We start from the raw sequence: 57,671 nt of genomic DNA on the forward strand, positions 1-57,671 counted from the left end.
CGTAGGACGCATTTTTTAGCTGCTTTTCCGCTTCTACGTTGGATATTTCCAACGTAGGACGCATTCTTTGCTGTTTTACCGTTTCTACGTTGGATATTTCCAACGTAGGGCGCATTCTTTGCTGTTTTACCGTTTCTACGTTGGATATTTCCAACGTAGGGCGCATTCTTTGCCGCTTTGTCGCTTCTACGTTGGATATTTCCAACGTAATATTGTAGGGTAAACCTCCGATGAAGGGAGAGGATCTAGCCGCATTTGCATTATGTTAGCCTTAAGCACAAGAAAGTTTGTTAGGCGTGCGATAGCGTATTGGCGCTTCTTCTCCCACTGCCTGCTGCATGCGGATAAATTCTCTATCTTTTAATGCACGTACGGGAATCGAGCTCCTGCTCATTCGCTACGTTCACGCGTACGAATGGCTTGAAGCCTCACGTTTGCGCAATGCAATGCATGCTCTAGCGGGAGGCTTCAAGCCTTGCAAAGCTCCCCTAGCACTTGGCACTTGGCACTTGGCACTTGGCACTTGGCACTTGGCACTTGGCACTAGCGCCTTACACCTCAGCGCCTTAGCACCTTTAGCACCTCGCACCTTTGCGCCTTATCACCTTAGCACCTTTACGCCTTAACCCCTAGCGCCCACTACCCGGCTTGGACCCGCTGCCGCTTCCCGGTCCTGCGGCGGAATAATGATGGTCCCTGAATTCCTGGGGCGTGCAGTTGACCATCTTCTTGAACAGGTAAGTGAAATACGCCGAGGTCTGAATGCCCACCCGGTCGGCGACCTCGTATACTTTAATGCTTGGATCCTGAAGCAGCTGCTTCGCCAGCTGAATGCGGGTTTCCTGAACAAACTCAGAAATCGTCTTCCCCATCTCCTTCTTGAACAGCACGCTTAAATAGCTGGCGTTCAAGTTAAACTGCTCCGCGAGCTGCTTCACCGTCCAGCTCTCGTGGACGCGCTCCTCGATAAACACGGCAATTTGCCGGATCAAATTGTGGAGCTGATGGCCCTGCTCTTTTTTCTCAACCAGCATATAGCGATCTACATATTCGACCAGCAGCTCAATGATCTGGCTGGTGCTGCTGCAGTCGAGCATTCTGCGCCACATTAAAATATTGATTTCGCCCTCTGCTCCATTCTGCCATTTCAAAATGCGGATCAGCTCGCTAAGAAAGCTCATTCCAAATGCTTGAGCGTATGAGAACGAGAACGGCTCCTGCGATTGCAGCAAGTCGAAAACCCGATTCATATATTCGCCTACTTTGGCCCGGTCACCCGACTCCATCAGCTTCACGATATTTGGCATAAATTCCTCGCGCAGCCGATATTCCTTGAAGTCATGTGAGTCCGTCGGATCGTAATGGACAATTTGACCGTCCGACATGAGCCGCGCCTGCGCCATCTTGAACTTCACTTCCTTATAGCAAAGCGTCGCATCCTTCCATCCATCGCCTGTACGACTTAAGCCCACCGACACCGTAGAGCCGTATTGCTCCTCCATCATGCGCTGGATGAAAACCATCTGCTTCTCTAACACTGCACTTTCCTCCGGCGTCGGATTGGCGTGCAGCACAACAATTTCATCCGGAGCGGTCTGCGCCACATATAGAGATTCCAGATCGGATAAGCCGACGTCCACTGTTTTGCGAAAGCCGCTCCCGAGCACCATTCGCTCCTTGGCATCTTTGCTTAAGGACAGAAAATGGTCGAGCCCGAATAAGATGACTCGCAATCCTCGATCAATCTTGGGCAGCTCCATCAAGCTTTTCCACGAAAGCAGCATATCGTCAGTCTGTACCATCTCGGCGATCAGATCATTAACGAAACGTTCCTTCACTACCTTCAGGCTGCCCGAAACCTTCTTCTCCAGCTCGCTCGTCTGCTCAACGATTTGCCGCATCTTCTCCAGCGTTGCCCGGAATGTATCGAGACGGCTCGTCACCTCTTCGAATTTGAGCGGCTTCAGCACGTAGGCTTGGGCGCCAACATGAATCGCATCCTGAACAAATTCGAATTCATTGTAGCCGCTGATCATCAGAACCTGAATGTGAGGATAAAGCGCTTTGGCTCTGGCGACCAGCTCAATCCCGTTCATCCCCGGCATAGACACGTCCGAAATAAGGACATCGAACTCCGTCTCCTGCAGCGCCTCCAGCGCCTCTTCTCCCGATTCATGCGTCACCGGAGCCGCATAGCCATGCTCCTGCCACTTAATATAACGGACCAGTCCTTGAATGTTGGAAGGCTCATCGTCCACGATCATCACGTTAAGCATCGTCATATTTCCCTCCTAATTGCAGGCTGCTCTGCGGATGCCGGGAATATAATGCTTACCCGCGTCCATTCGCCAGCCACGCTTTCTATTATGAATGAAGCCCTGCTGCCAAAATAAAGCGATAGCCGTTCCTTAATGTTAGCTGTGCCAAATCCATTGCCTTTCCCTTTATGCGTACCGGCCTCGATCTCACGCAGAACGTCCTCCGCAATGCCGCTGCCGTTATCATAGACGGCCATTCGAATATTGTCGCCTTCTCGTTGTACAGAGACGCGAATGACCGCATCCTTTTTCCGGGTAATGGCCCCATGCAAATAGCAGTTTTCAACAATCGGCTGCAGCACGGTCTTGATGGTATAGAAATCGAGAACCGAGCTGTCCACATCCCATTCCACGCGAACCCGATCCGGATAACGGAACTGATGAATGTCCAAGTAAGCTTTGACATGCTCCAGCTCGTCTCGGATGCGAATGACACTAATCTGATTGTTAAGCGCCAGCCGGTAAAAGGTCGTTAGCGCATCAATAATCTGAATTTGCCCTTCATCCTGCACATCCAGCGCACGCCAGCGCAGCAGACTTAAGGAGTTGTAAATGAAATGCGGGTTGATCTGCGCCTGAAGCGCTTTGAACGCCTGCTCCTTTTCCATCAGCCCTGCTTTCGTAATATCTTCCACCAGCTTGCCCAGCCGTTCGGACATTGAGTTGAACATGCTCTCCAGGTCGCCCAACTCATCGTTATTATTGTGGCGCACGCTGACCTCGAATTGGCCGCGGGACAAATCGCTCATTCGTGTACCCAGCTTACGGATTCGCCACACCATATTTTTAACGATCGTCATAATCAAGAACAGTGAGCATACAAGAAAGAGCACTGTAATCGAAACGTTTAGCAGCAAAATCCGCCGGTTCTGGCTGTCCATGTACTGCATCGGAAGCTGTGCAACGACCTCCCAGCCGGAAGAAAGCGGCTTGGCGATCAATAACTCTTTAGTTAGAGTGAGGTCATATACAGCGGCGGCTGAACTATCCGCCGCTCCCTCTGTCTCGCTCAGCGGCCATTCCTTCGTCACGATACGGCCGCCGATTTTACCAGTCTCCGTCGCCGCAATCGCATGCCGGCTGCTGTCGACTACAAATAAATTTCCCGCGCCTTTGAACGGCTTATCCAGTAATTCGCCGAAAACGCTATCATAATTGAGTAAAATATAGACCATACCGAGCAGACTGCCATCGGCCCCCATAATTTTGCGTGTGATGACAATTTGCTTCGGATTGCTTGGCGCGTTGCTCCAGCGCAGCGCTTGATCGCTCTTCGCGGCCTCTTCGTACCAAGCCTGTTCATCCATGCCCACCAGTGACCGCTTCTCCGGCCGCCACAGTAGCTGGCCGTCCTGCACCAGCGTTTCATTCGTATGATAAATGCGAAAATCCGCAATTCCCGGCAAATACTTGCTCGTAATGAGGAATGTGCGGTCCACATAATTGACGGTATCCAATATTTCAGTCATATCGGCGTAACTGCGCCCTAATCTTGAAATAAGCTCGCCATCAGTTGCCGTTCGAACAGCGAGCAAATCATAGCTTTTTTTACCAAAATCGACGTTTTGCGCCGTTTGTCTTACAGCCTCATCCACCGTCGTCAAATAGCTTTGATGAAAGCTTTGAATGACCAAGTAGATGGCGCTGCCGCCTAACACTAAAGTAGGCAAAACCAAAATGAGCCCGTACATAACAAGCACTTTGCTGCGCAGGTTCATGCCACGGGTGAAGCGAATCACTTGTTTCTCCAGCCATAATCTCACGGTGCCTGACCCCTTTCACACGTTCAGTATAGCACGCGCGCCTTACGGGAACGAAGGGGAAACCGCATTATGCGGCTTCCCCTGTCCCTCTTTTATGCCATTAAGCTTTAGTCGCATCAAATGTTGTTTGCCATTCTTTCTTAAGGTCTGTCCAGTGTGCGCGTTTCTCGAGTGCACCTTGGAAGTCCTTCCAAGCTCCTTCGAACGCAGCGTCATCCTTAGCCATCAACAGCTTAGCTTTGAACTCTTTTCTTACGTTCTCAAGCTCAGGCAAATATTTCTCCCACAAGCCGCCGGACTCCGCTTTTACCATATCGTAAGTCTCAGCTACACGGATACCGCCCATTTTGCCGATGCTCTCTGTGAATTGGATCGTTTTCAGACGGCCTTCCGGCTTCGTTACGCCGTAGTTCCACCATGGGTACCATTCATTGCTGTAAGAAGAAGCGCCGTAGAGATTCGGGTTCGTGCTTGCAACCTTCGCTGCATCACCGGAATCATGTGCCTGCTGGTACTTCTCATCTGTGTATGTCCATTTGCCAAGCGGCTGATCGGTCCAATCCCAGAACACGCCTGGAGGACCCTCGTTAACAACCTGCTGCTGTTCTGGCTTTTGTGTCAGCGTGTAGTCAAAGAATTTCAAGATAGCGCCTAGATTTTTCGTATCTTTGTTAATGTAGATGTCGTTGGCAGGGTAAGGGTTGACGATTTGATTCGCGCCTACTTTGCTAACGCCTTCTACTTGCGGGTAAGGAAGCGCTTGATAGTACCAAGCCGGTTCTGTAGGACCGTCCAGCACTTCCCACAGCTGAGCATCCATATTGAAGAATCCGCCGGCATTCAGCGCAACGCGGCCGGTTTTGTTTTTCTCTTTGTAACGCTCTTTCTTGTCTGTAATAACCTCGTGATCCATCAAGCCTTCACGATACATTTTGTTCATCCATTGGTAAGCGGCTTTGTATTGCGGATTATCATAGATAAACTCAAAGCCGTCGCCTTTTTTCTCAACTGGAACAACGCCGCCTGCAGATGCTACGGTTACACCGAAGGTGCTGAGAATAACGTTCTCATCGTTCGCATCAGACAAGAAGCTGAGCGGAATGAGGTTTTTGCCGGAAGCATCCTTTTGCTGAGAAGCAGCTTTCAAATATTTTTCAACGCCATCGATCGTTTTCAGATCATCCGCCGTCATGCCTGTTTTCTCCAGCACATCCGAACGGACGAACCAGCCCAGCGAAGCCCAACCTGGCCATGGATCTTGCGGGTTTTGGTCAAACCAAGCCGGGAGAGACCAGATATGGCCGTCTTTATCCTTCATCGCATCCAGATAAACCTTTGGAATGGCAGCCAGACCTGGATATTTATCCGGCATATCGAAGTATTGCTCCAGCGGCAGAACTGTATTGGATTTAATCATAGCGGAAGTGACGATATCGGTACGGCCAAAAATCGCCGCATCCTCGAATCCGCCTGTATTCAGCTTCAGATTAAGCGCCGTCATGGCATCGCCTTGCGTAGCCTCGATCTGAACGTTAATGCCTGGCTCTTTCTCTCTCCAATACGTTTGTACCATGCTGTCGTTATTGATCGTTGCCGTCCAGCCCAGCCAAAGCTTAAATGCTTTGGATTCGTTTCCTGCTGTTGCTGTAGCTCCGGCATTCGGACTTCCCTCTTCTTTTGTGCCCCCGCTGCCTGACGAACAAGCTGCAAGAACAAGCATCAAAGCTGCAAGCGTTAATGCGACCCATCCTTTTGCTCCCCGTTGTACTTTCATGTCATGCTTCCCCTCTCTCTTCTTGTAATTGGTATTTGGTAGTGCCCTATACCCGTTAGTTATGGCTTACCCTTTGACCGACCCGATTAATACGCCTTTAACAAAATACTTTTGCAGGAACGGATAGACACAAAGGATTGGCAGCGCACTGACCATGACGGTAGCCATCTTGATCGACATCAGGGTCACGTTGGATAGCATCGAGCCCCGGGCGAGCGCTTCCTGATTATTATTGGAGCCAAGTACGACCGATATATCCTGGGCTGACAGCAATTGCTGCAGGAAGGTCTGTACCGGAATGAGCGTCTGATCGGATACGTAGAACGCACCTGAGAACCAGTCATTCCAGTGCATAACAGCGGTAAACAGCCCAAGCGCCGCAAGCATTGGCTTGGAAAGCGGCATAATAATCGAATAAAGGATACGAACGGGACTCGCGCCGTCGATTTCAGCCGATTCAACGAGCGCATCCGGAATGCCCTGAATGAACTTCATCATAACGAACATATTCCACGCCGAAAAGGCGGTTGGAATGATATACACCCAGAAGGAATTGATCAGGTTTAAGTTATAGAGCTGAATATAGAACGGAATCAATCCGCCGCTGAACAGCATCGTGATGAGGATGTAGCCGAGCAGTGTATTCCGCAGCGGCAGCTGCCGGTAGGACAAGCCAAATGCCGCAATTAATGTAATGAACAAGCCGCAAGCGGTGCCGATAATCGTGCGGAGTATCGTAATGAGATAAGCATGCTGGATGACCGTATTGCCGAGAACGACTTCATAGTTGTACAAAGTGAACTCACGCGGCCATAGGTACACACCGCCCTTTGCGGCATCACTACCCACGTTCAGCGAAATGGCCAGCATATACATGAAAGGATAAATGACGGATACACATAGCAGGCCCAGAAGCACAACTATAATAATCTGACTTACTTTTTCGCCAGTTGAAAGTCTCATGCTTACCAGAGCCCCTCCCCGTTAATTTTGTTAGATAGCTTATTGGTCCCCATAACGAGGATCAAACTGATGAGCGAGGAAATCAGGCCAACTGCTGTTGCCGGTCCAAAGTAGCCCTGCTGCAAACCGCTGCGTAAAATGTACGTGTCGAGTACGTCTGCAACCGGTTGGTTCGCCGGATTCATCAACGGATAGATTTGATCCATTCCGACAGCGATCAGGCTTGGCATGCTCAGAATGAGAATAATCGTGATCGTTGGCATGAGACCCGGTATCGTAATATGACGGATCTGCGACAGCTTGCCGGCGCCTTCCACCTTGGCCGCTTCATACAGCTGCGGATCAATTGTCGTAATCGCTGCCAAATACAAAATCGTATTCCAGCCAACTTCCTTCCACATTCCGCTTACTACGATCATTGGCCGGAACCATTCCGTGGAGCCCAGGAAGAAGACCGGATCGCCGCCTAGATTCGTAATGAGCTGATTGACCAATCCGCCGTCGAGCGTCAGCAGAGATTGCAGAATATAAGCAATAACGATCCATGAGAAGAAATGCGGCAAATAGCTGACGGATTGAACAAAGCGTTTAAAGACGCTATGACGAACTTCATTAATCAACAATGCCAATAATATCGGTGCCGGGAATCCGAACACAAATTTGAGTGCCGCGATGTAAATCGTATTTCGGGCCACAATCCAAAACTGATCATCTTTCAAAAATGCAAAGTTTTCAAAGCCGACCCACGGGCTGTTCCATACCGTCAGGCCGATGTGAAAATCTTTAAATGCCACCTGTATGCCGGTCATCGGTACGTAGTTAAACAGAAATAAAAGTACGAAGGCCGGTAAAATCATCATGTACTGCCAGCGGTATTTTCTCAGACTTGCAAGCATCGTGTCACCCCTTTGCTTAAAAGTATAAGGAGGAAATGAAAGCGGAACCATATCACAACGATTGGATTTTCATCAATTTGATTGGAGAAAACGATAGAAACGACAAAAAAGCCGAAGTCTAAAAAAGACTCCTGCTTCCGGTTTGCACGTATTCGTATTACATTCTTAAATAAGTATGCGATTTTGTTTCTACAGATTTAGAACGATTAGGGTTGAAGAAGGACGGCACGTCGTTACTCCTCTTGCTTCGACTTTAACTCCCGCAGGCTCTGGTTCATTTCATCCAGCGACTTCTGCATCGCATCCATTTTCCGCAAGGAAACCACCTGATTGCCCATAATGCTTGAAATACATAAAATAAACAAAATGAAACTAATGATCGCCCAAATAGACGCTCCCCCTGATGTCATCTATTACTTTACCGCTATTGGCTGCTGCTCCCTTTATCGCTGTCCTCGACAAGCCCCAAGCCCATTCCCTTACTAAAAGGGATCTCTTTCTTCTTATATAAAATCGTACCGTTTAAATCGACGAAAGGCTGATTAAAGTTAAGGAGCTTGGAATCCCCGAATACCTTTTGAATAGGTGCCCTGAATGTGTATGTAGTTTGTTCGCCTGGACGAATTACAACTGGGCGATTCAGATCTGCTCTCCCCTCCAGCTTGAACGGATTTTCGCTCGTTCCGTTGGTTGTGATCACTGGAAAGGAAAGATAGAAATTGAGGTTTCTCACTGCGATCTTCCCTGCATTTTTCACTTCGATTTCATATTCGGTATAGTCCTCTTTTACTTGGAGAGCTACTAGCTTGATTTTAATATCCTCAACTTCAAAACTAGTATCTGACGAGCACCCCGCCAGTGCTAGGACGCACAGAACAACTAATATCGAATACCAATGCCATTTCCTCATACTGTTGCCTCATTTCTTGCTGCCTTACTGCTGCAGGCTTTCAGTAAATTTAATGATAGCATTCGTTGTGCCTTCATCTTTCGGGTTGCGGGATAACGTGTAAAATAGCTCTCGAAAAAGATCTACATTATTTACAATTTCATCCCTGTAATCGGGGTTGAGCATGGCCATATATAAGTTATGCAGAGCGATATCCAGCAAATCGTTGGTTCTCTCGAAAGAGGTAAGCGGTGACAACGCAGCCGCTGCCGCAACTGACGCTATGCACCGCTGATAAGATGCGGCGCTCTCATCACCAGTCAACTTCATACTGAACCCGGTTATTACATTAGATAACTGTTCGATGAAGGTCCTGTCGATTTTATTCTGGACTCCCTCTTGTTTCTTAACTAAAGCGGAAATACTAAACAATAAAATAATGGCGGCCAGTATCAATATAACTGCTGCTGTGTGTCTCGATCTCAACACCTTAGATGCAACTCCCTCTTAATATTTGACGCCGCGAAGCCGATACATCATAAAACAAATGAAATAGATGAAGCTAGTCATGCCAAACAGCATAAATACGCCCGGCGTAACAACCATATATATACTATAAGGAAAACTCCAAATGTACGCCGCCAGTAAAATCATACTTTTCTCCAGCATAAGTCCTGTACCGAAAACGACAGCAGGAAGCACAAGCATCATAAAGGTAATGAATGCGCTCGTCTTTTCCAGCCCCGGATCATACGGATTCATCCATACAAAAATAATCCATAATAAAATCGTCGAAATGCTGGCCGTATATCCAATTAGATTCGTCAGTTTGACTACTAGTTTTCTATCCATCTCTAATCTCTCCAGTTTCTCTTCCAATTTGCTACAATTCACCTTTCAGTTTACCACTTTATCAATAATTGGAAAACAAAAGAAGCAGCAAAAGTCCTAATATGACTTTGCTGCTCCTCGAACGGCTATTTTTTTATTGTTCGACTCTATTATTCAACTGCTGCACAGCTTGGACTACGCTCCATATCATTGACGGATATAATAGCATCGTTTTTCTTGACCGGCTTCGTCCAATATTGCTCGTTGCCGGGAAGATCGTCGAACCATTCGGCGCCGGGCGGACAATCGAGCGTCATGAACTGCCCGTAATTCTCGTCTCTTGACTGATGATACTTGAGATATGCTTTGCCGTTATCAATCGCCAGAATCTCAATTTTGCCAGAGGTATGGCTCATGGACAAACGTACTCTTTTGCCCAAACCGGAAGTTCTCGCCTTCGCTTCCTCTACAATTTGGTACACCCGCTCGAGCGGAAGCACAAATTCACGATTGCCGGCCACCGGTCTGTTGACGAAAAAGTAGTAAGGTGTAACGCCTGCCCACGACAGCTGGTCAAGCAGCTCACCCAATACAGCCGGATCATCATTAATGCCCTTAAGCACGGGCGTCTGGTTAACGACAATGGCTCCCGCGTCATGCAGCGCTTTAAAGCCTCTCCTAGCCTCTGCCGTAATTTCACGGGGATGGTTAATATGTGCCATGACATAAATCCGCTTCTCCTCCGTCGAATGGGTACGGATCAGCTCCAGCAGCTCCTCGTCCTGATAAATCCGCATCGGATTGAATACCGGAATTTTGGAGCCAAGCCGGATGATTTTGACATGATCGATACTTCGGAGTCCTTCAATAATCGTGCGCAGCTTGGATGTTGCCAGAATGAGGCTGTCGCCGCCAGTCAGAAGCACATTGTTGATCTCTGGAGTTTGCGCAATATAAGCAAGCCCCGGAGCCACATCCGACATCGCTTCCTTGACGTCATTGCGGAACAACCGCTTGCGGAAGCAGTAGCGGCAATAGGAGCCGCACACCTCGGAGACGATAAGAAGCGCCGTCGTCCTGTATTTGTGCTGGCATCCCGGAACTACATAATTCGTATCCTCGTCAGAAGCATCCCAGCGTCCATATTCAGACAGCTCTCCCTCATTGGGGATAACGAGCTTGCGGATCGGATCATGAGGATCATCCCAATTGATTAACTGGAGGTAATAATCGTTGACGCGAAAAACGAATTTGTCCGTAATCGGCTTTAATACCGCTTTTTCGTGCTCGGACAAATTCTCCATTTTTGCAACATCCGTAATGTACCGTACCTTCTGCACTGTATCTCTCTCCTTCGTCCCATAGGGTGAGAATAAAGGGAGCCTTTTGTGTCAAGAAGCCAGTGTGCCGCCAGCAGGGTCCAAAAAAAGACAAAAAGAGACCCTTAAAAAAATAGGGTCTCTGGTTGATCACATTCAATTAGAAGCAGACCCATCCACTGCTGACGAGGTTAGCTGACGGGCTCGGGTAAGATGGTACCCTACATTCAAGAATGATTCGCCCCAATTGACTGGTTCCCCCGCTTCTCGGCCGGGTGCGGCCGAAAACTAAGCGTAGCTATATTGTAAGCGATTGCAGTCTGATAAGTCAAAAGAAGGACTGCTTAAAGCTCTATGTTACTTAATGGCAAACATACCTTTAACTGAGGCGCCCTCTGCTCCAACCTCGGCAGTTGGGTGTGTTGCGACATCTCACTCTCCTCCCGAGCGAACCTGATTCGCTATTTTGCGAACCATTCTTCGCTGTAGCTCCAAGATGCAGCATACGAGCTGCTTGGAGAGAAGAGAATTTCGCTGTTCGCGAACCTCGGTTCTCCAATAGCGAAATTTACTTCGTTGATCAACCTTAGCATTGAAATTCGCCGCCTGCCTTGTATTCGCTATTTTGTGAAGATGCTTCGCTATAATGCACAATCTCTCCACAAGTCTAGAAAATCTGATTCTTCCAGCCGTTCAACTTCGCAATGGCTTCCACGAAGAAATAGTCGCCGTATATGAGCGACACGTTCACATCGACTCCAGCCGGGCGATTGCCTGTCGCTTGCAGCAAAATCGCCTCATGCTGGGGTTGATCCCAAGTCGCGTAATTATGATGCAGCGAGATGAGGATTCGTTCAGCGGCATTGCGGTACAGGCCGCCTTCAATTGCAGGCAGATGGGAAGCCAGCTCCAGCAGTCCCGATGCCGCGCAAGCGCCAGCCGAGCTGTCCCGCGGCTCCTGCTCCAAGCTCTCCGCTGCCCGGAAATCCCAATGCGGAATAGAATCTTCCGGCAGATTGGCGATAAAAAAGTTGGCGACCCGCTGGGAAGCGCGCAAATATTTCTCCTGCTTCGTATAGCGGTAGGTGTTCGCCAAGCCATACAGCGCCCAAGCGGCGCCGCGGCTCCAAGCAGAATCAGGACCGGCGCCTTGCCCGCCGATTGCACCTAAATATTCGCCCGAATCCGGATCAAAGCTGACGATATGGCGCACCGAGCCGTCCTCCCGGACGAACCGGTTCACGACGGTATCAGCATGCGCCTTCGCGATATGAGCAAAGCGCGGATCGCCTGAGGCTTGCGAGGCCCAGAACAACAGCGAGAGGTTCATTGTGGAATCGACAATCGACCAGCCCAGCTTCTCCTGATTCCACGCCCGTAGAAACCGGCCCTCGATGTTGTAACGACCTGTCAGAAAATTGGCGGCAAACAAGCCCCGCCGCAAGCCGTCCTCATCGCCGGTCAGCTTATGCTTCATCACAGCCGTCGGAAGAAATTGAAAGCCGACGTCATGGTGGAAATTGCTTGGCTGCATCATTTTCCGCTCCAGCTTCTCGTCCCAGTCCCAAGCGGCGTTCTTATAGATGTCCTTTCCCGTCATATCATGCATAATCCATAGCATCCCGGGCCAAAAACCGGATGTCCACCAATCGTGGCGCATATCGTCATACTTCCCGTCTGCCTTGGCAACATGCGGCGACTTGTGTCCAATTTGCGCAATCATTCGTTCTGTTTTATCTGCTATCATGGCTAGTGGCCTCGAAAAATCAAACTGCTGCTCGGTCATCGACTACTCTCCCTCTTTTTTCCCCATCGTGCGTTGATGAATGTCGCTAATCGTTGCAAATACGGTTGCCATACCCTCACAGGCTGCACTAACGACGGTGTGGGATACTTTCGCTTGAGTGTTGCTGCCCCGCTGCAATGAAGAAGCCGGGCCTCCGGCAGTAAAAAATTCCTCTACCGCAATACGAGGTGGCGGTGCTCCGTGCGGATCGATGAATAGGCTCGCCCGGCCGCTTGCAAGCTGAACCAGCCTGGAGCCGCGTACGGTTCCGAGATTGTCGAGCAGCTTGCCGTCTCCCGCTGCTCCGAACCGGATGAAGCCAGCTGCATCCGGGCAAAACACACCATGGCGGTCATACGCTTTAACCGTTGCCTCGTACAGCCCCGTTGCATCCTGACGCTCAGCCGTTAGCCGGATTTCCGCCGGCTGCCCCCAAGCCTCCGTCTGATAGTGGAACACACGCTCATCCCGGACAACAACACCGTCCTGTTCGGCAACGACGCTCATACGGTTCTCACCTTCTTTGAACACAACCTCCCAGCGTAGTCCTGCCGCCGGAAAATCATTCGAATCCCGCCGCTTCATTCCCTGACTAACGCCGTTCAAGAACAGCTCCGCTGATGCACAGTTCGAGTAAGCCTTCACAACCTTGCTCTCCCCCGCAGCTCCCCACCGCACGGGCATTGATTGCCCAGCCAGATGAATCATTGGCGCTGTCGCCCAGTACGATTGGAAGACATAATAAGCATCCTTTTTCGTCAGGTCACGCTCGACGACGCCTTTCATATTTAAATATGGAATCGGCGAATCCGGCCGAACCGGCGTTGCAAAATCTTTAAACGCCCATTGCGCCGCACCGGTTAGCCAATCCATCCGTTCCTGCGCACTTAAATACCAGTCAATCATTTCGCAGAAGTACGTCTCCGACCAATCACCATCCCGTGAAACCCGGGGCTCGCCACCAACAAGCAAATAGTCCCCGTCCCGCTCATCCGTCCTGCCTGCTCCGCCAGTTATAGAAGCAAAGCCGGTATACGGCGTCTCCACATGGCGGGTAGCCAAGTTATCCGCTCCCCACTCGGCATGGAAAAACGAACGTACGTCAGCCGCAGCTGTTTTGCAGCTTTCTTCATAATCGGTGTAAATGCCGCGGTACCAGCCCGCCCATATGGAAGGTGAATAGACATCGACGATGTCCTTGCAGAAGTCGCAGCGCCGGATAGCCGTCAGCCGCGAAGGATCCAACCGATGCGACAGCTCGTGCAGCTCCTTCATGAAAGCTCTGATTTCATTCTGATCAAAGTAATCGAAATCACATTCCCAGTCGTTTTCGTTGCCAAGACCCCATAGCACAATGGACGGGTGGTTCCGGTGCTGCGTTATCATCGCTTCCAGCATGTCTCGGCATTGCTGACGATAGCCTTCTCCCCCCAAGCCGCCGCGGCTCCACGGAATTTCCTCCCACGCTAGAATGCCTAACTCGTCGCATAGGTCGAGTACAATCCGGGATTGCTGATAATGCCCCAAGCGGATGAAGTTCACGCCCATTTCCTTGATGACTTGAAGCTCCTCACGAATCATCGCTTCGGTCATTGCTGGTCCAACTCCGGCAAAATCCTCATGCCGGTGCGTTCCCCGCAGCAGCAGCCGTTCGCCATTTAATAAGAAAGGACCATGATCGGTGAACTCGAATGTACGGAAACCAAAGCGTTCGCTATGTTCGGTTTGCCCGTGAACGCTCTCCAGAATGACTACAACTGAGTAAAGTTTAGGCGTATCCGTCGACCATCTCTCTGGATCATTTAATTCGAAATCTGCAATGCGCTGCGTTCCGGTCCAGGGCTTGGCAGGCAGTGTGGCGCGCCCCGCCTCTTTCCCTTGCGGGTTAAGAAGAACGACTGCAATAGCCAGCTCCTCTTGATGCTGAAGGGGATTGTATAAGGAAACATCGACCTGTACCTTCACCGGCCCTCTGCCTATCTTCGCCTCTTCTGGCGCTGCCGTCCATTCCGTCGTCACCTGCACTTGTCCGACCGATATGGCTGGTACATACACGAGATTCAAATAACGGTAAACGCCGCCGTAGGCATGAAAATCATTGGCATCCGACGGGATTGTCTCCAGATCGCGGCTGTTGTCACTGCAGATTGCGATCGGTACTTTGCCGGCGTAACGCTCCATTCCAGCGGCTTCCTTAGCCGCATCCGTAATATCTACTGTAAATTCATCATAGCCGCCAAGATGCGAGCCCGCTTTATTGGTATATACATACACATCCGTCCGCTGACCAGCCCCCTCGAAGTGAAGCAAGGTGCGCCCGCCCGGATAAGGATTATCGATATCCGCTTTAAGCCGGTACCAGCCTTGGCCCTGATAATACGTCCGGTTCGGGTCCATCACATCATAGGCATTGTAGCTGTGAGGAAGCTTTACTTCCTGCCACGGGACATTGTAATGATTGTTCAGCTTGTCGCTGCGCCATACTTCCCAGACGCCGCCAAGGCTGCCGGTATAGTGCTGCCATCCGTCTATGAGCCGCTGTTTGTGCATGCTGTTGTTCTCCTATCTTTTGTCTAGTAAAAAAAGTTTCGCTGCGCGTTTTGGTTCATGCTGCCATTCTTGATTTCATTGCCCCATCGCTTTTCCGATGTAAATGGATAAAATCTGCAAAAAGTCATCCTCGCGAATGCTCTTCAACTGTCGAGAAAAGAGTTTCGCTGCGCGTTTTGGTTCATGCTGCCATTCTTGATTTCATTACCCATCGCTTTACCGATGTAAATGGATAAAATCTGCAAAAAGTCATCCTGAACTCAAAACGCTCCACTCCACTCCCATTCAACCATCACTATCATCATTTCATTGCTCTCGCATCACTTTCATGTCTGCGAATAGTCTGCTGTGGGCCAGCTGCAACGAAACAAAATGTAAAAGTGCAGGTTGTCAGCCCTTTTTTCGGCGAATTACCGCCTCAAAATGCAAATATACAGTTTGATTGGCCTAAAACGGCCCAATTGAGCGAAAAACAGTGATTTCAAATGTACTTTTGCATTTTGATCGCGATTTTGGAGCTTTTGGGCTCCATCAGCCTGCACTTTTACATTTTGTTGTCCATGTACCGCGTGGATACCACATCCAGAACCCTCCACACTTCCCGAAAATGTGAGAGCGTCCTCGCGGACGCTCTTTGGCTTGCTATCACATCATTCGTGGCGCTTATGTCATCGTACTGGTACTCGTACTGTTAAGCACCAACCCAACTTACTTGATCTGCTTATTGCACGTTAGCGCCGGGACCAATTTCTACGCCCTCTTTTTTGTTAAAACGCTCTGTTGCTTCTTTAATAATGTCGTTGCCGCCGTTCGCTTTCCACTCCTCGATAACCTTTGGCCAATCGGAAATGTTCTCTTTGCCGTAGATCATCTTGATCATGTGATCCAGGATGAACTTGGAAGGCTCATCGAATTTTGGAGCCAGATCCGGGTATTGCGTATAGCTTTTCAGCTCTGGAGCGAAGGAGAAGCCTCCGCGTCCTTCGTGCGGCAGAATCGATTCGAAGCTTTTCAGCATTTCTTCGCCTTTTGGCTCCATTGGAAGCTTTTCTGCGTTGTAGGCACCGTCTTTAATGAGCCACAGCCAGTCGCGGCGCTGCTCGGAGAAGCGCTCTTCCTCACTCTCAGGAAGCTTGTAATTGATTTTGTCGCCTTCTTTTGTATAGTTCTCGCCTTCGATACCGAAGGAGAAGAACGTTGCCGCTTCTTCCGTCACCATGTAATCGAAGAACTTCACGATCGCTTCTGCCTTTTCCTTGCTCAGCTTCGCATTGAGATAAGCCTGCTCCAGCGTGCTGTTGTAGAGCATCATGCCGCCTTTGCCATCCGGACCTGTCGGCGATGCAATCATGGCAAGCTTGCCCTCTGGCACGGCATTTTTCAATTCCGCTTCGTAGATGCCGAGCTGGTTCGCATTGGCGTTGTAAATGCCGATTTTGCCGGAGTCGCGGCCCTTCGTCCACATTGCGCCTGTAATCGTCGCGAAATCCTTCGCCATTAAGCCTTCGTCGTACATCGCTTTGTAGACGCCAAGTGCTTTCATCATATTCTCGCTATCGAAAAACTTCGGAACAATCAGATCGCCTTGTTTTTCATACATCGTGCTGTAAGGGAGGACGTCATAAGCGCCCAGGATAAAGTCTGCATACTTGAAGTTCTCACGGAAGCCAAATGGCTGCTCAACGCCCAGCTTCTTGAACTCGCGGAGCATCGGAAGCAGATCGTCGATCGTTTTAGGTGCCTCCATTCCCGCTTTCTCCAGCAGATCAGCACGTATAAACGTTGCACGGCGTGACTGCACGCTCAAATATTGCGGAATGGAGTAGATTTTGCCGTCATACGTAACGGAATCCCAAGCTTCCTTCGGAATCGAGTTCAGCAGGTTTTGACCGTGTGTCTTGAGGATATCGTCCAGCGGCATAAATACGCCCGCATCCACCGCATCCTTCATCGCATTGCTGGATGGCGTCGTGTTGCCGACCAAGACATCCGGCACATCGCCGCCCGCGAACATCAGCGAAACCTTTTGACCAAAATCTTTATGCGGAATCAACGTGATGTTCAAATCGGTATTCGTCCGTTTCTCCAGCTCCAGAACCCATTTGTCTTTATTTAAGTCTTCGACGGACTCGATCGCTTTCATCGCGAGCGTGCCTTTAGCCATCGTGAACTTGGTCGGCGCGGCAGTAGTCTCTTTTCCGCTACCCTTGTCCGTACCCGTATTCGAATTTTTCGCTTTCTCTCCATCTCCGCAAGCCGCCAGCAAGCCAGCGAGAAGTATTACGCATAATAAGCTGAGCATACTTTTCTTCATGCCTAGATCCCCTCTCATTTTGTAATAGCGCTTACATTTTACAATTACTACCTTATCACGGGATAAAAACCGTTCACATGGTCTCATTTATGGCGCAATGGTTTTTTTTACGCTATTACGATTTGACGGAACCAACCATCATTCCCTTTGTAAAATACTTTTGCAGGAACGGGTAGACGATCATAATCGGGATGGTGGCAATTATGACTACCGCCATTTTGATCCCTTCGGGAGAAGACATCAGTGCATCCTCGGCAGGCACATTGATCGATGAGCTATCCGTAATGATGAACTCCCGCAACCTCACTTGCAGCGGATAAAGCATCCGGTCGTTGATAAAATAGAGTGCATTCGCATAACTGTTCCAATGCCCTACGGAGTAGAAAATCCCCAGCGTCGCCATCACCGGCTTAGACAGTGGCAATATGATGTTCCACAGTATCCGCATCTCGCCGCAGCCGTCGATTCGTGATGCGTCGATGAGCTCATTCGGCAGCCCCATGAAGAACGAACGCATAACAAACAGGTTAAACGCACTAATTGCGCCAGGAATCATCAATGACCATAACGTATCGTGAAGCCCCAGTCCTCTAACGAGCAAATAGTTCGGAATAAGCGGTGCCGTGAAAATAAGCGTTAGCAGCACCATAATCAGTACCGGCTTACGGTACACATATTCAGAACGCGATAGCGGATAAGCCAGCGACGAGGTCATCGCCAAGTTAATAAACGTACCAACCACCGTCACGATCACGCTCACTCCGAAGGAGCGCCAGATCAGCTTTTCGCCAATAACCGCTTTATAGTTGGTAAGGGTAAGATCGACCGGCCACAGATACACTTTACCGCTGTTAATGGCTGCGTTGCTGCTGAAGGATTGCGCCAGGACATGCAGAATCGGCAGGATCATACTCAAGCCTAATACGATCAGAAAAATATAGTTAAACACGATAAACCAACGTTGAGCGGTGCTTGTTCTTACCATGGGCTCTCCTCCTTAATATAATCCTTCTCCGGTCATCTTCTTGCTCAGCGTATTGCCCGTCATGATCAGGACAAGCCCCACTACCGATTTGAATAGACCGATGGCTGTCGTATAGCTGTATTGCCGGTCAAGAAGGCCCACGGTATAGATGTACGTATCCAGAATCTCGCCTTTGCCGGAGTTAAGCGTATTCAAAAAGATCGAGACCCTCTCAAAGCCAAAGTCCATGAAATGACCGATTTGCAGCAAAAACAGGATCGTGATTGTCGGCATCAGCGCCGGCAGTGTAATGGACAGCGTCTGCTTCCAGCGCCCCGCCCCATCGATCTCGGAAGCTTCATACAGCTCCGGATTAATGCTCGTCAGCGCAGCAAGGTAAATAATCGTACCCCAGCCTGCATCCTTCCATACGCCGGAGCTGACCAGAATGGTACGGATGTACGATTCCTCGCCCATAAAGTAGATCGGCTCAAAGCCCATCGACGTAATGATATTGTTCACAATGCCGCTCCGCGGCGACAAAATCTCAATTGCGATACCGCCAATTACGACCCAAGACAGAAAGTGCGGCATATAAAAGACGGTCTGCAGCACCCGTTTGAAAAGCACCTTGCGGATCTCATTGAGCAGTAGTGCGAGTATAATCGGTACGGGAAACGAGATAGCCAAGCTGTAAAAGGCAAGCAGCAGCGTATTTTTCAATATCCGTAAAAAGTCGGTGTACTGGAACATTTTCTGAAAATGCTCAAGCCCAACCCATGGACTGCCAAGATAGCCCTTGAAAATATTGTAGTCCTGGAAAGCCATAACCGAGCCGAACAGCGGCACGTATTTGAATAGCAAAAAATAAAGAATGCCGGGAATTGATATAAAATACAGCGCCTTATACTTATTCAGATAGGCCCATCGTTCCCTGCCCGTTCGAAATCGCATCGGGCCGATTTCCGCTTCGATATTGCTTTTCGCCATGGGAGTCAACTCCTTGCATAGTTTGTACGACAATCGTACACTATGGCGCTGAGCGCTACGATGGCGTGATTTTTGACGGTATGGCTTTTTTTACGATTTGGGCATGTTCATCCGCATAACCGTTCCTTCGCCCAGCTTGCTCTCAATTTCAAGGCCGTATTGATCGCCGAATACGAGCTGAATACGACGGTGGATGTTGAGCACCCCGATTCCGCCTTTGCCCTCCGCTTCCGTCAGGCGTTTCGTCTCCAGCCTGTTTCTTAATTGCAGCAGCGCGGCTTCGCTCATACCCGAACCGTTATCGATGACGGATACGACAAAGTAGCGATCCGTCTCGGTCGCTTGAATCCGAATCCGGTGGCCGTCCTCCAGCCCTTCGAAAAAGGCATGCTGAAAAATGTTTTCGATCAGCGGCTGCAGCGTAAGCCGGACCATTTTTTTCAACAGGAAATCCGATGGAATCTCAACTTCAATCTCGAAATCCTTGCCGTACCGATGCTTGAGGATCGCCATATAATTGAGTACATGCTTCAGCTCATTAACGACCGTAATTTCCTCCAGACTCGTCTGCACGGCGTACCGCAGCATATGGGCCATGCTTTTCACAATTTCGGACACCTCATCGGAATCCTGAACAGCCGGAAAACAGACGATCGTCTCCAGCGTGTTATAGAGAAAATGAGGATTGATCTGCAATTGCAGCGCCTGCAGCTCGGCCTTCTGACGCTCCAGCTCCGCTTCCCGCTTCGTATTCTCGGCCGTATAGACCTGTTCGATCAGCTCAGACAGCTTGTTCACCATGGAGTTGTAGCTGACGATAAGCTCATCCACTTCATCCTGCGTGCCGTTGAGCGGAATCCGGTTCCAGTCGCCTTTCTCCGCCTGCTTCATACCCCTTCTCAGCTTGCGGATAGGACTCGTAATGGAATGCCCGAACTGATATGCAAGCAGCAGCGCCAGCACCAGTGTAATCGAGCCGATCCAGAAAATATTCGTACGAATGCCGATGATCGGCTCGCGCAAATCCTTCATCGGAATCGAAATTTGCAAATTCCAATCCGTATAAGACGAGTGGCGGGCAATCGTGAACCGGTCCTCGCCGTCTTCTTTACCGATGAATGACTCGGTTTTCCCGTCGGTCATGCCTCTTCTTTCGCCAGCTGACAGCTGTTGTCCGATTTTGCTGGGATCGGTGTGGTAGACGATTTTACCGTCTTTATCCTCGATGTGAAAATACCCCCGCGGCCCCAAGTCGATGCCCTGCCAAAGAGCCGACAAATCGGTGCTGCGCACTTCAATCGCGAGCACGCCTTTATAGGTCAACGACCGCAGCCCTCTGACTTTGCGAGCGAGCGTAATCGTCTGCCCCTCCTGACCCGGGCTGATGCTGGCATTGAGGATCATAATTTGGCCGTTATCCGGAACGTCTGCGAACAGCTTGTCCACATAAGCCTTGGCCTTCGGACTCGTAAAATCAAGGGAAGCGCCGTTGTTGACGCTAACCGTCCGCCCGTCTTGGCCAACGACGTACAGGGCCATCACTTCCGGATGGCGGATCATAATCGGCTCCATCGCATTCGTTTTGATGGTGGAGGTGTAATAATATTTTTCATAATACTTGTCGGGTTCGATTTCCAGAAACGATTTAATATCGGAATTAGACAACAGAGATAAGGTAGAATTCTCGTAATTGTGGATGTATTGCTCCAGATGATAGGATGCAATGTTGACGACCTGCGCCATGTTCGCCTCCGCTTGGGCACGCAGTTTTTCCGTCGCTCCATAGTACGTGTACAGACCAAGCGCGGCGAGCGGAACGAAAATGACGATGATGAAATACGTATACAGCCGTACAAAAAGCCCCTTCCGCCGCTTATGCCCCGCCATCTATTTAATCCCCAGACTACTGCGGTATTCGGTCGGCGTAATGCCTTTGACTTTGCGGAACGTCTTGGCAAAATGTGAATAATCCTCGTAGCCGATCTCGTGGGCGACGTCCACAATCCGGTAATGCGGCAATGCGAGCAACTGCTCGGCGAATTCAATTCTTTTGGCAATGCGGTAATTAATGAAGGTTACGCCGGTCGTTTTTTTGAAGTAGAGGCTAAAATAGTTCGGAGTGAGTCCGACAAGATTGGCGACCTCCTCCAACGTTACTTCCCTCGCAATGTTCTGTTCGATATAGGCTTTAACCTCGGACATCATGTCCTTGAAGCCGTCTCTTCGCAAGGCAAGCTCGTTCGTTACGGCGTGGATCTTGCGGCGGAACTGTTCTTGAATGCCGCTGAATCCATAATTGTTGTTGGACTCGCCGGTGCTGGATTCCGAGGTTCGGGCACTTGCGGGCGATGCCTCCGAATGATTGTGGCCCTTCGCTTGAAGCCGATCGAGTACCGCTTGGAAGGAATCATTCAGCAGCTCTCTGAGCTGATTTGGCTGGTCGGTTCGTTCCGCGCAATAACGCAGCCATTCGTCCAGGCATTGATCCAGCTCGGCGATCCGAAGCTGCCAAATATGCTCCGTGATCTCGTCAAGCCACTGCTTGGATTGCGTTGGCGTTACGACGCCCTTTTCCATCGCGGGCAGTATCCGGTCCAGCATTTCATGGATGTCCGCCTTCACCACGGGCTTGAGCATATACTCCTTCACCCCATAAGCTACGCATTGCTTCGCATACTCAAATTCGGCAAAACCGGAGATTACGACTACACGGATATATGGGTATAGAGACTGTATGCGCTTACAAAGCTCCAAGCCGTCCATCTTCGGCATACGGATATCGGTAATCAATATATTGGGAGGATACTCGACGATTCGGGCTAGCGCCTCCTCGCCATTTTCCGCTACGCGCACACTCGTGAACGGCTTGCTGTAAGTGGTCATCATATGCTTCAGGCCATTTCGAATAATCATTTCATCGTCGACGATCAAAATATGCATTCTTCTGCCCCCTCTAGAAAAGACTCCCTCTATAATAGCTCAGGTTGCATCCAGTTCCTATATGCGATTCCGATAATTGGATTGATAAAATGAACCTTTGGGGGAGTGGGGGCGTTTGGTTACCTGTCTAGAGTGAAGTTTTTTCGCTATTTGCGAAGGTGAGTTCGTTCGGCGCACGCCGGCGGTCAAACCTCGAATTCGCTCGGCGCACGGGGCGCGCAAAATAGCGAAGCTGCTTCGCTATTTTGCGAAGGCAAGTTCGCTCGGCACGAGGGAATTTGCCGGCTTATCGCCTACAACGAAGCTAGCTTCGCTATTCGAGAACCTAGGTTCACGGTTAGCGAAATTCAGTTCGCTGTTGCCGTAGCTCAAGCTGCACGCGGACTCTACAGCAAAATAGAGTTCGCTGTTTTGCGAACCTGCTTCGCTAATGCACCAACACAATGTTACTTTTGACTGCTGCCTAACTTTTTACGAAGCACCTTCGCTAATAGCGAAGGTGAGTTCGTTCGGCATAGGATAGCGGTTTGGCCATTGATCTACAGCGAAACTTTTTCGCTATAAGCGAAGCTAGATTCGTTCGGCAAGAAGTATTCACTCAGCCGCCTGCCTACAGCGAATCTAATTTCGCTATTTGCGAAGGTGAGTTCGTTCGACGCGCCATGCTCGTCATATTGCGAAGCAGCTTCGCTATTTTGCGAAGACAAGTTCGCTCGGCATAGGGTAACTGCTCGGCTGATCGCCTACTACGAAGCTAGCTTCGCTATTCGAGAACCTAGGTTCACGGTTAGCGAAATTCAGTTCGCTGTTGCCGTAGAACAAGCTGCGCGCGGACTCTATAGCGAAATTGGGTTCGCTGTTTTGCGAACCTGCTTCGCTAATGCCAAACAAAATGTTACTTTTCCAACATGTACCAGTTTTTACTTAACACCTTCGCTATTAGCGAAGGTGAGTACATTGAGCAAGGGTAGACGTTCGAAAAGCAGCGCCAAAGTTACAACGTTGACGTTCCTGCTGCACGCTAGACGCACGGCAACACTGTGCGAAAAGCAAAAGAAGAAATGTGTTCGTGACGGGCGATTACCAGGAGGCAGATTTGCAACGGATTAGCTCGTTTAGGAGATGAAGTGCAACAGCTATGCCGGAGCGTTTGCAACAACCGAGCAACAACTATACTGGAGCGTTAGCGACAGTTGAGCAACAGCTATGCTGGAGCGTTAGCGACAGTTGAGCACAACTATGCTGGATCATTAGCGACAGTTGAGCACAGCTATGCTGGAGCGTTCGCTACAGTCGAGCCAAGCAACAAAAAAGGTTCGCTAGTTTTACCCAGCGAACCCGAACCTAACGCCTATAACTTGAAATGCTCCTTGATCCGTCTAGCTACTTCTTCAGGATCGGTCTCCGTATTGTTGATACGTAGATAATGTTCCTTCTGGATCTCTCCCTCATGGGAGTTCAGCCGAAGGTTCTCCATTGTACGAATCAGCTCTTGCTCGGATTTCTCCACATTGCGTTTGGTCGGCTTATGCTCCAGACGGTGCGGGCTTTTGTTACGCACGAGCCTTTCCTGCAAGTCCGCCTCCAGCTCCACATAATAAACGGTGCCGCCCTGTGATTCAAAAATTTCGCTGACATGGCGAATGTATTCCCAATCTCCGGGCAAATCAAAACCCCACACATAGGTGAAAATCAATCCTGCCAAGTCGCTCTTCGCTACTTCCTGGAATATTTCCTCGCGAAATAAACCGACCAATCGGTTGCCTTGCGGACTTCCATAGTTAAAGTACGGGCTGACCAGTTCAATCGTCATATGGTTATGAAACAGCTTCAAGTCCGTTATTTGCTCCAATTGCTGTCCTACCGTCATTTTACCGACGGCTTGCGGTCCAAATACAATTACTAGCTTCACGATATCCCCTCCTCGTATTCTCAACTCTTCAATCAACTTCATTTTTTATCCAATATTACTAGAATTACTATAAAAATCAAGAAAAAAAAGAGGAGCGAATCGCCCCTCCAGCTTACCCTGGTTATCCCAGCACATCCTTCAGACGCCGCTCCATTCCGGCAAAATCAACCGCGCCCAGCATTCGGTCGCGGATAATCCCTTCACTGTCAACAACGAACGTGGTAGGGAAGCTGCGCACGCGGTACTGTGACATGACAGTCCCTTTTTCGTCCAGCACAACAGGAAATGTCAGGCCGCGTTCTTCAACGAAAGACGAAACGTTGTGGCCGCTCTTCTCAGTAGACGTCATATTGACAGATAGGACTACAACATCCTGATCGCGGTAAGCGGAATACAGCTTTTCCATATGCGGCATTTCGACTTTGCAGGGTGGGCACCAAGAGGCCCAGAAGTTTACGAATACGGTTTTGCCGCGATAATCCGAGAGGCTAATCTCACTGCCATCCAGCGCCACCAGCTTAAAGTCGGGCGCCTGCTGCCCTTTGTTCAATCCAACCTCCACCATACCTGCCCCTGCCGGCAGCTCTGCAGAGCTGCCGCCATAATCGACCAGCAAAATAGCCGCAAGAGCAGCAGCAGCCAACACACTATTTGCCCCCAGCCTTTTCCATTCGATACCCCTTGCCGATCTGATTTGTATTACAAACATGAAAGCGGACACCGCGGTCGACAATACATATTTCCACACATCCGCTGACGTATCCGCCAGCAGGCTTTGCACCGACAGCCATACTGTAATCCAGCCATACAGCATCACACTTAACCATACGATAACCGCTTTGATTCCGGCATTTGTTCTTAAGCCTTTGTACAAAAGGAAACCGCAAGAGACAAGGGTAGCAAGCCATCCCCCAACAATCCCGCCGCTGAAATAAATGAACGAACGAGGATCCTCGAGCACTGTCGCAGGATCAACTATAATAAGGCTTGCTTTCCAAATGAAAATCCACAGCAGCACGGCGTTCATGGCATCTGATACGAATCCGGCCTGCATTTGGCCCTTTTTCGCTTTTAACCACAGCCCCGCAACGCCTGCTATACCGCAAAGAATGTAGACGACAATTTCCAAATTCAATACGAAAGTTCCAAGTTGTACCGTATACACGCCTCTTGCCCACACTCCCCTCTTCCCCGTTCCTATTGCAGCGAATAGGAAGCTTCTTGTTACCTAGTCTATCATTTTCAAAGGAGGTTCAGCTATAAATGCGGTACATATTTTTCCCATCTGATTTTGCTTGATAAAGGGCAGTATCTGCTTTTTTCAACAACGTCTGAAGTTTATCATCCTCTTGATAAAAGGCAACCCCGATGCTCGACGTCGACACAAAATGATGCTCCATCACAAGCCAAGGCTGCTGCAATGACGAAAGAATCTTCTCGGCAATTCCTTCTGCTTCGGTAACGCTATCCAAATTAGGAAGGGCAATGACAAATTCATCGCCGCCCATTCTTGCCACCCGATCAATGTCCCTCAAGCATGACTTCACGCGCTGAGCAAGCTGCCGGAGCAGCTCATCCCCCGCGTCATGTCCAAAGTTGTCGTTAATTTCCTTGAAGCCGTCCAAGTCAATATACATGACGGCGAGCAGCCGCTTGCTATGTTTGGCTTCCAGCATCGCCTGATCCAGCAGAGCGTGGAATAATCTTCGGTTCGGGAGCTCGGTCAGATGATCATGATAGCTCAAATGCTCCAGATGCTCCTCGTATTTTTTCCGCTCCGTTATCTCGCGGCCGACAAGCATCATGTTTGCATAGGTACCTTCTGCATCAAACATCGGCGTCCCAATCAACTCTACCCACACGTCATAGCCCAATCTATGCCGCCGATGAATTTCGCAGGAAAACGGCCGTTGAGTGATCGCCATATTTACAAATACTTCGCGGAAAGCGACATCCACCTCTCCATTCGGCTGATAAAAGACCCCATTTCCGACATACTCACTCGGGTCATAGCCAAGTACTGTATTATGAGATGGCGAAGCGTACGTCACAATGCCGTCCAATTGAACCAGCTGAATGAGATCAAGCGAATTATCCGCAAGCATCCGGTACCGTTTCTCACTTTCTTTTAGCGCGGCCTCCACTTTGCTTCTTTGCGTAATATCCCGAAACATCGTTAAAATCGCCGGCTGGCCCTCATGCGTAATCGATATGCTGTTCGTATCGATAAAGATCGTCTGCCCGTCCCGGCGCATGACCTCAATCGCCATGTAGGGAAGAAGATTCCCCTTCTTCAGCTCATTCACCCTCTGCCGAATCATTTCATGCTGCTCCTCAGGGATGAAGGAATATAAGCTGACGCCCTGCGGGTTAAATTCCTTCGAATAATTCATTGCCGAGAGATTGGCATATAGAACCTCACCCTCACGATGAACCATGATGCCCTCGGGAGAAAGCTCGACAAGCTTGCGGTACCGCTCCTCGCTCTCCTTCCACGACCGTTCCAGCTTGTTCTGCACCGAAATATCTTTGGTCATGCCTACAATGCCAATAATTTCACCATTCTCGTTGCGCAGCGGGGAAAAGCTTGAGCTCACTTCGATGCATGTACCGTCTTTTTTCAGACCGATCGTCTCAAACCCCCGGCAGCACTCTCCCCTTCTACCCTGCTCTACCCGCTCCTGATGCCTCGTTTCAAAAGCTTGCGGGATAATCGGCAGCGGCTTGCCGATCATTTCGTCCCGCTTCCATCCGTAAGTCTCCTCGAAAGCGGCGTTAATATCGGCCACATGACCGTCCAAATCCAATATAAACATGGCTGCAGAGGTCGAATGGAATACCGCCTTCAAGCGCTCCTCCCTTTCTACCTGTGCAGCCCTTTCCTTGTTGGACTCCGTTATATCTTGAATCAGGCAAAAAATGCCGTACAAATCTCCCTCATTAACAAGCGGAATCGCCGTTACGTGAATATCAAGCCGGGTGCCATTTTTATGACAGGCGCTGGCTTCATAGCTGGAAGATGTTCCTTCGATTAATGTTTCGAGATGGCGGCGAACAGTGCCCCTATGCTCCGGAACGATGAAATCCATATAATCATTCATAGGAAATCCCTTGTGGGTATACCCGAACAATTCGCATGCCGCATGATTGACTTCCCTTATCTGACCGTTCTTGGATAGAACCAGAACAGCGAAAGGATTAAGCTCTACGATTGATTGATGAAATGACGCGGACGCCTCATGAGATAACGTACTCATTTATGTAATATTTTCCTCCCCGGAAATTATCTATGTTGCGAAAAGCTAGATTCCCTGATAGAAACCGCTGCTTACAGCTTTTCATTTTACCTTTCTTTTGTCATAATCGACAGTAGAATTAGTAAAATTCTACAGTTTTACTGGAAGAAAAAGTGTAAAATTCAAAGGAAACCTGACTAATTTCCAGCAACCCACCAGATTACTCTCTAAAAATGTCTGCCTTTTTATCAGATAAGCATCTTTGACCTTGGCAGCGCTCGCGTGTATTGTATAGGGGAAGCCGGTCAGGATGGATGGTTGAGCCGGAATAATATGCTAGAGAGAATAGGAGCTGGAGCAATGAAAAGCATCGCTGTGTTTTGCGGATCGAGAAATGGAGCTTCCGAGGTTTATGTGAAAGGAGCGAAAGCGCTCGGCAAAGAGCTCGCCAAACGGGATATTGCGCTCGTCTACGGCGGAGCCAGCGTTGGCGTTATGGGTGCAGTCGCCAATTCCGTTATGGAAGCCGGAGGACGTGTCATCGGTGTCATGCCTGCCTTTCTCGACAAAAGAGAGATTGCCCACAAATCCCTGTCCGAGCTCATTATCGTAGAATCGATGCATGAGAGAAAAGCCAAAATGGCGGAGCTTTCCGACGGATTTATTACGATGCCGGGCGGTCCTGGAACGATGGAAGAGTTTTTTGAAATATTCACTTGGGCGCAGCTTGGTCTTCATCAAAAGCCTTGCGGCCTCTTAAATATCAATGGCTACTACAATCCGCTTATTGAGCTGTTCAACCATATGACTGCGGAACAGTTCATGGAGGAAAAATATCGCCGGATGACACTCGTGGATGAGGATCCTTCTGCGCTTTTGGAGCAATTTTATAGCTACGAGCCTCCTGCGCTCAAAACATACCTGAACGACCAGCAAACTTAGCAGCCGTTTTGCGGATAAAAGAATACAAGAAAGAGCATTTCCGCATACGGGAAATGCTCTTTTTTTAGCATGATTAAATATTCTCACGTTTTCCCTTACATTTACAACTTTCTTCTAATACTCACGTCAATAACATTGATGAAGAAGCTAGGAAGCTAAGATGAAAACAGGAGAGTTCAAAATGAGAAGTATCCTTTTATCAGCAATCATACTTGTTCTCATAATCGGCGGCACAGCTTGCAGCAGCAAGGTGCAATCCTCTTTCCCATTGCCGGAAGGAAGCAAAGAGGATGCTGCATTATGCCCATCTATCCTACTTGTTGAGGGAGCCCATTGCTACAAGATTCCCCTGTCTCATCATGCTGCGATGACATGGTTTCAAGATACTGCAGATGACAAGAAATGGAGTGCCTACTGGGCAAGCGACGTCGATCCGTTTAATCTCTATTTGAGCAAGGACAGTGAACAAATGGAAGCCATCTTTTACAAACAGCAGGATGATGACTTTACAGGATTGTTATTAGGAGATGTAAAACAAATGAAATAGAAGCCGAGGTGAATGATATGGTGTTCATTCATGTATGTTCTCACGAAGATTTGGACCTTCTTGTCACACTAAACAAGCAGCTTATAGAGGATGAAAGACATGATAATGCGATGGACTTTGAGCAGCTAAAAGAAAGAATGCGTGCTTTCATCAATACAGATTATGATGCTTACAAGTTTGAACATGGTGGCGAAATTGTTGGTTATGCTTTGGTGAATCATATTAGGCAGCCTCTGTATCTCAGACATTTCTTCATCTGTAGAAGCAGCCGGGGAAAAGGGCATGGCAAGTCAGCTTTTCGAGCATTGCTGCAATTATTAAATACAACAACCGTAGATATCGAAGTGCTGCATGGAAATACGGCTGGATATGAATTTTGGAAGTCGCTTGGATTTAAAGAAAGAAGTATCTATATGAGGCTGGAGGAATTAAACGATTGAGTTACCCAACCCATTAAACCAAAGGCTTAATGAGTCCTTTTCCGATAAAGTTGGCCGAGACCGGCTGCTTGCCAACTTCTCTAGCCCACACCGACATTTGGCCGATGTGATGGATTTCGTGAGCGATAACGTGGCGCATCACTTCTCCCCAAGTGTAAATAACTGCCTCGCCCTCGGCATTGGCACTGTAGTGCAGCCGGGTCTCCACGCTCTCCTCCCATGCCGCCACGAAGGGCTCGACTTCCGTCCGAAAACGCCGATCCAGTTCTTTTACCCGCTCCAGCGTCTTATACGTTTCGTAATCCTCCAACTCGTCCGGCTTTCCCTGCAATTGCTGAATCCAGCTCCACTCCACGTCCGCAATATGAAAAAACGTCTTCAATAGACTCCCAGTGCCGCCTGTTCGCTCACGAATCAGCTCCTCATGAGGGAGCTCCTCGCACCATTGATACCACTGGTCCCTGACCATCCAGTTATAGCGAAACCACGCCTCCACGCCGACACCTCCATTTCATAATCTATACCATTCATCTATAACGAACATGATATCATCAAACTAACGATGTTTTGTAAAATTCTGATGGGTCGAAGCAGCCAGAAAAAGTTTTTTGATCCTTTTGTGGCTTTTCCCCTCTCCCCGGTGTCTATACATATGCAAGATCAAGAGGAGGTCAACGATGTCAGGCGCTAATGACAACCGCCCTGTTTATCCGGATGAACAGAGCATGATTGAAAAGTTTGAACAGTGCTATGAACAATATCGCAGCCGAATCCGCAGCTACATTTCGCTCAAGACAAATGCAGCAGCAGCGGAGGACTTGACGCAGCAGGTCTTTCTCAAAGCGATCGAAAATCTGCACGCTTTCAAAGAAAACGCCAGTTTCTTTACCTGGATTTTTAAAATTGCCGAAAATACGGTGAAAAACGAATATCGGAGCTTAGCCCGTAAAAAAGATATGCCTTATGATTTTACAAACTATGAATCACAATCGGTCTCCCTTGATTTTGCCAAGTATGTCGAGATCCGCATCGATATTGGTTCGGCGTTAAACAAGCTGAAGGAATTGGACCAGCAAATTATTTCGTTGCGTTTTTTCCTAGATTGTACGTTGTCCGAAATCGCCAATATCGTCGGCATGCGGGAAAGCGCGGTGAAAAATAGGCTATACCGATCGTTAGAAAAGCTAAGAACAGAGTTAAAAGAATGGGGTGACATTGCTGTTATGTCAATTCTAGACATGATATCAATCGTAAATAAAAATGAAGTCGTCGTCTCGAGGGATCCTTTTGAAAAAGTGCATCAGGACCTGTTCCGTGCATTGAAGGAAAATGTGGAACGGATCGCCTCCAAGTACAAGCACCGTCCTTCATGCAAAACCATTATCGAAATTTATCCCGATCTTCCGACCTTCCACCAAGCTGTCGGAGAAGCCGACGCGCCGAATTGGTTCATGGGCACGTACGAGGGCAATCGATTGAAAATCGTATCTCCTCTAAATTCAGGGCCAGAGCATACGTATGAGTCGATTATTAAATCGACTTTGCATCTGTATACGATGTGGCTGATTGAGGACATTAACGCCACAGCACCGAAGTGGGTGCGTCAAGGAATTGGCGGCTATGAAGCGAAGCAAATGACGGAGGAGTACATCGCGAACACAACAGCAGACGCCGTTCGCCGCGGGGAAATCCCGGAGTTCCTTGAGTTCAATAACGATACGTGGGATTTCGAGACGATGAAGGGCTTCCAGTTCTCGTATCTGATTGTAGAGTTCATTACGGAAAGCTACGGATTGGATACGCTGAATCAGGTCATCCGCGATCCTTATGATTTCAACGGCATCTTCAAGTGTTCCGAATCCGAGCTGCGCGAGCAGTGGATCCCCTATATGAAAAAGAAATTCAATATTTAATATAATGGGGCTAGCGCCCAAGCGAGATTAGCTTGGGTGGTAGCCCCTTCTTTTGCTTTGGTGCTGTGCGGCGACTTGTGCATGCGCTGGCAGGCGGGCGGATGCTCTGTGCGGGCGGATGCCAGCGGGGTTGCTGTGCAGGCGGGTTTGCGAACCTGTTTCGCTAAATAGCGCAGCTTTTTTCGCTGGAGCGGCAATATTCTGGGGAATTTCACTGAAATGACGCATATAACGCACCTTTTTTCTCTATTGAGAAATCCATTTACACTATAGCGAATAAAGGTGCGCTACGAGGCTCACAGGAGAAAAAATCGGCTGAATTAGCTAGAATTAAGGAATTTAGCTTCGCAAATTTGCGAAGCTGGTTCGCTATGCCAACTTAATACAACGGGAACTTCTGACGCAGATCTTCCCGGTGAAGCACGTTGGAGTCCTCGCGAATATAGTGGCAGACGTAGGAGCGGCGCCAGCGGTCCTTGCTCCGGTTCTTTTTCGAGGAATGAATGAGCAGCTCGCTGAAGAACAAAATATCGCCCTTCTCCATCTCGACCGGAATTTGCCGGCTCGTATCAACTCCCTCGGTCTCCTCGGTCCAATGCTCATGCTCCTCGATATCTTTCACTGCGCCGTGCGGCAGCAGGCCCAGCTTATGCGTTCCCGGCATGACCCACAGACAGCCAGTTTCGATATCAATGGAGTCCTCCATCGCTGTCCACGCGGCGATCATCGTCATGGGATCATTCTTGATGTAGTAGTAATCCTGATGGGAAGCCTGTCCCGGCGAGCCCGGCTCTTTGTAGAAGTACATGCTTTGCACGCACACCGCTTCTTTTCCCATCAATTGCGCAAGCGCTCCGCGTACGATGGTGTTCTTCATGAGCTGACGGGAGAAGCTGTCATGCTTATGCGGATTAAAGAGGCGGAGCGAATATTTCTTGGCTTCATCGCAAGCCGCCCATTCTGGCATGGGATTCTGATTGCGAATATCGTAGATGTGTCCATTAAAGGCATCGATCAAATCGCTGGACATCCCCTTCTTAAACAGGAAGTATCCATTTTCCTTGAAAAATTCAATTTGCTCATCGGTAAGCGGAGTCAGCGGACTAACGTAAGTGTTATTCATTCTGTATTCTCCTTTACTAAGAAATGATCTATAATGATTTCAGAATACGTTAACGAATCCGCTTACACAATGGCTGCAACAAGCAAATATGTATCTATAATTGATATCCACATTCAAGACTACCAACGCTATAAAAGATGGATGAAGGCTGCACTTGCAGCCCATCATACTTTCTGATGCAAGACTAACAGGTGTGCTGCCGCTGACCGTTTTTATGGTAGAACTCACTCGAAAGTGTTTCTTGTACCGAACATCGCGTGCCGCGATAGCACCGCGCGCGGGAGGCGCGCACGTACTCTGGCTTATGCCGCTTAGGCAACCGCCTTTCGTTAACCCATCCCAGCGTTTGGAGGAATCCGCTATGTCCAATTCCCTTGCCTCTCTAGCCATCGATACAATTGAGCATGCTACCGCCGGCTCCATCGTCTACCCGCCCGGCGGCCGGCTTGGCCCCCGTATTCAGCAGGATATTCAGCTCGTCATGCTCTACACTGGCGAGATGAATGTGACGATCGACGGCCGGCTGCTGCCGGTCACTCCCGGTCAGGTCATTCTGTTGAAGCCGGGCTGTGAGGAGACGTTTGTCTTCTCGAAAACAGAGCCCTCCTGGCACCGGTGGATTGCCGTTCATTTGAACGACATGACAGAGGAAATTCGGGAAGAGCTGGAACAGCTGCCCGAGTGTCTGCCCTTAACGGAGGAAATGAACCGCCTGCTGGATTTAATGCTTAACGTTCAGCGCTTCGCCTCTTTCGAGGATCAGGCCGTCATTAGTCTAGGGCTCGCCGCGCTCCACCTCTATCCTACCGAATCCAGAAGAGCGCTGCTCCGGCAAGAAAAGCATCCTGCTATTTATTCGGTGCTAACCTACATTCATGAACGGTATATGGATGACCTGTCGCTTGCCGATCTTGCGGATCGCGCAGGACTCTCGCCTGAGCATCTCCTGCGACTGTTCAAGCGTCACGAATCAGCAACGCCAATTGCTTACCTATGGAATTATCGGGTGTCCAAGGCTGTCGAGCTGTTGACCAGTACAGGCCTCAACGTGACGGAAATTGCGCAGCGCTGCGGCTTCAAGACTTCGCATCATTTTGCCCGGATGATCAAGCAGACGACAGGCCGTACAGCATCGGAGATTCGCCGTCTGTCCTGGAGCGGCATGCGCAAAGCTTGACCAGTTGAGCAACCACCCAGGCCATTACATTTCGCACGGGAATGACGGGTTCGACTGATTAGGCTTCTGATAACTAGCTTGGAAAAGCTTAATCCTAGTTGATGAAGCTTTTTGCACCTACGATGCGTGATGTCCTTCCTGCCCAGCGCAGCGCCTAACACAAAATGACACCTCTCGCGAGCGCGAGAGGTGTCATTTTGTGTTAGCGCTTAACCCACTCTATTCTTTCACTCCGCCAAGAGTCATGCCCTTGACGAAATATTTTTGCAGGAACGGGTAGACCATGATGATTGGCAAGCTGGCGATGATCGTCATCGTCGCACGGATGGAGGTAGGAGTAACTTGGTTCAATGCTTGGCCTCCTGTATTACTGAACACATCGCCTACCGTCTTCTGGGTCATGGAGCCGCTGGAGCTTTGCAATATTTTCATCAGCTCGTACTGGAGTGTACTGAGATTAATATTCGAAGAGTTGTACAAAAACACATCAAACCAAGAGTTCCACTGCCATACCGCTACGAATAGTGATACTGTTGCCAGCACGGGCGTACAAAGCGGCAGCACGATGCGCATAAACGTCGTAAAGTCGCCGGCCCCGTCGATTTTGGCGGATTCGATAATGCCTTCCGGAATGCCTTCGATAAAGGAACGAATGATAATGACATTAAAGGCGCTAATGATCCCCGGAATAATGTAAACCCAGAAGCTGTTGAGCAGATGAAGCTCCTTATACAGCAAGTAAGTCGGGATCAATCCCCCGTTGAAATACATCGTCAGAATGAACGCCAGCGCAACCCATTTGCGCAGTACATATTCCTGCCGGCTCACTGTATAGGCAACCATGGCGGAGCAAAACACAGCCACGAGAGTGCCCAGCGTAGTACGCAGAAAAGAAATCAGCATCGAATGAAAAATCGCAGCTTCGCGAAGCGTGTATTCGTAGTTGTACCAAGTGAAGATACGGGGCATCAGGAAAATGCCGCCCTTGGAGGCATCCATCGCGTCATTGAGCGAGACCGCCAGCATATTCAGAAACGGATAAAGCGTAACAGCCGCAAGAAACAACATAAAGACGATATTGCAGAAATCAAATATACGATCGCTTACCGAACGGCGGCGAGCTAATGCTTTCATGTTGGCAGCCTCCTAGAACAATCTCGGTTGACCCAGTCTCTTGGCAATATGGTTGGCGCCGAACAACAAGATAATGCTGATGACGGTCTTGAACACACCGGCGGCCGTCGCTAACGAGAAGTTACCCATCGCAATACCGTATTTCAGTACGAACAGATCCAGGTTTTCGGAATACTCGGCGGTTAAGCCGTTGCCAAGCAAATATTGCGGCTCGAAGCCGGATTCCAGGATGTTGCCGAGATTCATAATAAGCAAAATAACGATGACGGACTTCAATCCCGGAAGCGTCACGTACAAAATCCGCTGCAAGCGGTTCGCGCCGTCGATTTCCGCCGCTTCGTATTGCGCCGGATCGATCGTCGTAATCGCCGTCAAATAAATAATCGTGTTCCAGCCGAGATTTTTCCACACCTCAGAGATGCCGAGAATGCCCCAAAAATATTTGCCTTCCGCCAGCCATAGAATCGGCTCTTGAATGATTCCGAGCTTCATCAGTATCAGATTGATGATGCCGGAGCTTTCCGTCGACAGTGCCGTGACGATAATGCTAGAGGCAACCACCCATGATATAAAATGGGGCAAGTAGCTGATCGTTTGAACCGTACGCTTGAAGACTACGCTGCGCAGCTCATTAAGCAGAATCGCCAGCACGATCGCAGTCACGAAGCCAAGCACCAAGTTAATGAGGCTCATTGCCAGCGTATTGCGCATCACCTGATAGAAGTTTTCGTCTTGAAACAGAAACTTGAAGTTTCGGAAGCCTACCCATTCCTGGTCAAAGGGGCTAGTGCCCGGCCGGAACTGCTGAAATGCGATGGACCAGCCCCATACCGGGATGTATCGAAAAACGAGCAGCCACAGGACGAATGGCACCGACATCAGCAGGAGTGTTCTCTGTTCTGCGAGCTTGCCTAACCATGACTTTCTTGCCATCGCTCTCTTCCTCTCAGTCCGTGTGCGGAAGGACGGGGCGCCTCGCTTGCTAGCTAGGCTGACTAGATCAAGCTGCAAGCGGCTCGTATGTTAGCTCATGTTAGCCGCTTGTAGCTTGGAAGCTACCTTCCAAGCATATAGCTTACAAGATAGCTCATGCTATCAGCTTACAGCTTGTAACTTGCTGTCTTGCCCAGTTACTGACAGCTCTCTAGCTTGCAATTGCCGCAAGACTGTCCGTCCCTCTGCCCTTGGATCGTCGTTATCGTCCTTCTCTTCTATCTCGTCTATCTCTTCTTGCCAGCCAGCCGATCCTGTACGACGCCGTTCGCCCAGTCTTCATACGCTTTGACATCGAGCTTGTTGAAATCGGCGATGTAATCGCCCCACATCGCGTCAAACTTCTCCGGCGCGGCAAGGATCAGCTTCGGAAACCATTTGCGCTGCAGATCCATTTTTTTCTGCTCAAACAGCTGCTCCTTGGAGCCCTGCTGCTTGTTCGCCGACCAGACCGGATACCACTTCCGCTCGTCCGGCGGACTATATACGTCCGTAAACACCTTCAAACCGTAAGCTTCCAGAATGCTCTTGTCGCCCTCCGTATAACTCTTCTCTACAACCTCCGGCTGACGGTCAGGGAAATACGCATTGCCGTCCTCGAACAGTCCGGCTCCCATCGGCCAGTAATAGCTGAAGTAGCTAAAGCCATATGATTGCTGGAACTCCGGATTTTGAATTTGTGCAATTTGTTCTTCCGTACGGTAGAAGCGGCCCTTATCGTCTGCCTCATAGGTTTTGCCCTTTTCGCCCCAGAACAGCAATTTCTGATTTTCCTCTTTGACCATGTTGTCAAAATACTGGATGATTCGGGCAGGGTCTTTGGCTTTTGTCGTAATGCCGATGCCCCGGTTAGTTACGAACGTCGGCGGGTCCAAATATTGATCCTTCGTCCCCTGCTCGAACACGAGCGGGAAGCCGATAAATTTGCGGTCATCGTTGCCGGCCTGCGCCAGATTTTGCACAGCGGGAACGATCTGCCAGCCGTAATCGAAGAATCCAAGTACCCGTCCGCTGGACAGCTTTGCAATGTACTGATCATATTTCGCGACAAGCGATTCTTTATCCAGAAGCCCTTCGCTGTTCGCTTCGTTCAGCTTCTGCAGCCAGCGTTTCATGAAGTCCTTATCGCCGGTTACAGCAGCCTTCTTCGTCTCCATATCGACGTAAACTTCGCCCTCATTCGGCAGACCGTTCAGGTTCGGAGCCGGATTCGTCAGCGTGAAGAAGCGCCAGTCGTCGGTCAGCGTCTCGAAGCCGATCGTATCTCCGCCGTCAATTTGCGGATATTTCTCTTTGTACTTCTTGATGAGATCGAAATATTCATCCAGCGTCTTGATTTTCGGATAGCCGAATTCCTTCAGCACGCCTTGCTGAATGTAGAAGGCGCCAGGTTGGTACATATCCGGTACAAAGCCGTTGCTAGCGGCAAACGGGATGACGTAAATGTTGCCGTCCTCGGATGCCATCTGGTCCCAATAAGGACCATAAAGCTTTTTCAAATTCGGCGCATACTGGTCCAGCAGATCATTCAGCGGAATGAACGCTTTGGCATCCAGCATTTTGTCGATGCCGCTGTCAGGTACCACAACATCCGGCAGGTCACCGCCGGCAATCATGACGCCAAGCTTCGTATTCAGATCGCCGACCAAATACTCCATTTTAAAATTGACGCCGGTTTGGTCTTCCAGCAATTTGCCCAGCACAGTCTCATTCGTATTGGTATCCTTGCCGGCAACCGCGGCATTGAAATACGTGAAGGTGACTGGTGTCTTCTTCTCACCCGAAGCCGGGTCCGCAGACGCCGACGGAGCAGAAGACTTGCCGCCGTTAGCGCCAGAACAGCCGGCCAGCAGCATGACGAGTGAAACGGAAAGCAGAACGTACGATAACTGTGAAATCTTCATATCGATGGATTCTCCTCTTGAAAGGATCGATTTTTGAAAGCCCTTTCATTTTTATCATAATCAATCGCCGAAAGCCGGTCATCTCGTAAACTTTAGCTTTTATTTCGAAAAATTAAGCTGTTGCGGCAGCCGCATTTTGACCGTTGTCCCCGCTCCAGGGGAACTTTCAATGTCCAGACGGGCGTCATCGCCATAAAATAATTGCAGTCTCGCGATCACATTCCGGATGCCGACATGCTCCTCGGCATTGTCCTCCAGACTTCTCTCGGACAGTACATATCGAAGCTTGTCCTCCTCCATGCCGATCCCGTTGTCCCGCAGCACAAAGACAAGCTCCTCCCCTTCTGCCGTAACGTCCAGCTGAATGACGCCCTGCTCCTGAATCGCTTCAATACCGTGAATGTTCGCATTCTCGACAAAAGGGATAAAGATCATTTTCGGAATCAGGCATAGCGCGGCTTCGTCTGTCACATCAATGCGGTAGACCAGCTTCTCGCCAAACCGGTATTGCTGAATGTCGAGAAAAGAAATGATCAGATCAATCTCCTGCCGGACAGTTATCCAATCATTGCCCCAGGCAAGCGACTTGCGGAAAATTTTGGCCAAGCTGCTGATGATCCGGGCCGTCTCCTCCTCCCGCTTGATCAGGCTTCGCATCCGCAGCGCCTCCAGCGCATTGAACAGAAAATGCGGATTAATCTGGCTTTGCAGCGCATGAAGCTGAGCCCGCCGCCGCTGCAGCTCCAGATCCTTGGCCTGAATATCTGCGAGGTACACGTCGTCGATCAGACTTTTGATCTGTCCTGTCATCCGGTTGAATTCAACGGTTAGCTGGCCGATTTCATCCGTCGATTCCACATGATCGATGGGATCAAAGCGCTGGTTTTTGATCTGCTTCATTTGCTTCAGAATGCGGAGCAGCCGATCATGCAGCGACTTGGCGATCCAGACGATAATAAGCGTCGGAAGTAGCAGATTGATCAGCGCCAAATAGACAACAGCCATCTGCGATTTCTGAATCTCGGCCAATATTTGATGCTCAGGCATAATGCCAATAATCGTCCAGCCCCTTAAATAATCAACGTTGGGAAAAGACTTCGTAAAGACGAGTGCCCCATCCGGCTTGTCCACCGCTGTAAACGGAATCGGCTGCTGCCGCCAATCGATGCCAGCTGCCGTTGTGAAATCAATGACGCCGTCCCGGTTGACCAGATACAAGTCGCCTTGCAGCGCCCGGTTGTCCAATATCTGCTTGAACTTATCGTGATGAAAATCGATTTTTAATATTTTCGCGTAACGGTTGGATGCCTGCATATTCAACTTCCGTATCAAGCTGTACGCACCGTCCCCGCTCTCCGGGCTTCCGCTCCGGGTATGAACGAGCAGCGGCGCATCGCCGCTTGCAGCAGACATGACCGCGCCGTACCACGCCGATCCCTTCACATCGTCGGTGATCGGACTGATTCCTCCCGCTCCCAGCAGCGTCGGATTGTCAGTGTAGATCGTAAGGTCTTGGATCGACCTGTCCAGTGGCGCATACCGGTTAAGGGTTGGCCGAATATAGGCGTCATAAGCATCCAAGTATTCGACCCAATCGGGATATTCCCGCTCCAGCGACTCATTCATCCACCCGTCCGCATAGATGATGGAGGATACGCCAACTGCCGCATCGATTTTGACGCGGAAAGCGTTCTGAATCCGGTCCAGCTCCAGCGAAATGTCCTGTTCCTTTTGCTTGCGGACACTGTTTGTAGTCACGGAATAGAAGAAAAGATTTGTAAACAATACAGGGATAAACACCGCTATAAAATAAAACAGCAGCAGCTTGTTGCGCAGCCTTATATTATTCATCCGGAGCGCCCCCGCCCGTCTGCGCCAGCAATCGGCTTCTGTATTCAGCAGGCGTCGTCCGCTCCAGCTTCTCGAACTGGGTAATAAAATAGTTGGAGCTGCTGAACCCTGCCCTCTCGGCCACCTCATAGATTTTCAGCTCTGTCTGGCGCAGCAGCTTCTTCGCCTCCCGAATTCGGACCCCGAGCAGAAACTCGTTGAAATACATGCCGTACGTCTTCCGGAACAACTGGCCCATATATACCGGATTCATATAATGCTGCGAGGCCATTCCCTTCAAGCTCATATTTTCTCTAAAATTCGATTCGATGTAGCTTTTCACTTGATGAATGCTGCCCTGCAGCTTGGCTTTGCGCAGTTCCCCGATCCGCGCTGTTCCCTCCAATGCAAACCCCATCAAGCGCTCCTCCAGCGTTTCAAAGCCGCCTTTGCCTGCAACGCTCCAGCCGATCAGCTCATCAAGGCCCTGAAGCGCCAAGCTTCCCTCCATATCGCTGATGATTTTTTTCACATTGGCAATTAACCGGCCAACCGTTCTGCCCGCTGCCGCAGCGTCCGCTCCGCGTCTCTCCAGCTCTTGAATAAACTGTCTTACCGCACGCCGCACCGCCTCCGGGTCGTTCTCCTCCATCCGGTCCGTCACCGCAAGCACCAGCGGCAAATCCGCTTCCGGGGACAAGCCTCCCGACGTGGAATTTGCCTGCAGTTGTCCATGCAGTCTGCTCAGCGCAGCCTTCAGCTCATCCACATCAATCGGCTTCAAAATATAGTCCTGAACCTGATAGCGCATCGCCTGCTGGGCATATTTGAAATCCTCGTATCCGCTCAATACGATAAAAGCGATACCCTCCATGCCTGCTTCCTTCACTTTTCCGATCAGCTCAAGTCCCGTAACGACCGGCATGCGGATATCTGTTACGACCAGATCAGGTTCGCTCGCCTTCACCGCTTCGAATGCTTCCGCTCCGTTTGCAGCTTCGCCAATGACCTCATAGCCGCATTCCTGCCAGTCGATCAGCTGCCGAAGTCCCTGACGCACATACACCTCATCATCCACCAACAACACCTTGAACATAGACCCCATCCTCTCTGGACGCTCTACAGCCCGCATCTGTCACGCCGCTATTGGACACATAAAATTCTACAACCGGATAAAACCCAACCGTTATAAAAGAACCTCCTTGACATGGTGACTCCCATCATTTTAAAAAAATACGCTATACCGGGCTTTTTCGCCGTTTTTGGTATCTAATTCTTCTTTAAACAAGCTCCCCTTGTCCTCTTCTTCGCTCTCCTCCCCTTCAGCTCAAATTCAACAATATCAATTACAGACAAAAATAGATCAATCCCACGCATTGTCCCCCCTTGGGCGATTGTGTAAGCTTCATTTATGAAACGAACTTAAGGAGGAAAAACGAGTGCCGACCCAAGACATCCGCAAGCGGGACTACAGCCTGACGGGACCGGAAGGCGAACGGGCCCAGCAAAGGGGACTCGTCGCCGCAGAATGGTACGCGACCCCGATACCCCGCGCCAAAATGAAAGAGCTTATGAAACGAAAAGACGGTCCGGCTATACGCGACACGATCATCTGGTTCTGTGCGCTTGCCGCTGCCGGCTTGCTGGCCTATTGGTCATGGGGAAGCTGGTGGGCCATTCCCGCTTTCGCCCTCTATGGCGTGCTTTACGCCTCGCCTGCCGACTCCCGCTGGCATGAGTGCGGACATGGCACTGCATTCAAGACAGCCTGGATGAATGAAGCCGTCTATCAGATCGCTTCCTTCATGATTTTAAGACCAGCTACACCTTGGAGATGGAGCCATTCCAGACATCATACCGATACCATCATCGTGGGCCGCGACCCGGAAATCGTCTCGCCCCGCCCGCCGGTCTGGCATGTCATTGCGATGGAGCTTTTTCAAGCTGTACGGCGGCCCGCGTGATGTGTGGCGGATGCTCCTGCACTGCGTCGGCAAGCTGGATGCCGAAGAAAAGGAATATATTCCGGCCTCTGAGGTTCGCAAGACGTGCTGGGAATCCCGGGTTTATGTTCTTATCTTTGTCATTGTGATTGCAGCCTGCTTCTACTACGGAACGATAAAGCCGGCCATGTTCATCGTGCTCCCTTCCTTCTTCGGAAGCTTTCTCGTCCTGATGACCGGCTTGTCGCAGCATCTGGGACTCTACGAGGATGTGCTGGATCACCGGCTGAACACGCGCACGACGTATATGAATCCCATCGTCCGTTTCTTGTACTGGAACATGAATTACCATATCGAGCATCATATGTTTCCGATGGTGCCCTACCATGCTCTTCCTAAGCTTCATGAAGCGATTAAGCATGATTGCCCGGAGCCTTCCCCAAGCTTGTCCGCAGCGCTGAGAGAAGTATTCACCGCGCTTGTCCGGCAGCGGAAGGACCCGTCCTATACGATTGTAAGACCGCTTCCTTCCACGGCAGCCCCTTATGAATATGGGCCAGAAGCAGTCGCGGCAACAGCAGAGTAACCAAACTAATATGAAGAGGTGCTTACTATGACATATGAAGGCTGGATTGCAGCATGCGATGCCGAGGATATCGACGAGGAAGACGTGATCCGGTTTGATTACGAGGACCGGACATTCGCGATCTACCGCTCTGATAAAAGCGAATATTATGCCACAGACGGCTACTGCACACACGAGAAATTCCATCTGTCCGACGGGCTCGTTATGGGCAAGCATATTGAATGCCCCAAGCATAACGGACGATTCGACTATACGACCGGCGAAGCGAAACGCGCCCCGGTATGCAACGCGCTCCAAACCTATCCTGTGAAAAACGAAGCCGGGCAAATTTGGATCAAAATCAGCTAAGGAGGCTTTACAATGAAGGACAACGGTATGGTCATTATCGGAGCGGGCGAGACAGGCGCAAGAGCCGCCGCCGGGCTCCGGGAACAGGGCTGGACGGGTGCGATCACTCTCATTGGCGAGGAGTCTCATGCTCCCTATGAGCGTCCTCCCCTGTCCAAGCAAGTGCTTCAAGAGGCCGGCGAACCTTCGCCGGCTTATATCGTCACAGCAGAGAAATTGAAGGAGCAGCGCATTGACTTCATTCATGGCAGCAAGGCGGCCTCCATCGATCGGAACAACCATATTGTTGCGATAGGGGACGGCAGGCAATTCCGCTATGAACGGCTGCTGCTCGCAACCGGGGCCCGCCCCCGCATGCTTCAACTGCCGGATTCCGGCAGCGGAGCGAGCCAAGCTTCGAATATCCGCTACCTCCGTTCCTATGCCGATGCGCTGGCACTTCGCAGCCGGCTTCAGCCCGGCCAGCGGGTTGCCATCATCGGCGGAGGCTTCATCGGCCTTGAAGTCGCGGCAAGCGCCAGATACCAGGGCTGTGCCGTTACGGTTATCGAAGCCGGCCCGCGCATTCTAATGCGCGGTGTGCCGGAATCGATTGGTCGTGTCGTCGAAGCCCGCCACCGGGGAGAGGGTGTTTCCTTCAAGCTGAATGCCGGTATTCAAGCGATCGAAAGCGCAGAATCAGAGAGCATCATCACGTTCACAGACGGAGAAGCGCTCGCCTTCGATGTCATTCTGGCAGGCATCGGAGCCGTGCCGGATACAGTACTCGCCTCTGGCTGCGGCCTGACAATCGAGAACGGTATTGCCGTTGACGAGCGCTTATGCACGAGCGATCCCGATATTTTCGCCGCAGGAGACTGCTGCTCATTCCCCCATCCGCTCTATGGCGGGATGCGAATCCGGCTGGAGGCTTGGCGCAATGCGCAGGAGCAAGGCACGCATGCAGCAGGCAGCATGCTCGGCTCCACTGAAGCCTATAGCGCCGTTCCCTGGTTCTGGTCCGATCAGTATGACCTGACGCTCCAAGTTACCGGATTGCCGCATACCGCACGCACGACCGTCCATCGCAGCCTTGGGGCGACAGGCGACTTGTACTTTCACCTGGCGGATGGTTACCGGCTCGCGGCTGCCAGCGCGATTGGCCGGAACGGCATTGCTAAGGACATTCGCCTTGCGGAGATGCTCATCGCATCCCAAGCCGCTCTTGATCCGGTGCAGCTCGCGGCACCGGACATTAAACTCAGATCACTGCTAACGATTAACGCTTAACCAGTAGATATGGAAAAGGGTTGGATGGAGATTGTTGAATCTCTATCCAGCCCTTTTTTTCTCGCGCCAGCAGCAGCTTACCGCTATTTACGCTGATTATGCTCCGCCACAACATGCTGCCACTGTGCTTCTGCAATTTCCTTGAACAGCAGCGCCTGCTGCCAGCGATCTGATACCTCTATTTCCTGCCCGCTTCCGGTATCCCGCCTAGTAATGGCATAATAACCCGGGGGCCCAAGCTCTGTAACGAAGGGAAGCACATCCCCAGGCATCGCCTGCCGGAGCCAGCTCGTCATTCCCTTCCGCCACCAGCGCTGGAAGTTAGGCAGCATCGGATGATCGCCCGTCGGCCCAACGTCGACCTGCACCTGCTCCCCGTTAGACACCCGGGCATGCAGGCAGGAGGTCCGCTCCAGCAAAGCATCAAACATCGGCTCCGCTTTATCCAGCGGGCCATTCAGCTCGCCCGCTACGATGTAATGGGACAGATCGATTGTTAGCCGCAAATCAGAAAGCGCCCTGACATATTGCTCCGTCCGGATCAGATCCTGCGTTACTGTACCGCGATGCGTCTCAATAAAGACCGGCATACCCGCCGCTCTTGCTTCCGCCTGCAACCCGGACAGCAGCTCAATCGCCTCATTTCCGACGACAAATCCATCCATCACCTGCAGGTTCAAATACTGAACCGTTCCAAACTGGCGGATCTGCTCCAGCACCACCTGAATATCTTCTACCTTCGTTGGAAAAGCCATCGTGTTGAAGCCAAGCTTATACCGCTCCAGCAGCCGGTTCCACTGCTCCGCCTCTTCAAGCGGCGGCATAACTGCACTAATGGCAGAATAGCCCGCTTCCGCGATCTTCTCGAACTTTTGCTCCATCGACCATTCCTTGCCGTTCTCACCAAGTCCAATCATCGCCCACCAGGACTGCTGAAGCTCCAGTCTCGGAGCGTTAGCTGTACCGTCGTTTACTGCATTTCTCAAGCTCATCACAGACCCGCCTTTCCTCAAAACGTCATATGGTTTCTATCACATTACGAGAACAGCGCCCATGAAGGATGACGCTCCAGGCGGTCCAGCATGGAGCGGTATACATCACGATTCCGCTCCAGACGGCTGTAAGGATCTCCGCCCATGCCATAGCCTTGGAATCCAACGAAGCCCTCATAACCAAGCCCTCTCAGAACACCCATTACTGCGAAAATATCCAGCTCACCCGCATCGATACACTCGATGGACGCAGGCAAACCTTTGTCCTGCTTGCGGCTGCCGCAAAGGTTAACGGCATGCAAATAAGGAGCGCAGGCAGACAAAGCGCCATTCAGATTGCTGCCGTCAACAGCGAACCAATGGAAGGAGCTGAACGTAATGCCGAGCAGCGGATGATTAAGCTGCTTCACTAGCCGCAGCGCATCCTCCCACCGCTCCAGCCAGAAGTAGACATGATGATAGAGCGAGATTTGAATCCCATTGCGCTCCACAATGGCGAGCAGCTCAGACAGCCGTTCCAGCGCCAAAGCATCGCCTTCCGGGTCCGATGGCTTCATCCCGGAATCGCCCATTGTCAGCGCCAATTCAACCCGGCTGCAGCCTTGAAGCTGCGCCAGCATCGAGAAGATTCTGGCAACATGCGGGTGATCCTTCGGCAGCGCCAGATCCAGCACCGCGTAGACCGCAGCCACTTCCAGACCATACTCCGCTTTTACATGGGGCAGCCGCTCAAGATCCCTCCAAGCCTGCTTGTCCTCATCCCATAACGTTAAGTAGACCGCATCATAGCCCAGCTCGGACAGCATTTCGCAGCGTGTGTTGAAGGGGTAATTGCCTAAGCTGTTGTAGAAAAAGGTATCCATTCCATAGATCCGGTTCATCCGTGCGCCCCCTCAGCCTTGGCAACCGTCTGGACGGCTCCGGTCTCGATACAATCGTATATCGCGGCGAGAATGCTGAAATTGAACACCGCCTGCTCATTAAGAATGGCGGGCGTTTGCTGCCCGGCCAGCGCCTGCATGAAATAAACGATCGGCTTATCCATCATGCCCAGCGGTGCGTTCTCGATTTTCTGCTGACTGGCTTCAGGCTCGCCGTTCACATCGTAATAGCGCTTGAGCTCGCCGTGGCCGTCGAAGCATAGCCAATCCCAATGAACAGCGCCGCCGGTCCCTTCGATCTCAGCTAAGCTCCGCTCCTCGCCATGGCAGCAAGCGGCCCGCTCGTATTGCACCGTCACAGCTCTCCCGCCAGCCAGATGAAACCGCATCGTTGCACCAACATGCTGTTCCACCTCGGAATTCGCCTCGGCTTCGATTGGATGTCCCGTTGCCGGGTTCGTCATCCAGGCATGAAGCACTTCTACCCGCTCGGGCTGCAGTACCTCGGTCAAGCTTGCGATATCATAGGGACCCCAATCCATGAGCGTGCCTCCGCCGCTAACCGAACGGTTAAGAAACCAGCGGCTCTGCGGCTGATACTCGATTCCCGTTCTTGCCCGCTTGCGGCGCTGCACCCATTGCACCTGATACACGTCACCAAGCGTGCCGTGCGCGAGTAAGCCCTTAACTTCCTCTGTAATCTGCAAGCCTGCGAATCGCGAGCTGCAGCAGCCGATCCATTTGCCCGTTTCCTCAGCTGTCCGCAGCATCAAATCCGCTTCCTTCCGGTTCATAGCCAGCGGCTTCTCGCACAGGACGTGGCGGCCGGAACGGAGCGCTTGAATCGAAATATCCGCATGCGTAACTGGCGGCGTCGCAACAATGACAATATCATCCTCTCTGGACGGCTCGTCCAGCATCGCACCCAATTGCTCAACCGGTGCCGCCCATGGAAACCGCTGGGCAAAGGCAGCCAGTGCCGCCTGATTGACGTCCGTCACATATAGCTCCGGACGGCTCTCTTCCGATTCCGCGTAACGCTCGATCGCTTCCGCGTGGTAGCCGGCAATTGCGCCAGCCCCTACGATATAAATGCGCTGCTTCATTCGTTCACACTCCTGTTCAAATTGATGCTATTGCGATATTCTCCCGGCGTCTGGCCGGCCCGGTCCTTGAACACTTTGTTGAAATAATTAACTTCCCCGAAGCCGCATGCTGCGGCAATTTGCTCCAGCGAATGATCGGACTCCTCGAGCAGCTGCACCGCTCTTCGAAGCCGAAGCATCCGGAGCATCTGAATGGAGGACATACCGTAGACTTGCTTGAAAGCACGGTTGAAGTAGCTGGGATGGAGAAACAGCAGACCGGCCAGCTGATGACGAGTCAGCTTCTCGCCCATATTGTCCTCCATGTAGCGGATGACAAGCCGAAAGCGATCTCTTGCCGATAATGCCGGTACGACGGACTGCTCAATGCTTCTCCTTAAGCTGGAATGCCCGGTCATGCAATTCACCCCGATCCTCCAAATAATTAGGCGAGTACAGCCAGTTCTTCCCGCACGTAGATCCCGTTCTGAAGCGTTACCCGGTCGGGATGAAGCTCGGCTTCCTGCGATTCCTCCTCGACCATCACCCAGCCGTCATAACTCGTCTCCTGCAGGTAACGGACAATCGCCTTATGATCGATCGAACCTTGTCCAAGTGCAGACCATTGTCCGCTTGCCCCATTCATATCTTTGAAATGCACATGCCGAATGAGCGGCCGGTAGGTCCGGAATATCGCCTCAGCATCCATGCCGCCCTTCACAATATGACCCGTATCCGGGGCGTAGCCGCAATAGCGGGAATCAATGCCGTCCAACAGCACCCGGTAATCCTCTTCAATTCGGAAAATAGAGCCGCTTGGCGAATTAGGATGATACGCACATGCGATACCTGCCTCATACGCGCGGCGGGCCACCGCATTAATGCTTAACAGCGCGTTCTTTTGCCTAAGAGCCAGATCACTTCTATCCTTGCCGGGAAGCTGTACAAGCGTAAGCAGCGTATCTGGAAAATGCTTCAGATACCGGATGATCCGGTCGGCTTCAGCTTTCTCTTCTAACGTCTCGCCCGCTTCACGCCAGTCGAGCGCAAGACAAAGTGCACCCAGCTTCAAGCCTCTTTTCTCTAGCGCATTTACTAGCGCCTGCGGGTCGTCATTATAGTGGCCGAGCATGCACACTTCCGGCTCTACGCCTGCGCCGCCCGCTTGCTGCACGACGTCCAATATGTGCTTAAGCTCATTGCGGTGCTTCTCATAGGACATCTGCCACGTATACGTCTGAAAGCCAAATGTCATTGCCATGTTCTATTCCGCCTCCTTGATCGCCTTGCGGATGAACGGCACTGCCTCACGGCCCCATTCCTCCACTTCAGCGTTAAAGCAAAAGTCGACGCACCACCAGTCAATGTCCGCCACTACGGACTTCAGCTCCTTAAGAAACGCAGTAAAATCGATAGCGCCAGCTCCAAAAGCTGCATGCGTACTCGTCTCCTCATCATGCAGCGTGCCGTCGGAGTCAATCAGATGGAAATGCCCGATGTGTCCATCAAGCAGCTTCGCAAATTCCGCAATCCCTCCGGGAAGTACCTCTTTCTCCCCCGGCTGACGCGCTCCGACTACTCCGCTCATGTAAGCGTGGCTCGTATCGAATAAAATTTGGAAGGAAGGATGGCCTACCGCCTCAACAAGCCGCTTGATCTCCGAAGGCTTGTTCAGCCAGAAGCCCGGCTCGAACTCCCATACGATCCGAATGCCGGAGGCTGCCGCCAGCTCTGCAGATGCCTTCCATGTAAAAACAAGCCGGGCGAACCGTTTCTCATACTCCGTCTCATCCAAGGCTGCCGGCGGGCTGACGGTGTCTACCCGAATTGTATCGATACCGAGATCTACACAAAATTGAATGTAGGACTCCATCAATTGCAAGTAGTCGGCAGGCTCGCATTGTGCCGGCGGTACTGCCGTAAAATCCGGAGCATACCCGGAGATGCCGAGCCCATGGGACTTCATTTCCTCCAGCAGCGCTTGACGGCTCTCCTTCGTCGGATAGAGCTCCGGCGTCGGATGGGGGGCAAAGCCGTTAATTTCTACTCCGTCGTAACCCGCTTCACTTGCATATTGCAAAATGCGTGAAAACGGCCAAGGCGATGCTGCGAAAGGACCAAAGGCAAACGCCCATGAGCCGATTGATAATTTTGGATTCATCCCGATCGCTCCTTCTATTAACCCAAATGTCGATGACGCAATAAAAAGTCCAATGTAATCCGGTTAAAATCATCCAGCCGGTCCCAGTGATGCGTATGGCCGCTGCCCTCGAACAAATGAAGCTCAGCGTGCTTCATCTCCCCCGCAATAGCCTGTGACAAATGCAGCGGTGTGAAAATATCCCGGTCTCCTACTGTAATTAAGGCAGGAGCCTTAATAGCAGCAAGCCGTCCCGTCGTCTGATGCGAGATGCAGGCGTCGCATTGCGCTAGAAACGCATGCGCCGGCATCGGATTCTCCTCCAGCAGCGCTGCCGCTCGGGCCGCCTCTAGCTTGAGAGAATGATTGTTATAGTAAGCCGGCGTATAAATAATAAGCTGAAGCAGCTTCTGAAATTCATCGGCCGGCATGCGGGAATAACCGCTGCCCAGCGTCTCGAACACGCTGCTTGTATACGTATCGCATTGCTGCCAAGAGCAATTGAGCGTCAAGCTAATGACCCGGTCCGGAGCGGCCAACGCTACCTCCTGCGCGATTGCACTTCCCATCGATATGCCGGAAATATGAGCTTTATCGATTCCAAGCGCATCCAGCAGGCCGAGCGTATCGGCCGCCATCATTTTCGTCGTGTAGGGTCCCTCCGGCTTGGCACTGTCTCCTGCTCCCCGATTGTCGATGAGAATACAGCGGAAATGCGGCTCATATGCCCGCACATGCTCTTCCCATACCGCTCCCGGCGCACCCAGACCCATAAGCAGCACTAACGGCTCGCCTTGACCTCGTTCTGTATAATGAAGCTCAATTCCGTTCGCTTGTACGACAGGCATACTCCATCCTCCTTCGCTTTAAGCCAGATGCTTCCGGATATGCTGGACGCCAAGCCGCGCCGCGTCATCCGGATGCTCGCTGTAGTTGCGCCATAAATGCAGCCGGGAGATAAGGCCCGGCACCTGCTGGCCGAATGCCTCAATCGTCAGCCAGCCGTCATAGCCGATTTCCTTCAGCACGTCGAAAATCTCTTCTGTTACCGCATGGCCAGTGCCTGGAACGCCCCGGTTGTTCTCGGAAATGTGAACGTGAATGATATGTGCCGCAGCTTGCCGCCAGGCATCCGGCACGTTCAGCTCTTCAATGTTGCCGTGATGCGTATCCGCCAGCAGTCCGACGTTAGGCAGCCCAACCTGCTTCACGAAGCGAACGCCTTCCTCCAGCGTATTGACCAAATACATCTCGAACCGGTTGATCGGCTCAAGCGCCAGCTTCACTCCCAGCTCAGCAGCGAACTTCCCCGCCTCGCGAAGCGTTTCCACCGCATAATTCCATTCGTCGGTTTGCGGGCCTTGTCCCGTAAAGCGGCCAAGTCCTTGAAACAGCGGCCCGCACAGCACCTCGGCACCCATCAGATGTGTATTGGAGATAGCCGTCTTCAGCGTCGCCAGCGCATTGTCCCGCAGCCGGGGGTCGCGGCTAGCAGGATCGGCCACTGAAGCGTCAAGCGCCGCAATAGCGGTGCAGCCGAGTCCCAACTCCTTTAGAATCAGCCCAAATGCTTTCGCGTCGCCCGCATCCATGCTGTCTGCGGCCAGCTCGACGCCGTCAAAGCCCCATTCCTTGATTGATTGCAGCAGCCTCAAATGCTCCGAAGGGTTAGGCTTATCCGTCCATAGCAATAGATTCATGCCTACTTTCATCGCGCTATCACTCCCATGGGTTCAGTATAATTTTGCCGCTCTGCTGTGAGGCGGACACTTCAAACGCTTCCTGAATCCGGCTCATCGGGAATTGATGCGTAATAAGCAGATCCGTCAGCGGAGATTGCTCGATAACCTTCATCAGCTGCGGAAATTCATTCAGGTTGTAGTGCCAGGAGCCGATCAGATGAATGCCTTTGCGCAGCAGATCATCGCTCACCTTAATCGGCGTCTCTGAGAAGCACTCTCCGACGAAGGCGACTTTGCCCTTGCGCTTAAGCGCATCAATCTGCAAGCGGTGTGCAGATACGACACCGGAGCAATCCAGTCCAAAGTCCGGCCCTTTGCCGCCGGTCAACGCTTTAATTTGCTGCACCGCATCAGGGTCACGCGGGTCGATAATATGCTCGACGCCCATCTTCTTTGCGAGCTCTACCCGGTAAGGGTTCATCTCGACGGCGATAACCTTCGCTCCTCTGAACTTCGCATTGACGATTGCGCCCAGACCTACCGGCCCAAGACCCGTAATGAGCACTGTCGAGAAGGCATCCACGCCCATCGTCGAGAATGCGCCATGCGACGGTCCCAAGCCGCAGCAAGCGAGTGAAGCTTTCTCGTAAGGTACGCCATCAGGAATCCGGGCCAGCAGCCAGGACGGCTTAGACAAATATTGCGTCATCGTCGGCTCGTGGTGATGCAAATTATGCTCGCAATAGATGAAGTCGCCGGCGATGCACATATCGCATTCTCCGCAAGGATATTGCGGCATGACGACAACGCGGTCGCCTACCTTCACTTTGCTGCCCGGTGCGGCCTCTACCACTTCGCCAGCCGCTTCATGTCCCAGACAGTCGGAATGGTCGCCATGGACGAACCCCTTATATTCCGCGCACATCGGCGCTGCATGCACCTTGACCAGCGCCCAGCCTTCCTTCAAGACCGGTGTCTCCCGTTCCAGCAATTCCGCTTGCTTCACTCCTATAATCGCTGCTTGTTTCATTGTGCTGTCCCTCCTTCTATTAAATGCTCTGCGCCAACGGCCCAATGGATGCCGTTCAGCAATAAGCGCCGGAATTCCGGCAGGTCGAAATCTTCCGGATGTCCCATCGTCGTCGTAAACACACGTCCCCCGCCGGAATGATGACGAGTCCAAGCTACTGGATGCACGCGCGGTGTCTCGCTCGTATACGACCAACCATTGTCCTCCGGATTAATCGTGGCACCATTGAGCAGCGGCGTCGAATCCCCCTTCGGCGGATAAGGCAGCACTTGATAGAGCCAGGAGCGGCATTCGAAATGCGTCGGAATGCCGCTTAGAATCGGATGATTGTCCGCTCCCCAAGCGACAGATACGCTCGTCGTCGAAGAGTGGCCGAAGTGACGAATCCACGGTGCACCCAGCACATCGATGCCGAAGCCGTCATTCCAGCGGGCCAGCGGATGGCCTTCCGGGTATTGAAAGGCATGCGTGCTTGTGCGCAGGCCGATGACCGGCTTGCCTGCTTTAAGATAATCGCTAATATATTGGAACTGCTCCGGCGGCAATTGCCGGAAGCGAATATAGAAAACCGCGAGATCAGCCGTTTGCAGCGCCTCAAGCCCCGGTATATTTTCCGGATCAGCAGCGCTTGGGCATGCAGTCAGAACGGTGACGGAAGCACCGTGCCTTCGGGCAGCCTCTTCGGCGATTCGAGGCATCGTTTTCTCCGATTCATACTCATCTTCGCCGCATACGAATACGAGGCGATATCCCTTCAAAGAATCATTGGATGTTTCCATGGAAGCTCACTCCTTCTCCTCATAACGGAAGTAGTCAAAATCGGCATGGCGGCGGCCGCCGGACAAATCATGCGCACATAATCCGATAAAAGCGCCGGTGAAGCCCCAGTCGGTGAAATAGCCGTCAACGAGATGCGTGGCGTACTCGTCGGAAATTTTGCTGGCGTCCAGCACTGGACCGATCGTGTTCCAGTCCGCTCCATCAAGTGAATAATAGAATTGCAGATTGCTAGCTTCCAAGAGAAGACGCAAATAGACGCGCTGCCCCGACGGAATGTATACATGCGGCTCGGTATGCTCAAAGTAGACGCCGTGGTCATTGCCGATGATCCCCACATTGGTGCCGCCCTCTTCGTCATGCGAGATGCGCAGGTAATAGTAGTTTTGAGAGTTGTAGTAATAGACAAGGCCCGCCATATGCTGGTAGGTTTCTGGTTTGAATTCAACAGCGGTCTCCGCCTCGCAATGAAAGGCCTGCTGACGGCGGGCAATCAAGCTGTGACGGAAACGGGAGTTTGGCGACTCCATTCCCTTCAGGCGAAGATAGCCGGGCCGCTCGCTGACCGACAGCCAATCTTCGGTAAACGGCTGCCGCAGCGATTGCCACTGCAAGTCTAGCTTTCCGCTATCGAAATGATCGACGACAGGACGCTCTGGGAACGGATGCTCCGGCAGTGCCGGCGGGCGAACACATAATTGCGGTTCATTGCCGCCTTCGTCCAAACGCAGCCAGCCGTCCTCACTCCATGTGCAGCGCTGGATTGCCGTTTCCCGGCCCAGGTTGCAGCGCCGGTCTTCTGTCGGCAGGGGCCGTCCGCATAGATGAACGATATACCATTCATTGCTCTGGGTTTGCACGAGACTGGCATGACCGGCCTTTTGCAGCGCCAGCTCTGGGTTATGATAGGAAGTCAGCATCGGCGCTTCGGGGTCGGTCTCATAGGGACCGTCTATCGTCTTGGAGCGAGCCAGTGTGACCGCATGCTCATAGCTCGTTCCGCCTTCCGCAACCATCAAATAATAGTATCCATTGCGCTTATAGAGATGCGGCCCTTCCGTCAAGCCCAGCTTGGAGCCGGTATAGATCAGCCGTGACGGGCCGATTAGCTTCTTCTCTTCCACCGAATACTCTTGTAAGTAGATGCCGTTAAAGGGATCACGGCCTTTACGGAAATCCCACTGCATGTTAACGATCCATTTTCTCCCGTCGTCATCATGGAACATCGAAGGGTCAAAGCCGCCGCTGTTGAGATAGATCGGGTCTGACCACGGGCCCATAATGTCGGACGCGACAACGACATAATTATGCGTGTCCTTGTATGCTCCGGCATGGCTTTTCACATCGGTAAAGACCAGATAGAACAATCCGTTATGATGGGTCAGGCAAGGCGCCCATACGCCGCCCGAGTCCGGGTTGCCCAGCATATTAAGTTGGCTTGCACGGTCGAGCGGACGAGTCAGCAGCTGCCAGTGGATCAAGTCGCGCGAATGATGAATTTGAACGCCGGGAAACCATTGGAACGTCGACGTTGCGATATAATAGTCGTCTCCAACCCTTACAATCGAGGGATCAGGATTAAAGCCCGGCAAGATCGGATTTTGGATGCGCAAAGGTTCTTTGCAGGTTGTCATGAGGCTCACGTCCTTTACTCTTGATAAACGGACGGCCCGCAGCGCTTTGCCGCAGGCCGCTATTGGAATTAGGGAATGATCGGTTTATTTCATTTTGCTCAGGTTCGCGTCATACGCTTTTTGCAGAATGCTGAGATACTCTGTCAGCTTGAGACCTTCAAAGCCTTGAACATAGCTGTTCCAATCCTTCTCTACGTCTTTGTGACCGGTAATGAATTGCAGCATATTCGATTTGACGTAATCCTCAATCGTCGCTTTCAGTTGAGCGGCTTTCTCGCTGTCCTCGGCGCTGATAAAGATATCAATCGGGAACAGCTCCGCTTCCTTCGGCTCAAAGCCTTCGTATTTCTTCGTCTCCGTCACGAGGCGCAATTCATAGCCCTCAGGGGAAAACATATCTTGCGAGACTGCTTCGGATTCAAAGCGTTCTCTTGGACGGAAATCCGGGCCGGCTTGATCCCAGCCGTCGTTATGAATCGTCTCGCTGCGGTAAGAAGGGTCCACCTGATAGCTGGCAGGCTTGCCGTTTACGTTCAATTGATCTGGGCTTGCCTTGCTCCATGACGTACCTTCCACGGAGAAGACTTGGCCCCATGTACCTTCTTCGGTCCACAGATAGTCGAGCATTTTGATCGCGGCGATTTGCTGCTCTTCATTCGCTTTGTCTGTGATGACGAAACGGCCTTGGTTGCCGACCGATTTATAGTAGCCGGACAGCTGAACGCCGTTTGGCCCTTTCAGCGGCGGTACTGCGACATAGTCTAAGTTGCGCGGGTCCGACGAGGCTACCGCCATTTGCGCGTGACCGATCGTAAATGCACCAAGAATCGTATCGCCTACATTGTTGCCGAGCTGCTGTAGTCCTTCTTGATTTTGCGTAAAGGCTTGCGGGTCAATCAGGCCGTCCTTGTACAAGGAAGCCAGGTAAGCAAGTCCGTCCTTCCATTCCGGCTGGCTGGCCGACAGCTGCACTTCGCCGTCTTTTACCCGAATATAGGAGTATGGCTGATTGTCGCCATTGTTATAGATAAAGGCATTCATGAGATAGCCTGTAAGATCACCATGCCAAGTCGAAAGTGCGCCGCTCAGCGGAACCTCATCTGCCTTGCCGTTGCCGTTCGGATCTTGCGTCTTGAACGCCTTAAGCACGTTCGCGAATTCCTCAGTGGTCGTTGGCATTTCCAGCCCAAGCTTGTCGAGCCACTTCTGGTTAATCCACAGCTTTTGCGCATACCAGCAGTGGTAGCATTCATTAACCTGCGGCATGCCGTAGATGCTGCCGTCCGCAGAGGTCACCGCCGTTTTCAAATCGGGACGTTCTTCGAAAATTTTCTTAATGTTCGGAGCGTACTGATCGATCAGATCATTCAGCGGCAGAAACACGCCTTGCTTGCCGAATTTCATTTGCTCCGCCGGCGTAAAATTGCCGCTCAGGAACACTTCGGGATAGTCGCCGCTCGCCATCAATACGTTGCGTTTATCGTTATTGTCGTTAGGAGGACCGACGATGAATTGCAGCTGAACGTTTGTCTTCTCTTCAACTTGCTTCGTGAACGGATTTTTCAGCGTCGAAAGGTTAGGAGACTGGTTAATAAAAGCGGACAGCTTCACTGGCTTGGCGCTCTCGCCGCTGCCGCCTTCATTTCCTTTGCTTGATCCGCTGTTATTAGAGCATGCGCTCAGCAGCAGCATCGCCGATAATAGAATGCCAAGCGATATTTTCCATGTTTGTCTCATTTTCAAGCACCCCTTATAAGTTGTCTTGGATAATCACGGCTTCTCCCCGCCAAATATTTGTCTATTTTAACCTTTAAGAGAACCGATCATGACCCCCTTTACAAAATGCTTCTGAACAAATGGATATATGATGAGGACAGGCAGACTAGAGACAACGATCAGCGAGAATTTAAGCAGATCCTTCATCCCTTGTCTGGCTTCCATTGTTCGAATGTCTACCATCATGGAGTTATCCACGGAATTCTGAATAAGAATTTCCCGGAGGATAAGCTGAAGCGGATAGAGATCGACGTTTTTCAAAAAGATCAGCGCATCGAAGTACGCGTTCCAAGCGGTTACTGCATACATCAGAGCAAGTACGGCAACTACCGGCTTGGATAACGGAAGCACTACTGACCATAGAAACCGGAGATCGGAGCAGCCGTCGATGGCCGCCGCTTCGTTCAATTCCTCAGGGATGCTCTCCTGGAAGAATGTCTTGGCGATGAATACCTGCCAGACCGCAACGGCCTGAGGCAGCAGCAGCGCCCATCTCGTATCGATGATGCCTAAGCCTTTTACCGTAAGATAATAAGGAATCAAGCCGCCGCTGAAAATCATGGTGATGATAATCATATACATGATCGGCGAACGTCCATAGAATGTACGCTTGGACAGCGGATAAGCAAGTGCAAAGGTTAGAGATACGCTGATGAATGTGCCGACGGCCATATAAATTAACGAGTTGTAATATCCCGACCAGATACGCGGATTATTCAATACAGCGGTGTAGCCTTTGAGCGAGAACTCGACCGGAAACAGCCACACTCTTCCTGACACGACTGCTTGCGGTGAGCTAAATGACGAGCTGACGATATAGATGAGCGGATACAGTACCACGATCAGAACTGCGATTAGCACGGTGTAGATAATACCGAGCAGGAGTTTATCCGACACTGGCTCTTTGATGGCATTCGTTTTCTGCATGTTAGAACAACCCCGATCCTGTAGCGCGTCTTGCCCCGAAGTTGGCAAGCAGGATGAGCGCTAAATTGATGATGGAATTAAACAGTCCGACGGCAGCCGAGAAGCTGTAATTCGCTTGAACAAGTCCAACCTTGTACACATAAGTCGAGATAATCTCTGACGAGCTTGTGTTTAGCGGATTTTGCAGCAAATATACTTTCTCGAAGCCAATGTTAAGCAGCTGCCCCATATTGAGCACCAGCAGCAGCACCATAATCGGCATGATGCTCGGCAGGTCGATATGAATGATTTTCTGCAGTCTGCTTGCGCCGTCCAGCTTGGCCGCTTCGTAGAGCTGAGGATTGACCCCGGCCAGCGCCGCGATATAGATGATGGCGTTGTAGCCCATGTACTGCCATGCATCCGACAGGACGAAAATCGATTTGAACATCGACGGTTCGCCGATAAAGTTAATAGAATCCAGACCAAGCGCCGTGCGAATGTGGTCAATAACACCAATTCGCGGTGCGAGGAACAAGAGAATCATCGATACCATAACGACGGTGGAGATGAAATAAGGCGCATACGAGACCAGTTGAACGGTACGTTTGAAGATGCCGTCCCTTAGCTCATTAATCATGAGCGCCAGGATGATCGGTACCGGGAACCCGATTGCAAGCGCATACAAGCTTAGGAACAGTGTGTTTTTGATTAGCAGCCAAAAGTTCGGGTGATTAAAAAATGCTTCAAAATGTTTTAAACCGACCCAAGGGCTGCCCCAAATGCCCAGCTTCGGACTCAAATCCTTGAAGGCGATTTGAATACCGAGAATCGGAACATATTTGAATAGAATGAAATAAAGCAGCGGCAGCAAAATAAGAAAATATAGCTGCCAGTGTCTGCGCATCTTGCGCATCGCTTCGCTTAGGCCCGTCCGTCTGGCTGCCGGTATGGTTGTTGATGCTTCGGTTATGATGTTGTTGGACATCCCCGTAAACGCCTCCCTGTGAGCTACTGATTTGTTGTTGGGCCAACTATACCGCAGCATCGCAAGGAGGGGCAATTTACAAGATTCGGGCGGTAAACAAAAATCGGATTGCGCTCGCAGAGCGCAATCCGACTGGCTTTTCCCGCTATTCTAAACCTTTTTCCGGCTCTTCACTTTTACTTCTCC

The 57,671-nt window shown here is 51.0% G+C and carries 49 protein-coding genes, 1 pseudogene and 1 riboswitch (1 of these 51 running past the window's edge); of the genes and pseudogenes, 8 read left to right on the forward strand and 42 right to left on the reverse strand.

The window, feature by feature from the left end:
- Positions 1-629 precede the first annotated feature (629 nt).
- From TY10_RS18240 to TY10_RS29015, 20 genes are all read right to left on the reverse strand, one after another.
- On the reverse strand, positions 630-2,282 hold the full coding sequence (locus TY10_RS18240) for a response regulator transcription factor (RefSeq protein WP_238327777.1): 1,653 nt from the start codon (positions 2,280-2,282) through the stop codon (positions 630-632).
- Positions 2,279-4,081 (reverse strand): cache domain-containing sensor histidine kinase, encoded by a 1,803-nt coding sequence (locus TY10_RS18245; protein ID WP_238327778.1) that lies wholly within the window; start codon positions 4,079-4,081, stop codon positions 2,279-2,281. Before TY10_RS18245 ends, TY10_RS18240 begins: the two co-directional genes overlap by 4 nt.
- Before the next feature lie 100 nt (positions 4,082-4,181).
- Positions 4,182-5,855, reverse strand: coding sequence for a type 2 periplasmic-binding domain-containing protein (locus TY10_RS18250; RefSeq protein WP_042166539.1), 1,674 nt, complete (start codon positions 5,853-5,855; stop codon positions 4,182-4,184).
- A 66-nt stretch (positions 5,856-5,921) separates the two neighbouring features.
- Positions 5,922-6,818: a carbohydrate ABC transporter permease gene (locus TY10_RS18255; protein ID WP_042166542.1), complete on the reverse strand. Its 897-nt coding sequence runs from the start codon at positions 6,816-6,818 to the stop codon at positions 5,922-5,924.
- Positions 6,819-6,820: 2 nt separating this feature from the next.
- A complete protein-coding gene (locus TY10_RS18260; RefSeq protein WP_042166545.1) occupies positions 6,821-7,714 on the reverse strand; it encodes an ABC transporter permease in 894 nt (297 codons plus the stop codon).
- A 233-nt stretch (positions 7,715-7,947) separates the two neighbouring features.
- On the reverse strand, positions 7,948-8,124 hold the full coding sequence (locus TY10_RS30535; protein ID WP_155985949.1) for a hypothetical protein: 177 nt from the start codon (positions 8,122-8,124) through the stop codon (positions 7,948-7,950).
- A 14-nt stretch (positions 8,125-8,138) separates the two neighbouring features.
- Positions 8,139-8,624 carry a hypothetical protein gene (locus tag TY10_RS18265; protein ID WP_042166547.1) on the reverse strand — a complete coding sequence of 162 codons (486 nt, stop codon included), beginning with the start codon at positions 8,622-8,624 and terminating at the stop codon, positions 8,139-8,141.
- Positions 8,625-8,648: 24 nt separating this feature from the next.
- Positions 8,649-9,092 (reverse strand): hypothetical protein, encoded by a 444-nt coding sequence (locus TY10_RS18270; protein WP_042166549.1) that lies wholly within the window; start codon positions 9,090-9,092, stop codon positions 8,649-8,651.
- Between the two features lie 18 nt (positions 9,093-9,110).
- On the reverse strand, positions 9,111-9,455 hold the full coding sequence (locus TY10_RS18275) for a hypothetical protein (RefSeq protein ID WP_042166551.1): 345 nt from the start codon (positions 9,453-9,455) through the stop codon (positions 9,111-9,113).
- A 149-nt stretch (positions 9,456-9,604) separates the two neighbouring features.
- Positions 9,605-10,774 (reverse strand): KamA family radical SAM protein, encoded by a 1,170-nt coding sequence (locus tag TY10_RS18280; protein ID WP_042166553.1) that lies wholly within the window; start codon positions 10,772-10,774, stop codon positions 9,605-9,607.
- 144 nt (positions 10,775-10,918) lie between these two features.
- A riboswitch (cyclic di-AMP (ydaO/yuaA leader) is annotated at positions 10,919-11,058 on the reverse strand.
- A gap of 362 nt (positions 11,059-11,420) precedes the next feature.
- Entirely contained in the window at positions 11,421-12,539 is a 1,119-nt protein-coding gene (locus TY10_RS18285) for a glycoside hydrolase family 88 protein (RefSeq protein WP_042166555.1), read from the reverse strand.
- A gap of 3 nt (positions 12,540-12,542) precedes the next feature.
- A complete protein-coding gene (locus TY10_RS18290; RefSeq protein ID WP_042166557.1) occupies positions 12,543-15,089 on the reverse strand; it encodes a glycoside hydrolase family 2 TIM barrel-domain containing protein in 2,547 nt (848 codons plus the stop codon).
- Positions 15,090-15,810: 721 nt separating this feature from the next.
- Positions 15,811-17,403: an extracellular solute-binding protein gene (locus TY10_RS18295; RefSeq protein WP_042166560.1), complete on the reverse strand. Its 1,593-nt coding sequence runs from the start codon at positions 17,401-17,403 to the stop codon at positions 15,811-15,813.
- Positions 17,404-17,518: 115 nt separating this feature from the next.
- Entirely contained in the window at positions 17,519-18,388 is an 870-nt protein-coding gene (locus tag TY10_RS18300) for a carbohydrate ABC transporter permease (RefSeq protein ID WP_042166563.1), read from the reverse strand.
- Positions 18,389-18,400: 12 nt separating this feature from the next.
- A complete protein-coding gene (locus tag TY10_RS18305; RefSeq protein WP_238327779.1) occupies positions 18,401-19,321 on the reverse strand; it encodes an ABC transporter permease in 921 nt (306 codons plus the stop codon).
- A 126-nt stretch (positions 19,322-19,447) separates the two neighbouring features.
- The gene (locus TY10_RS18310) at positions 19,448-21,244 is read right to left on the reverse strand and encodes a cache domain-containing sensor histidine kinase (protein ID WP_042166568.1); all 1,797 of its coding nucleotides are present in this window, start codon (positions 21,242-21,244) and stop codon (positions 19,448-19,450) included.
- Positions 21,245-22,297: a response regulator transcription factor gene (locus TY10_RS18315; protein ID WP_042166572.1), complete on the reverse strand. Its 1,053-nt coding sequence runs from the start codon at positions 22,295-22,297 to the stop codon at positions 21,245-21,247. It lies immediately after the preceding gene.
- Positions 22,298-23,648: 1,351 nt separating this feature from the next.
- Complete coding sequence (locus TY10_RS18325) at positions 23,649-24,209, reverse strand: DEAD/DEAH box helicase family protein (RefSeq protein ID WP_042166576.1); 561 nt, start codon at positions 24,207-24,209, stop codon at positions 23,649-23,651.
- A 121-nt stretch (positions 24,210-24,330) separates the two neighbouring features.
- On the reverse strand, positions 24,331-25,374 hold the full coding sequence (locus TY10_RS29010) for a peroxiredoxin family protein (RefSeq protein WP_155985951.1): 1,044 nt from the start codon (positions 25,372-25,374) through the stop codon (positions 24,331-24,333).
- Positions 25,375-25,462: 88 nt separating this feature from the next.
- A complete protein-coding gene (locus TY10_RS29015) occupies positions 25,463-27,466 on the reverse strand; it encodes a PAS domain S-box protein (protein WP_052350629.1) in 2,004 nt (667 codons plus the stop codon).
- A 339-nt stretch (positions 27,467-27,805) separates the two neighbouring features.
- Here TY10_RS29015 and TY10_RS18340 point away from each other — a divergent pair, with 339 nt between their 5' ends.
- The 3 genes from TY10_RS18340 (at position 27,806) to TY10_RS18350 (ending at position 29,374) form a co-directional block, all read left to right on the forward strand.
- Positions 27,806-28,387: an LOG family protein gene (locus TY10_RS18340; protein WP_042166579.1), complete on the forward strand. Its 582-nt coding sequence runs from the start codon at positions 27,806-27,808 to the stop codon at positions 28,385-28,387.
- Positions 28,388-28,547: 160 nt separating this feature from the next.
- Positions 28,548-28,934, forward strand: coding sequence for a hypothetical protein (locus TY10_RS18345; RefSeq protein WP_155985953.1), 387 nt, complete (start codon positions 28,548-28,550; stop codon positions 28,932-28,934).
- Positions 28,935-28,951: 17 nt separating this feature from the next.
- The gene (locus TY10_RS18350) at positions 28,952-29,374 is read left to right on the forward strand and encodes a GNAT family N-acetyltransferase (RefSeq protein ID WP_042166693.1); all 423 of its coding nucleotides are present in this window, start codon (positions 28,952-28,954) and stop codon (positions 29,372-29,374) included.
- Between the two features lie 13 nt (positions 29,375-29,387).
- On the opposite strand, the gene TY10_RS18355 is transcribed toward TY10_RS18350, so the two are convergent.
- Positions 29,388-29,870, reverse strand: a complete 483-nt coding sequence (locus TY10_RS18355; protein WP_042166583.1) for a DinB family protein — start codon at positions 29,868-29,870, stop codon at positions 29,388-29,390.
- A gap of 181 nt (positions 29,871-30,051) precedes the next feature.
- Between TY10_RS18355 and TY10_RS18360 the strand changes: the two genes are divergently transcribed.
- Positions 30,052-31,287 carry an RNA polymerase sigma factor gene (locus TY10_RS18360; RefSeq protein WP_042166586.1) on the forward strand — a complete coding sequence of 412 codons (1,236 nt, stop codon included), beginning with the start codon at positions 30,052-30,054 and terminating at the stop codon, positions 31,285-31,287.
- 379 nt (positions 31,288-31,666) lie between these two features.
- Here the strand turns inward: TY10_RS18360 and TY10_RS18365 are convergent, their stop codons facing one another.
- On the reverse strand, positions 31,667-32,410 hold the full coding sequence (locus TY10_RS18365) for a phytanoyl-CoA dioxygenase family protein (RefSeq protein ID WP_042166589.1): 744 nt from the start codon (positions 32,408-32,410) through the stop codon (positions 31,667-31,669).
- Positions 32,411-32,771: 361 nt separating this feature from the next.
- Here TY10_RS18365 and TY10_RS18370 point away from each other — a divergent pair, with 361 nt between their 5' ends.
- Positions 32,772-33,587 carry an AraC family transcriptional regulator gene (locus TY10_RS18370; RefSeq protein ID WP_042166592.1) on the forward strand — a complete coding sequence of 272 codons (816 nt, stop codon included), beginning with the start codon at positions 32,772-32,774 and terminating at the stop codon, positions 33,585-33,587.
- A gap of 219 nt (positions 33,588-33,806) precedes the next feature.
- On the opposite strand, the gene TY10_RS18375 is transcribed toward TY10_RS18370, so the two are convergent.
- From TY10_RS18375 to TY10_RS18395, 5 genes are all read right to left on the reverse strand, one after another.
- Positions 33,807-34,721, reverse strand: a complete 915-nt coding sequence (locus tag TY10_RS18375) for a carbohydrate ABC transporter permease (RefSeq protein WP_042166595.1) — start codon at positions 34,719-34,721, stop codon at positions 33,807-33,809.
- A gap of 12 nt (positions 34,722-34,733) precedes the next feature.
- Positions 34,734-35,654 carry an ABC transporter permease gene (locus TY10_RS18380; RefSeq protein WP_042166598.1) on the reverse strand — a complete coding sequence of 307 codons (921 nt, stop codon included), beginning with the start codon at positions 35,652-35,654 and terminating at the stop codon, positions 34,734-34,736.
- 287 nt (positions 35,655-35,941) lie between these two features.
- Positions 35,942-37,618 (reverse strand): ABC transporter substrate-binding protein, encoded by a 1,677-nt coding sequence (locus TY10_RS18385; RefSeq protein ID WP_042166601.1) that lies wholly within the window; start codon positions 37,616-37,618, stop codon positions 35,942-35,944.
- Positions 37,619-37,717: 99 nt separating this feature from the next.
- The gene (locus TY10_RS18390; RefSeq protein ID WP_042166604.1) at positions 37,718-39,469 is read right to left on the reverse strand and encodes a sensor histidine kinase; all 1,752 of its coding nucleotides are present in this window, start codon (positions 39,467-39,469) and stop codon (positions 37,718-37,720) included.
- The gene (locus TY10_RS18395; protein WP_042166605.1) at positions 39,462-40,544 is read right to left on the reverse strand and encodes a response regulator transcription factor; all 1,083 of its coding nucleotides are present in this window, start codon (positions 40,542-40,544) and stop codon (positions 39,462-39,464) included. The genes TY10_RS18390 and TY10_RS18395 overlap by 8 nt, the downstream gene beginning before the upstream one ends.
- A gap of 475 nt (positions 40,545-41,019) precedes the next feature.
- On the opposite strand from TY10_RS18395, the pseudogene TY10_RS32295 reads away from it, so the two are divergent.
- The 3 genes and pseudogenes from TY10_RS32295 (at position 41,020) to TY10_RS18410 (ending at position 43,594) form a co-directional block, all read left to right on the forward strand.
- Positions 41,020-41,977: pseudogene (locus tag TY10_RS32295) on the forward strand (fatty acid desaturase).
- A gap of 27 nt (positions 41,978-42,004) precedes the next feature.
- Positions 42,005-42,325, forward strand: a complete 321-nt coding sequence (locus TY10_RS18405; protein WP_042166606.1) for a MocE family 2Fe-2S type ferredoxin — start codon at positions 42,005-42,007, stop codon at positions 42,323-42,325.
- A 12-nt stretch (positions 42,326-42,337) separates the two neighbouring features.
- Positions 42,338-43,594, forward strand: a complete 1,257-nt coding sequence (locus TY10_RS18410; RefSeq protein WP_042166608.1) for an NAD(P)/FAD-dependent oxidoreductase — start codon at positions 42,338-42,340, stop codon at positions 43,592-43,594.
- A gap of 83 nt (positions 43,595-43,677) precedes the next feature.
- On the opposite strand, the gene TY10_RS18415 is transcribed toward TY10_RS18410, so the two are convergent.
- The 15 genes from TY10_RS18415 to TY10_RS18485 form a co-directional block, all read right to left on the reverse strand.
- On the reverse strand, positions 43,678-44,586 hold the full coding sequence (locus tag TY10_RS18415) for a sugar phosphate isomerase/epimerase family protein (RefSeq protein ID WP_052350631.1): 909 nt from the start codon (positions 44,584-44,586) through the stop codon (positions 43,678-43,680).
- A 44-nt stretch (positions 44,587-44,630) separates the two neighbouring features.
- Positions 44,631-45,467, reverse strand: a complete 837-nt coding sequence (locus TY10_RS18420; protein ID WP_042166609.1) for a sugar phosphate isomerase/epimerase family protein — start codon at positions 45,465-45,467, stop codon at positions 44,631-44,633.
- Complete coding sequence (locus TY10_RS18425) at positions 45,464-46,573, reverse strand: Gfo/Idh/MocA family protein (protein WP_042166610.1); 1,110 nt, start codon at positions 46,571-46,573, stop codon at positions 45,464-45,466. Before TY10_RS18425 ends, TY10_RS18420 begins: the two co-directional genes overlap by 4 nt.
- Positions 46,570-46,971, reverse strand: a complete 402-nt coding sequence (locus TY10_RS18430) for a helix-turn-helix domain-containing protein (RefSeq protein WP_042166612.1) — start codon at positions 46,969-46,971, stop codon at positions 46,570-46,572. The genes TY10_RS18425 and TY10_RS18430 overlap by 4 nt, the downstream gene beginning before the upstream one ends.
- A 26-nt stretch (positions 46,972-46,997) precedes the next feature.
- Positions 46,998-47,813 (reverse strand): sugar phosphate isomerase/epimerase family protein, encoded by an 816-nt coding sequence (locus TY10_RS18435; RefSeq protein WP_042166617.1) that lies wholly within the window; start codon positions 47,811-47,813, stop codon positions 46,998-47,000.
- 3 nt (positions 47,814-47,816) lie between these two features.
- Positions 47,817-48,713 carry a sugar phosphate isomerase/epimerase family protein gene (locus TY10_RS18440; protein ID WP_042166618.1) on the reverse strand — a complete coding sequence of 299 codons (897 nt, stop codon included), beginning with the start codon at positions 48,711-48,713 and terminating at the stop codon, positions 47,817-47,819.
- Positions 48,714-48,730: 17 nt separating this feature from the next.
- Positions 48,731-49,540 carry an alpha/beta fold hydrolase gene (locus TY10_RS18445; protein ID WP_042166622.1) on the reverse strand — a complete coding sequence of 270 codons (810 nt, stop codon included), beginning with the start codon at positions 49,538-49,540 and terminating at the stop codon, positions 48,731-48,733.
- A gap of 18 nt (positions 49,541-49,558) precedes the next feature.
- Entirely contained in the window at positions 49,559-50,404 is an 846-nt protein-coding gene (locus tag TY10_RS18450) for a sugar phosphate isomerase/epimerase family protein (protein WP_042166625.1), read from the reverse strand.
- A gap of 7 nt (positions 50,405-50,411) precedes the next feature.
- The gene (locus TY10_RS18455) at positions 50,412-51,404 is read right to left on the reverse strand and encodes a zinc-dependent alcohol dehydrogenase (RefSeq protein WP_052350632.1); all 993 of its coding nucleotides are present in this window, start codon (positions 51,402-51,404) and stop codon (positions 50,412-50,414) included.
- The gene (locus TY10_RS18460) at positions 51,401-52,183 is read right to left on the reverse strand and encodes a ThuA domain-containing protein (protein ID WP_042166628.1); all 783 of its coding nucleotides are present in this window, start codon (positions 52,181-52,183) and stop codon (positions 51,401-51,403) included. Before TY10_RS18460 ends, TY10_RS18455 begins: the two co-directional genes overlap by 4 nt.
- A gap of 6 nt (positions 52,184-52,189) precedes the next feature.
- Complete coding sequence (locus TY10_RS18465) at positions 52,190-53,815, reverse strand: glycoside hydrolase family 43 protein (protein WP_042166630.1); 1,626 nt, start codon at positions 53,813-53,815, stop codon at positions 52,190-52,192.
- Positions 53,816-53,899: 84 nt separating this feature from the next.
- Entirely contained in the window at positions 53,900-55,552 is a 1,653-nt protein-coding gene (locus tag TY10_RS18470; RefSeq protein WP_042166634.1) for an ABC transporter substrate-binding protein, read from the reverse strand.
- 66 nt (positions 55,553-55,618) lie between these two features.
- A complete protein-coding gene (locus TY10_RS18475) occupies positions 55,619-56,518 on the reverse strand; it encodes a carbohydrate ABC transporter permease (protein WP_042166637.1) in 900 nt (299 codons plus the stop codon).
- Between the two features lies 1 nt (position 56,519).
- Positions 56,520-57,485, reverse strand: coding sequence for an ABC transporter permease (locus TY10_RS18480; protein WP_042166639.1), 966 nt, complete (start codon positions 57,483-57,485; stop codon positions 56,520-56,522).
- A gap of 176 nt (positions 57,486-57,661) precedes the next feature.
- A protein-coding gene (locus tag TY10_RS18485; protein WP_042166642.1) for an AraC family transcriptional regulator crosses the window boundary here: on the reverse strand, positions 57,662-57,671 show its end. 2,231 nt of this gene lie beyond the right edge of the window; the window shows 10 of its 2,241 coding nt (coding positions 2,232-2,241); the start codon falls outside the window, past its right edge; the stop codon is at positions 57,662-57,664.

The organism is Paenibacillus gorillae, from assembly GCF_000513275.1.
Taxonomy (GTDB): domain Bacteria; phylum Bacillota; class Bacilli; order Paenibacillales; family Paenibacillaceae; genus Pristimantibacillus; species Pristimantibacillus gorillae.

What these genes read in the sequence shown, in the direction of transcription:
- TY10_RS18365 (WP_042166589.1), bottom strand. Translation starts at nt 32,410, where the DNA reads ATGAATAACACTTACGTTAGTCCGCTGACTCCGCTTACCGATGAGCAA.
- TY10_RS18455 (WP_052350632.1), bottom strand. Translation starts at nt 51,404, where the DNA reads ATGAAACAAGCAGCGATTATAGGAGTGAAGCAAGCGGAATTGCTGGAA.
- TY10_RS18435 (WP_042166617.1), bottom strand. Translation starts at nt 47,813, where the DNA reads ATGGCAATGACATTTGGCTTTCAGACGTATACGTGGCAGATGTCCTAT.
- TY10_RS18445 (WP_042166622.1), bottom strand. Translation starts at nt 49,540, where the DNA reads ATGCCTGTCGTACAAGCGAACGGAATTGAGCTTCATTATACAGAACGA.
- TY10_RS18460 (WP_042166628.1), bottom strand. Translation starts at nt 52,183, where the DNA reads ATGGAAACATCCAATGATTCTTTGAAGGGATATCGCCTCGTATTCGTA.
- TY10_RS18405 (WP_042166606.1), top strand. Translation starts at nt 42,005, where the DNA reads ATGACATATGAAGGCTGGATTGCAGCATGCGATGCCGAGGATATCGAC.
- TY10_RS18295 (WP_042166560.1), bottom strand. Translation starts at nt 17,403, where the DNA reads ATGAAGAAAAGTATGCTCAGCTTATTATGCGTAATACTTCTCGCTGGC.
- TY10_RS18240 (WP_238327777.1), bottom strand. Translation starts at nt 2,282, where the DNA reads ATGACGATGCTTAACGTGATGATCGTGGACGATGAGCCTTCCAACATT.
- TY10_RS18305 (WP_238327779.1), bottom strand. Translation starts at nt 19,321, where the DNA reads ATGCGATTTCGAACGGGCAGGGAACGATGGGCCTATCTGAATAAGTAT.
- TY10_RS18315 (WP_042166572.1), bottom strand. Translation starts at nt 22,297, where the DNA reads ATGCATATTTTGATCGTCGACGATGAAATGATTATTCGAAATGGCCTG.
- TY10_RS18250 (WP_042166539.1), bottom strand. Translation starts at nt 5,855, where the DNA reads ATGAAAGTACAACGGGGAGCAAAAGGATGGGTCGCATTAACGCTTGCA.
- TY10_RS18465 (WP_042166630.1), bottom strand. Translation starts at nt 53,815, where the DNA reads ATGACAACCTGCAAAGAACCTTTGCGCATCCAAAATCCGATCTTGCCG.
- TY10_RS18360 (WP_042166586.1), top strand. Translation starts at nt 30,052, where the DNA reads ATGTCAGGCGCTAATGACAACCGCCCTGTTTATCCGGATGAACAGAGC.
- TY10_RS18275 (WP_042166551.1), bottom strand. Translation starts at nt 9,455, where the DNA reads ATGGATAGAAAACTAGTAGTCAAACTGACGAATCTAATTGGATATACG.
- TY10_RS18260 (WP_042166545.1), bottom strand. Translation starts at nt 7,714, where the DNA reads ATGCTTGCAAGTCTGAGAAAATACCGCTGGCAGTACATGATGATTTTA.
- TY10_RS18475 (WP_042166637.1), bottom strand. Translation starts at nt 56,518, where the DNA reads ATGCAGAAAACGAATGCCATCAAAGAGCCAGTGTCGGATAAACTCCTG.
- TY10_RS18410 (WP_042166608.1), top strand. Translation starts at nt 42,338, where the DNA reads ATGAAGGACAACGGTATGGTCATTATCGGAGCGGGCGAGACAGGCGCA.
- TY10_RS18480 (WP_042166639.1), bottom strand. Translation starts at nt 57,485, where the DNA reads ATGTCCAACAACATCATAACCGAAGCATCAACAACCATACCGGCAGCC.
- TY10_RS18420 (WP_042166609.1), bottom strand. Translation starts at nt 45,467, where the DNA reads ATGAACCGGATCTATGGAATGGATACCTTTTTCTACAACAGCTTAGGC.
- TY10_RS18310 (WP_042166568.1), bottom strand. Translation starts at nt 21,244, where the DNA reads ATGGCGGGGCATAAGCGGCGGAAGGGGCTTTTTGTACGGCTGTATACG.
- TY10_RS30535 (WP_155985949.1), bottom strand. Translation starts at nt 8,124, where the DNA reads ATGACATCAGGGGGAGCGTCTATTTGGGCGATCATTAGTTTCATTTTG.
- TY10_RS18425 (WP_042166610.1), bottom strand. Translation starts at nt 46,573, where the DNA reads ATGAAGCAGCGCATTTATATCGTAGGGGCTGGCGCAATTGCCGGCTAC.
- TY10_RS18290 (WP_042166557.1), bottom strand. Translation starts at nt 15,089, where the DNA reads ATGCACAAACAGCGGCTCATAGACGGATGGCAGCACTATACCGGCAGC.
- TY10_RS18450 (WP_042166625.1), bottom strand. Translation starts at nt 50,404, where the DNA reads ATGAAAGTAGGCATGAATCTATTGCTATGGACGGATAAGCCTAACCCT.
- TY10_RS18470 (WP_042166634.1), bottom strand. Translation starts at nt 55,552, where the DNA reads ATGAGACAAACATGGAAAATATCGCTTGGCATTCTATTATCGGCGATG.
- TY10_RS18265 (WP_042166547.1), bottom strand. Translation starts at nt 8,624, where the DNA reads ATGAGGAAATGGCATTGGTATTCGATATTAGTTGTTCTGTGCGTCCTA.
- TY10_RS18395 (WP_042166605.1), bottom strand. Translation starts at nt 40,544, where the DNA reads ATGTTCAAGGTGTTGTTGGTGGATGATGAGGTGTATGTGCGTCAGGGA.
- TY10_RS18440 (WP_042166618.1), bottom strand. Translation starts at nt 48,713, where the DNA reads ATGAATCCAAAATTATCAATCGGCTCATGGGCGTTTGCCTTTGGTCCT.
- TY10_RS18380 (WP_042166598.1), bottom strand. Translation starts at nt 35,654, where the DNA reads ATGGCAAGAAAGTCATGGTTAGGCAAGCTCGCAGAACAGAGAACACTC.
- TY10_RS18285 (WP_042166555.1), bottom strand. Translation starts at nt 12,539, where the DNA reads ATGACCGAGCAGCAGTTTGATTTTTCGAGGCCACTAGCCATGATAGCA.
- TY10_RS18390 (WP_042166604.1), bottom strand. Translation starts at nt 39,469, where the DNA reads ATGAATAATATAAGGCTGCGCAACAAGCTGCTGCTGTTTTATTTTATA.
- TY10_RS18385 (WP_042166601.1), bottom strand. Translation starts at nt 37,618, where the DNA reads ATGAAGATTTCACAGTTATCGTACGTTCTGCTTTCCGTTTCACTCGTC.
- TY10_RS18300 (WP_042166563.1), bottom strand. Translation starts at nt 18,388, where the DNA reads ATGGTAAGAACAAGCACCGCTCAACGTTGGTTTATCGTGTTTAACTAT.
- TY10_RS18370 (WP_042166592.1), top strand. Translation starts at nt 32,772, where the DNA reads ATGTCCAATTCCCTTGCCTCTCTAGCCATCGATACAATTGAGCATGCT.
- TY10_RS18255 (WP_042166542.1), bottom strand. Translation starts at nt 6,818, where the DNA reads ATGAGACTTTCAACTGGCGAAAAAGTAAGTCAGATTATTATAGTTGTG.
- TY10_RS18430 (WP_042166612.1), bottom strand. Translation starts at nt 46,971, where the DNA reads ATGACCGGGCATTCCAGCTTAAGGAGAAGCATTGAGCAGTCCGTCGTA.
- TY10_RS18350 (WP_042166693.1), top strand. Translation starts at nt 28,952, where the DNA reads ATGGTGTTCATTCATGTATGTTCTCACGAAGATTTGGACCTTCTTGTC.
- TY10_RS18375 (WP_042166595.1), bottom strand. Translation starts at nt 34,721, where the DNA reads ATGAAAGCATTAGCTCGCCGCCGTTCGGTAAGCGATCGTATATTTGAT.
- TY10_RS29015 (WP_052350629.1), bottom strand. Translation starts at nt 27,466, where the DNA reads ATGAGTACGTTATCTCATGAGGCGTCCGCGTCATTTCATCAATCAATC.
- TY10_RS18345 (WP_155985953.1), top strand. Translation starts at nt 28,548, where the DNA reads ATGAAAACAGGAGAGTTCAAAATGAGAAGTATCCTTTTATCAGCAATC.
- TY10_RS18415 (WP_052350631.1), bottom strand. Translation starts at nt 44,586, where the DNA reads ATGAGCTTGAGAAATGCAGTAAACGACGGTACAGCTAACGCTCCGAGA.
- TY10_RS18340 (WP_042166579.1), top strand. Translation starts at nt 27,806, where the DNA reads ATGAAAAGCATCGCTGTGTTTTGCGGATCGAGAAATGGAGCTTCCGAG.